Origin of the sequence: Rhodococcus (subgen. Prescottella) equi (genome assembly GCF_003013675.1) — a bacterium.
GTDB classification, from domain to species: Bacteria; Actinomycetota; Actinomycetes; order Mycobacteriales; family Mycobacteriaceae; genus Prescottella; species Prescottella equi.
Genome location: NZ_CP027793.1, coordinates 805,343 through 862,262 on the forward strand (window position 1 = coordinate 805,343; position 56,920 = coordinate 862,262).

Genomic DNA, 56,920 nt, shown 5'->3' on the forward strand with positions numbered 1-56,920 from the left:
CCATTGCCTCGACGAACGGGTGCGGCCGCTCCCTGCGAAACGAATCGAACGAATAGCTGAACCCCGCCCGGCCGATGGTCTCGAGCGTCAGCTTCGTCATGTCCGACGACACATCCACCGGCGCCCCGTCGACGTGGGTGTCCCAGTGCTCGGTGAGTTCGCCGGCCACCGCCACCATGATGTCGTGGTACGAGCGCATCGCCGCCTGCGTGAACGCCGGACGCAGCAGGTTGTGTGCGCGAGCCCAGTTGGGCTCCTCGTTGTATGCGGTGAACAGGCCGTCGCCGCCGATTCCCCGCAACTCGGCGATCCCGGGGGCGACGTTCTTGGCGAAGCGGGACTCGTCGGACAGTTCCGCGACCATGTCGGCGCCCGACACGAACACGAACCGGTGCCCCAGCGCCTTGCGTTCGAAGATCGGGCCCAGCTGCCGTTCGAGTCGCATCGAGTCCTGCACCGGGGTGTGCAGAGAGACCCCCAGGACGTCGCCCACGAGGGGCAGACGCCCGGGCGGATGCGGGACGGACACGGTTGTGGTGCTCGACTTCTCTACGACGCGCATCGTTCCCCCGCGGTGCCGGTCCGGTGTGTGGTACCGAAAGTACGCCCTATGTTCGCTACCCGACACCCTTTCGGGGGTGCCGGCGCGGGATTACCGTTCGAGGCATGTGCCGAAACATCACCGAGTTGCGCGGGCTCGAACCGGCTGCCACCGCCGAGGAGATCGAGGCTGCCGCGCGCCAGTACGTCCGCAAGATCAGTGGCGTCCACAAGCTGTCCGACGCCAACCGCGACGCGTTCGAGAAGGCCGTCGAAGAGGTCACCGCGACGACGATGGAACTGCTCGCCGCGCTGCCGCCACGTCGGCAGCCTCCCAAGACGGTCCCGCCGCTGCGCCGGCCCGAGGTGCGTGCGCGCATGGCCGCGGCGGAGGAAGCCACCGTCGGATCCTGACTCCAGGGTCGTGCGGTGCCGGTCGGCCCCTGCTGTTACTCTGCGGGCTGACCAAGCACCGACCGGGGGGAACCGGATCGGCGGGGGACGTTCGTGATGGGGGCGGCAGGTTGCCGAGGGGGATGAGCGCGCATCGGTGTGCGCGCTTTCGAGTCGTGGCGGGCAGTGCTGCCCTCACATCGCTTGCATTCCGGGCATTCCAGACCGAGGCATCGGCGTTCACCGCGTCCGTGGACCAGCGGCCGCTGCGGCACTGAAAGAACGCGACGTCTCAGTCTCGAATCACCAAGGGGGATCCTTCGATGGGCAAGCACCGCAAGAGCCGGGTCGGCACGATCGCACGGATGGCGCTGGTCCCGTCCGCCGCGGCCGCAGTGGTCGTGGCAGCGTCGGGCGCGGCGTCCGCGGCGCCGAACCAACTGCCCCCGCAGGGTGGGGTGACGACGGCACCGCCGGCGCAGGGTGGCGGCACCGATGCGCCCCGGACCCAGGGCGGCGTCACCTCCACACCCACCACACAGGGTGGCGTGACGACGGCACCGGCGCAGCCCGAACCCGTGTACTGGGTCGCGCCGCCCGCGCAGTACGAGAACGTCGAGTACCAGCCGCTCGACAACTACGACTACGACACCAACACCTACAACGCGCCCGACGACTACTACGTCGCTCCGCTCCGGGTCGAGGAACTGCACCTGCCCACGTACGTCGAGCCCACCGCGCCCATCATCGCGCCGCGCGAGACCCTGCGCCTGGGCACTTACCATGTGGCGCAGCCCAACTGGATCACCGACGGCGACCTCGCGCGTACCAACAACACCTCCGCCGTCATCGAGGCCGAGGTGTCGACGTTCTGGCGTTCGCTGGGCGTCGAGACCACCCGCGCAAATCGGCTCGCGGCGGCGCAGCTGGGTATGGGTGCGGCGGGTGCGATCACGGGTGCCGCGGCTGTCGGCGGCTTGGGCGCGCTCGCCGGAGGCGCCATCGGAACCCAGGTCGGTCTGGCTACGGGGCTCGGTACAGAAGGGCTGTTCCTTCCCGGGGTCGGTTTCGTGACCACCGTGGGTACCGCGGTCGGTGCGGCCGCCGGCGGTATCCCGGGTGCGGTCATCGGTGGCGCGGGCGGTGCTGTGCTCGGCGCGGGTGCGGGAACCATGTTCGGCGCGGGCGACCTCGGTGAACCGCAGGAGCTTCCCGATGATGTCCGCAGGTTCTTCAACGACGTCGACCAGCCCGCGGTCACCACACAGACGCAGGACACCCTCGCTCAGTGGGACACCAACCCGGTCGGCGGAGCTGCCGCGTCGGCGGTGCGGAATGGCGTGGCCGCTGCACCGGAGATCGACCGTCAAGCACGTGATTTCGTGGCAGCACAGCCCGGCGGTGCGCAGCTGCTGGGGCAGGTCGACGCCGGACTCACCGCGTTCGTGCAGGAATCGTCTCTCGGTGTCGCCGCGAACATGATCGGTGAGGCCGTCGGGGCCGGCGTCCAGGCATGACCACCGGTGGGGCGGGAACGATCCCGCCCCACCCGCGCACCATCGCGGAGGAGAAATGGCGACCGACAACCGGAACGGACCCGCACTGTTCCCGGACGTGACCGAGCACTACGAATCGGAGCCTGCCGAAAGCGCTGTGGCGCCGTCGGTTCCGATCCCGGCGGCAGATGCGGTCTCGGTAGCTCCGACCCCGGAGGAGTCGGCGCCACAGGAGTTGACGCCCGACTTCGAGCACCGACCCGCCTGGCTGGCCGACCCGCATGTCGAACCCGAGCCCGAACAGCCGGCGCGTGCGGCGCGCCGGCCCCTCGTCGTCGCCTCCGCTGCGGTCTCGGTGCTGGCGGTCGCGGCGGCCGTGACCGCGGTCGTTCTGACGGGCGGCGACCGCGAGACCGCCGGGTCGGCCGTGCCGGCGGCGGGAGCATCGGCGACGGCACAGGGCACCGCTGCCGGCGCATCGGTGACCGGGGCGGGTTGGTGCGCCGAAGAGGTGAGCGACGGCCGGAGCGTCGGCCGCGGCCCGGGCACCGTCGACAACGGGCCCGGCGTGATCCGCGCATTCGACCACGCGTACTACGCCCAACGGGACGGCGGCCGGGTCGCGTCGCTGATGCTCACCCCGAACCCGGTGCCGGAGATCCAGAAGTGGATCGATGACGTCCAGGTCGGTACCGAGCACTGCGTGACGATCGCGTCCACCGCGGATCCGAACGCCTACATGGTGGACCTCGTGTTGCGGATGCCGGACGGCACGGACGGCACGATCCGCCAGCGCATCACCGTTGCCGCGTCACCCGACGGCTTCAAGATCGCGACGGTGGAGGATCTGCGATGAACAACGTGGTGTCGCTGCGCCGGGTCCCGAAAGTGGCCGAACCCGAACAGGTGTCGGCCGTTGTCGTCGCCGGTTCCGGTGGTGCCGCGGCCACCACCACGGCGTTCGGGCTCGCCACGGCCCTGCGGCTGGGCACCGGCAAGGAGGTCTCCGCGGTCGACGCCACCAGCGACGGTGGCAACCTGCTCTCCCGCACCGGTATCGGGGCCGTCGACGCGGCGCGCTCGATCCGCCAGTTCCGGGCGCACATGGCACTGACGTCGGCCGGCGTGGTCGTGGTCGGCAACGGCGGCGGCCAGCCGAGCGATGCGGCCATCGTCGACGAGCTCCTCGCGGCCCGGCACAGCGCCCGCATCCACGACGTCGGGACCGCGCTGCGTTCACCGCGACTGGCGCCGCTGCTGCGGTCCGGTGCCGCGCTGGTGGTGGTCGCATCCGCCCGCGCCGAACCGCTCAGCCGGATGCGCGACGCGCTCACCTGGGTGATGTCCACCTACGGCGCCGAGGTGCTGGGACGCACCATCGTCGTCGTCTCGCACCAGATGCCGGACGCTCCCGTGGATCTGGCGCCGATTCGCTCGGCGCTCGCGCCTCGGGTCGCCGGGCTCGTCGAGGTGCCGTTCGACGCGGCCCTGGCGCAGCCCGGTGTGCTCGACCACCGCCGGCTGGCGTCGGCCACCCTCGACGCCTGGACCGACGCCCTCGACGTCCTCGGTGCGCTGTCGAGCCGGCTCGGCCGGTCCGATTCGGGGGAGTCGAGCAGCGAACTGGCCTGAAGCGGAAGAAGGGACCCGGCATGCGCTGGTGGCGCATGCCGGGTCCCTTCAGCGGAGAACCGGGAAGCCGGTCAGGCCTTGAGGTCTCCAAGTGCATCGATCCGCTTCACGGCGTCGGCCATGATGCGGTCGATCAGTTCCTGGCAGCTGGGCAGGTCGTCGATCATGCCGACCACCTGACCGGACGCGAGCACGCCGGCCTCCGTGTTGCCCTCGACCAGACCGGCCTTGAGCAGCATCGGGGTGTTGGCGGCCATGATGATCTGCTGCCACGTGCGGTCGCCGGACTTCTTCATGGCGAGCCCGTCCTTGGCGAGGGTGGACCACTTCATGCCCGTCATTGCCTTGAACTTCATCGCGTTCTTGGTGGCGGCGACGAGTCCCTTTGCGTAGCTCGACTTCTCGAGCGCATTCACCAGCTCGGTGTTGAGGACTCGGTGCGGCATGCCGTCGACCTTCACGGACACCGTGGTGTCGGTCAGGCTGCGCTTGAGGTACTCCTGCTTGACCGAGTCCGGCACCGCCGAGTCGCGGGTGAGCAGGAAGCGGGTGCCCATCGCGACGCCCGCGGCACCGTACGACAGCGCCGCGGCCAGGCCACGACCGTCGAAGAACCCGCCGCCGGCGACGACCGGGATGTCGACCGCGTCGAGCACGGACGGCAGCAGCAGCGTCGTGGCGACACCACCGGTGTGGCCGCCGCCCTCACCGCCCTGCACGACCACCGCGTCGGCGCCCCACGAAGCCACCTTGACGGCGTGCTTGGCGGCACCGATCGACGGGATGACGACGATCCCGTTGTCCTTGAGCTTGGCGATCAGGTCCTTCTTGGGGGCCAGCGCGAACGAGGCGACCTTGACGCCCTCACGGATCAGCAGGTCGCAGCGCTTGGAGGCGTCCGACGCGTCGGCGCGCATGTTGACGCCGAACGGCTTGCTCGTGAGCTGCTTGGTCTTCTTGATCGCAGCCTCGAGCTCTTCGTACGTCATCGTCGCCGAGGCGAGGATGCCGAGGCCGCCCGCGTTGGCGGTGGCCGCGGTCAGGCGCGGGCCGGAGACCCAGCCCATGCCCGTCTGCACGATCGGATGCTCGACACCGACGAGTTCGGTGAACGGCGTCTTCAGGACGGCGGTCACGCCGAAACCTCACGGTCACGCAGGCTCTTCGGGTCGATGACCTCGCGGATCAGGCGCAGCTCTTCGGCGGTGGGCTCACGGGTGACGCCCGCCGAGTCCAGGTCGGCGATCTCGAAGGAGGTGTTCGCCTTGACGTCCTCGGCCGTGACGCCGGGGTGCAGGGTGACCGCGCGCATCGTCTGACCGGGGCCCTGGAAGTCGAAGACGCCCAGGTTGGTGACCACGCGGTGGTTCTTCAGGAAGCGGAAAGCCGGGTTCTCCGGATCGACCTTGTCGTAGCCGACGCCGCACACCACATCGACCTTCTCGGCGAACACCCGCGAGGAATGCTTGCCGACCCAGTAGCTGGTGGCGTGGTTGATGGTGTTGCCCGGAGCGCCGCGCAGGCCGAACATCTGGCGGGTCGGCTTGTCCAGCGGACCGAACGCCGAGAGGTTCTGGTTGCCGTACTTGTCGATCTGGTTCGCGCCCATCACCACGTGGCGACGGCCGGAGGCGACCACGTCGAACACCTTGGAGAAGGGGATGTAGCCCTCGATCGGCGCGCTGGCGCCGATGGCCGGAGCCTCGGCCAGGATCAGGGCCTCACCGTCGGTGATGATCAGGTCGGGCTCGGTGGTGAGCTTGGCCAGGCGCGCGCCGATCAGCGGCAGCGTCGCCATGGGGGAGGCGAAGATCTCGCCGGCGTCGGCGAACAGCTCGGCGCAAGCGACGGCGCAGTACTCCGCGCGGGTTACCTCGGTCATGACTTCTGCTCCTCTGCGAACTTGCGCACGGCGGCCTGGTAGTCGTCCTCGCTGCCGGACAGGTAGGTGTCGGCGAAGGCCTGCCAGGCCTCGGGGGTCTTGGCGGACTCGGCGTAGTGGCGCTGGAACTTCTCGTCGCGCTTGTAGCTGCCGGCGAAGGTGAAGTGGGCGCCGTTCGGAGCCTCGGTGACGGTGTCGACCATCGACCGGTTCAGGATGAGAGCCTGATTCGGGACGGACTTGACGAGTTCCTCGGTCGAGACGATCTTGTCGGCGCTGAGGATGCGCTGCTCGGCCGCGAGGCAGAACAGGTCGTCGAAGTACGGGTCGACACCGGTGTAGGCGGCGTTACCGCGCTCGTCGGCGAGGTCCAGGTGGACCAGGGCGGCGTCGAGCTTCAGCGCGGGCATCGCGATGAGGGTCTCGGTGCGGCCGTCGGCGTCCGGGTACGGCGACGCGACGGTCTTGAGCTCGTCGCCCCAGACGGTCTGCGCGTCCGAACCGAGGCCGGCACGGATCGGCATGAACGGCAGGCGCGCCGCGGCAGCCTGCAGGCCGGCCTTCACCATGCCCTCGTCCATCTCGCGGGACTCGATGGTCCCGGCGACACGGGCCTGCGCGAACCACGGGTCGTAGAACGGCGCCGAGTCCAGGGACACGAAGCCGTAGTAGGCGCGCTTGACCTTGCCGGCGGAGATCAGCAGGCCGAGGTCCGGGCCGAGGTACCCGACGACGGTCAGGTCCTTGACGTCGCTGCGCAGCAGTGCGCGGACGAGGGCCATCGGCTTGCGCCGCGAGCCCCAGCCGCCGATGCCGATGGTCATCCCGCTCTGGATACCGGCGACTGCCTCATCCAGTGAGCGGCGCTTGTCGCGCTTCTCAGCCATTACTTGCTGTCTCCCTTGGGTGCGGTGGTGTTCGACTTCGGCTTGCCGGTGGCGACGAACTCGTCGCGGTGCTCGTCGGCGACGCCGGCGAGGTTGAGCTCGAACGTGAAGCCCTGCTCGATCCGGTAGCTGGTGTGGACGTCCATCACGTCGATGCGGTTGATGGCTTCCTTGGCGCGGCGGATGACGCGGGTGTCCTTGGCGGCGATCTCGCCGGCGATCTTCAGCGCGCAGGCGTCGAGCTCGGCGCGCGGAACCACGTCGTAGACGGAACCGAAGTGCTTGAGCGTCTGGGCGTCGACGTTCTTGGCCGTGTAGTACAGCGTGCGCATCATGTGCTGCGGCACCAGGCGCGCCAGGTGCGTGGCCGCACCGAGGGCGCCGCGGTCCACCTCGGGCAGGCCGAAGATGGCGTCGTCGGACGCGACGATGACGTCCGCGTTGCCGACCAGGCCGATGCCGCCGCCGACGCAGAAGCCGTTGACGGCGACCACGACGGGGACCTCGCAGTCGTAGACCGCGGAGAACGCCGCCGCGCAGCCGCGGTTGGCGTCGATGAGGGCGCCGTGGCCCTCGGTGGCCTGCATTTCCTTGATGTCGACGCCGGCATTGAAGCCGCGTCCCTCGGCACGCAGGATCACCACATGGGTCTCCGGATCCTTGCCCGCCGCCAGGATGGCGTCCGCCAACTCGAACCAGCCCTTCGAGGGGATGGCGTTCACCGGCGGGTAGTCGACGGTGACCGTGGTGATCCCGGCACCGTCCGAGGTCGAAGTGATGCCCATGGCATGTTCCTTACGTCTATTGACCGAACCAAGCGATTGCTTGGTAAGTTATCACAGACGGGTACGAAAGACCCGTGCCGCTTCAGGGAGGAACAAGGTGGATCTCGGTCTCGAAGGCAAGGTCGTACTGGTGACCGGCGGGGTGCGCGGAATCGGTGCCGGAATCAGCCGGTCCTTCCTGCGTGCGGGCGCCACGGTCGTGACGTGTGCCCGTCGTCCGGCCGACGAGGCCATCGAAGTCGACGGCCGCGGTGTCGACTTCATCGCGTGCGACGTCCGCGACGCCGAGCAGGTGCAATCGATGATCGACCGAATCGTCGCGAAGTACGGCCGCCTCGATACCGTCGTCAACAACGCCGGCGGTGCGCCCTTCGCGATGGCGGCCGACGCCGGCCCCAAGTTCCATTCCAAGATCGTCGAGCTGAACCTGCTCGCGCCCCTGCTGATCTCGCAGATCGCGAACGCGGTCATGCAGAAGCAGGAGGACGGCGGATCGATCGTCATGATCTCCTCCGTCAGCGGCAGTCGGCCGTCGCCCGGCACCGCGGCGTACGGCGCGGCCAAAGCCGGCATCGACTCCCTCGCGGCGAGCCTGTCCGTGGAGTGGGCGCCCAAGGTGCGGGTCAACTCGATCGTCGTCGGACTGGTCCAGACCGAGCTGAGTCACCTGCACTACGGCGACGAGGCCGGTATCGACGCCGTCGGCGCCACCGTCCCGCTGGGTCGGATGGCCCGTCCCGAGGACATCGGCAACTGTGCGACATTCCTGGCATCACCGTTGGCGGCCTACGTCAGCGGTTCGACCCTTACCGTCCACGGCGGCGGCGAGCGCCCGGCCTTCCTGGCCGCGGCTACTACTTAAGGAGAACAAGTGAGCGGTTTGCTTGACGGCCGAGTCGTCATCATCACCGGCGCCGGCCGTGGAATCGGTCGCGCCCACGCGCTGGCCTTCGCGGCCGAGGGCGCCAAGGTCGTCGTCAACGACATCGGTGTCGGCGGCGACGGCTCCAACACCGGCGAGACCCCCGCGGAGCAGGTCGTCGCGGAGATCAAGGCAGCCGGCGGCGAGGCCGTCACCAACGGTGACGACGTCGCGTCGTGGGAGGGTGCCCAGAACCTGATCCAGACCGCGTTGGACAATTTCGGCCGCCTCGACGTCCTGGTCAACAACGCGGGCTTCCTGCGTGACCGCATGCTGGTCGGCATGAGCGAGGAAGAGTGGGACGCGGTCATCCGCGTGCACCTCAAGGGGCACTTCGCCCCGCTGCGCCACGCCGCCGCGTACTGGCGTGCCGAGTCCAAGGCCGGACGTCCGGTGGACGCCCGCATCATCAACACCAGCTCGGGCGCGGGCCTGCAGGGTTCCATCGGCCAGGGCAACTACGCCGCGGCCAAGGCGGGCATCGCCGAGATGACCATCCAGGCCGCCGCCGAGCTGAAGAACTACGGCGTCTCCGTCAACGCCATCGCCCCCGCGGCCCGCACCCGGATGACCGTCGGTGCCGGTGGCGCGATGGCCGAGGCGATGGCCGCTCCGGAGGAGGGCTTCGACGCGATGGCGCCGGAGAACATCTCGCCGCTGGTCGTGTGGCTGGGCTCTGCGGAGTCGAAGGACGTCACCGGACGCGTCTTCGAGGTCGAGGGCGGCAAGATCACGGTCGCCGAGGGTTGGCGCCACGGCCCCACCCAGGACAAGGGTGACCGTTGGGATCCCAAGGAGCTGGGCCCGGTCGTCGCCGACCTGCTGGCCAAGGCCGAGGTTCCCACCCCGGTCTACGGCGCGTAGGCGGCTCCGCCACCCGTGCGCCTTTTTGGTAGCTCCGGCTACCGAAAAGGCGCACGGGTGCGAAGCGCCTAGGCCGGCGTGCGGACGATCAGCACGGTGCCCGGGAAGTACGCGGCCAGTTCGCTGCGTGCCTGCTTGAGCGCGGCGGTGCCGTAGCCCTGCTTGCGCGACTCGGGGGCCACCCAGATCGCGACGTCCACCTCGTTGCCGGTGAGTTCGCCGAAGATCAGGCCGACGCCGTTCGGGGCGTCGCCGGTCGTGCACTCGGCGACGAACCACGCCGCGGACTCGTCGTCGATGCGCTTCAGGCCGTGCTGGCGCTCCCGCTCGACGCGCTCGTCGTCCCACGGCTTTCCGGACTCGTCGAACTGCTCGGCGGAACGCTTGCGGAACAGTGCCGCGTCGTCGTCGGAATCACTGAACGGGCGCAGTCGAACTCCCGCCCCCGTGCTGTACGGACGCTGCTCGGGCAGCCATTGCAGCGTCGCGTCGAGATCCTCGAGTTCGGTGCGGATGCGGTCGCGCTCCTTGACCGTGAGGCGGTCGAATCGCAGACCCAGCACGGCCTCGGCGCAGAAGTCGGACGTGTCGAGCAGGTCGCGGACCGCCGCGACTGCGGCCGCACGATCGTTGCTCTCGACGATGGCGTCCAAGACCTCGTGACGACGGTCGAGCGCCTTCAGCAGGGCTGAGGCGATCTCGCGTCGGTCGATCACCTGGTCGTGGTTCTTCACTGTCATATCGCGACATTCCTCCTCGAGAACCGGTGTGCCCGGCGCCGATGTGCCGGGCGTCGGCCCCCATTATTCCCGTTCGACCTCGCGCAGGGGAGGGGCGAAAGTTATTCGCAGATCACCACGGGAATCTGCCGATCGGTCCACGACTGGTAGTTGTCGAAGTCGGCGTACATGTCCACCAAGCGGGGCCACAGTTCGGCACGCTCCTCGTCGGTGGCCACCCGTGCCCGCATCGTCCGGATCCGCGACTTGATCTGAATCGTCACCTCGGGGTTGGCGCGAATGTTGAGGTACCACATCGGATTCTTGGGCAGCCCGCCCTGCGAGGCCACCAGGATCACCCGGTCGCCGTCCTCGAGGAACAGCAGCGGGCTGACCCGGGGCTGACCGCTCTTGCGGCCGGTGGTGGTGAGCAGGCAGACCGGGATCCCCCACGGGAAGGCGCTGCCCACACGCCACTTGCCACCCAGACGCCCGCCGGTGGCCCGATACAGCTTGACGTTGGTCTTCGACATCCACTTGATGATGTCGACCGTGTACTTGGAATCGAGCCCCGACGGGCGCTGCGTGGTCATCGGTCAGAGGCTCCGATCAGATCCGCTCGATGATGGTGCCGGTGGCCAGCGCGCCACCCGCGCACATCGTGATGAGCGCGGTGGAGGCGTCGCGGCGCTCGAGCTCGTGCAGGGCGGTGGTGATCAGGCGGGAACCGGTGCTGCCCACGGGATGTCCGAGCGCGAGAGCGCCGCCGTTGACGTTGACCTTGTCCATGTCGGGACCGTGAACCTGCGCCCACGACAGCGCCACCGATGCGAATGCCTCGTTGACCTCGAACAGGTCGAGGTCGCCGATCTTCATGCCGGCCTTCTCGAGGACGCGGGACGTTGCCTGGACCGGGCCGTCGAGGTGGTACTCGGGCTCGGCGCCGACCAGCGCCTGGCTGACGATGCGGGCGCGCGGCTTCAGGCCGAGCGCGCGGGCGCGGTCCTCGTCCATGAGCATGACGGCGGCGGCGCCGTCGGAGATCTGCGACGACGTTCCGGCCGTATGGGTGCCGCCCTCGAGGACGGGCTTGAGCTTGGCGAGGGACTCGGCGGTGGTGTCGCGCAGGCCCTGGTCGCGGCTGACGACGTTCATCTCCGACGTGGGCTGCTTGTCCTCACCGATCACCGGGGCGGTGACGGGGACGATCTCGCGATCGAAGCGACCCTCCTCCCACGCCTGCTTGGCGCGGGCCTGCGACTGCACGCCGAGCACCTCGAGGTCCTCGCGGGTGAGGCCGCGGCGCTTGGCGATTCGCTCGGCGGCGTTGAACTGGTCGGGCATGTCGATGTCCCACGACGCCGGACGACGCGGACCCGCCGCGGTACCGACGTTGGAGCCCAGCGGCACCTGGCTCATGGCCTCGACACCGCACGCGATGCCGACGTCGATCGCACCGGTCGCGATGAGACCGGCGATGAGGTGGTTGGCCTGCTGTGCGGAACCGCACTGGCAATCGATGGTGGTCGCGCCGACCTGCCACGGGAGGCCGGCCGCGAGCCAGGCCGTGCGGGTGACGTTGTTGGACTGCGCGCCGGCCTGGGTGACACACCCGCCGATGACCTGCTCGACCAGCGTCGGATCGATGCCCGCGCGGTCTACGATGCCCTTCTGTGCGGCTCCGAGGATCTCGGCCGCGTGCAGACCGGACAGCCAGCCACCGCGCTTTCCGATCGGGGTGCGAACTGCCTCGACGATTACTGGTGTGCCCACGGCGGGCTCCTTTCACTCTCTACTTCGAAAAGTAGAACAAGTTCTCCCCGTCGGGCAAGGACCCGGTGGGTTGATATTTGCCTAGTCTTTCCCTGATCGACGCTCTGTGATTCAATGCATGTAGAACGTGTTCCACATCACTTCGCGGACCTGACCGCGAGGGCAGGAGACAGCAGTGGCGCAGCCCAACATTCCCGCAGGGTTCGACTTTACGGACCCTGACATCTACGCACACCGGATCCCGGTCGCAGAGCTCGCCGAGGTTCGGAAGACTCAGCCGGTGTACTGGGTCGAGCAGCCCGACGGCGTCGGTGGTTTCAACGACGGCGGCTACTGGCTCGTCACCCGACACGAGGACATCCGTGATGTCTCGCAGCGCAGCGACGTGTTCTCCACCTGGGAGAACACCGCTATCCCGCGCTTCAACGACGACATGGAGCGTGCGCAGATCGAGCTGCAGCGCTTCGTGCTCCTCAACAAGGACGCGCCGGAGCACACCAAGCTGCGCAAGCTCGTCGCCCGCGGCTTCACGCCCCGTGCGATCAACGGGCTCAAGGCAGAGCTGAAGTCGCGCGCCGAGGCCATCGTGAAGGCTGCCGCCGAGGAAGGCAGCGGCGACTTCGTCACCCAGGTCGCCGCGGAGCTGCCGCTGCAGGCCATCGCCGAACTGATCGGTGTGCCGCAGGAGGATCGCGGCAAGGTCTTCGAGTGGTCCAACCAGATGACCTCGTACGACGACCCGGAGTTCGCGGACATCGATCCGGCTGCCGCGTCGATGGAGATCCTCGGCTACGCGTACCAGATGGCCGAGGAGCGCAAGAAGAACCCGGCCAACGACCTCGTGACCACGCTCATCGAGGCGGACGTCGACGGCGACGAGCTCAGCGCCGAGGAGTTCGGCTTCTTCGTCATCGTGCTCGCGGTCGCCGGCAACGAGACCACTCGCAACGCCACGACGCACGGCATGAAGGCATTCATGGACAACCCCGAGCAGTGGGAGCTGTTCAAGAAGGAGCGTCCGAAGACGATGGCCGACGAGGTCATCCGCTGGGCCACCCCGGTCGCGTCGTTCCAGCGCACGGCGCTGCAGGACACCGAGATCGGCGGCGTCGCGATCAAGAAGGGCCAGCGCGTGGTGATGAGCTACGTCTCGGCCAACTTCGACGAGGAAGTGTTCGACGATCCGCACAAGTTCGACATCACGCGCGATCCGAACCCGCATCTGTCGTTCGGCGGCACCGGTGCGCACTACTGCCTGGGTGCCAACCTCGCCCGCATGGAGATCGAGCTGATCTTCAACGCGATCGCGGACTTCCTGCCGGACATCACCGAGGCCGGGGATACCCGCCGCCTGCGCTCCGGCTGGCTCAACGGCATCAAGGAGTACCAGGTGGACTACAAGACCGGCGGTTGCCCGGTCAAGCACTAGCTTCGACGCACACCACAGGCGCGGTGGCGCCGGCGAGTTCCCTCATCCCTCGTCGGCGCCACCGCTCTGTGTGGGGACGAATTCGGGGCGAGACGGTGCCGTGAACAGGGGAGTGGGACAACGAGAGTGGGGCGGTCACCGAATCGGTGACCGCCCCACTCTCGTCGTGCGGTATAGCTCAGAGTTTTTTGAGCGTCTTCATCGCCCGCTCGACCTCCCAGAAGGCCCGCAACGACTGCAGTTTGCCCTCCGCGTCGACGCGGTAGACGAAAACGCCTTCGGCATCGATCTGGTTGCCGGCGACGACTGTTCGGATCGTGCCGATGTTGACGTTCTCGTCGCCGCACACCAGCGAGTCGTTCACGATGAACTCGAGCGAGTCGGTGTTCGCGATCGTCATGTCGTAGAACTTCGAGATGGCCTCCCGGCCGTGGTGGCCCTTGCCCTCGGGATCGAAGCCCGAGGGGCCGACCGGGTCCTCGACCCAGCCGTCTTCGGCGAACAGATCGAGCCACTCCTCCTTGCGCTTTCCACTCGCGGCGGACTGTGACGCCTTCGCGGCGATGCGCGCAGGATGCTCGGTTCCGGTTGTCGTCATACCGTGCTCCTAGTGGATGTACTGATCGGCGAACTTGCGCAGCGAATCCTGCTTGGCCTCGAGCGGGGCGTCGAATCCGAGGCCGTCGAAGATCCACGGGACGACGATGCTGTCCGTGATTCCGGCCTCGGCCATCTCGGCGTAGCCGTCCTTGCCGAACCGGTCGATGCACACCGCCTGGATCTCGAAAGGCAGTTCTGCGCGGCCGTATTCGGCACGGAGTTCGTCGAGGCGGGCCATCGTGGCGACCAGGTCGTCGAACTTCATCATCGCCGACGTCCAACCGTCGCCGATCCGGGCCGCGCGCTTGAGCGCGACCTCGGTGTGGCCACCGACGTAGAACGGCACCGGCTTGCTCGGTGCCGGGCTCATCTGCAGGCGGTCGAAGTCGAAGAACTCGCCGTGGTACTCGACCATGCCGCCGTCGAGGACGAGCTTGATGATCTCGATCATCTCGTCGACACGAGCGCCGCGTTTCTTGTAGGGAGCGCCGCACCACTCGAACTCCTCCGGTGCCCAGCCGATTCCGACGCCGAACCCGAAGCGGTTGCCGGTGAGGTTCGCCACCGAACCCACCTGCCGCGCCAGCAGCAGGGGGTTGCGGGAGCCGAGCTTGAGGACGTTGGTGTAGAAGCCGATGGTGCTCGTGACAGCGCCCATCGCGGCCGCCGCGATCAACGGGTCCACCCACGGTGTCTCGGCATTCCACATGCGCGAGCCGTCGGGGGTGTACGGGTAGTCCGCGGCGGCCGTCTCCATGAAGAACAGGGAGTCGGGCAGCGCGATGTTCGCGAAACCAACTTCCTCTGCGGTCTGTGCCAGGGCGGTCAACTGGTCCAGCGGGCTCATCGCGATACCGACTGTGAACTTCATGGGGAAACCTCTCTAGTTGGTCGGACGGTCGGCGCCGACCACCCACATCGCGAAGTACTGCGAGCCGCCACCGTAGGCGTGGCCGAAAGCCTTACGGACACTGTCGACCTGGTGGTCGCCCGCGCGTTCCATGACCTGCATCGCGGACTCGGCGTAGCGGATCATGCCGGACGCGCCGATCGGGTTGGACGAGAGCACACCGCCCGAGGCGTTGACCGGAAGGCGTCCGCCGAGGGCGGTCTCGCCGGCCTCGGTGAACTTCCAGCCCTCGCCCTCGGGCACGAACCCGAGGTTCTCGAGCCACATCGGCTCGAACCACGAGAACGGCACGTAGATCTCCGCCTCGTCGATCTCGGTGAGTGGGTCGGTGATGCCCGCGGCCTTCCACAGCGCGGCCGACGCGTCCCGGCCGGCCTGCGGATTGGCGACGTTGCGGCCGGCGTACGACAGCGGCTCGGTGCGCATCGACGTGGCGTGGATCCACGCCACCTTGCGGCCACCCGCGACGACCTCCTCCGCGGCGGCTTCGTTGCCGATGACGATCGCGCAGGCGCCGTCCGACGACGGGCACGTCTCGTCGTAACGGATGGGGTCCCAGAGCATCTGGGACGCCTGCACCGACTCGACCGTGATGTCGGGCTGCTTGAGGTGTGCGTACGGGTTGAGGGCGCCGTTGCGGCGGTCCTTGACGGCAACCATCGCGCCGATGTGGTCGGGGGCGCCCGACCGGCGGATGTACGAGCGCACGTGCGGGGCGAAGAAGCCGCCCGCGCCCGCGCCGACCGGCATCGTGAACGGCACCGGGGTGGACAGCGCCCACATCGCGTTCGACTCGGACTGCTTCTCCCACGACACGGCGAGAACGCGCTTGTGGACACCGGCCTGCACCAGGCTGGTCGCGACGTTGCCGGTCGACGCGCCGACCGAGCCGGCGGTGTGCACACGCAACAGGGGCTTGCCCTGCGCGCCCAACGCATCCGACATCGCGAGCTCCGGCATCATCGAGCCCTCGAACAGGTCGGGGGCCTTGCCGATGACGATGGCGTCAATGTCGTCCCAGCCCACCTGGGCGTCGGCCATCGCGCGGTCGATCGCCTCGCGGACCAGGCCGGCCATCGTGACGTCGTGACGCTTGGCGACGTAGTACGTCTGGCCGGTGCCGAGGACGGCGGCGAGTTGCTTGGCCATATCAGTTGCGTCCTTCCATGACGGCGACCAGGTTCTGCTGCAGCACAGGGCCACTGGTGGCGTGGGCGAGGACGCGCTGCGCGTCGCCGCTCATGATCGAGCGGGCCGCGTAGCCGATCCGCTCGAGTCCGCCGGAGAACAGCGGGTTACCGGTGAGGGGTCCACCCGACGGATTGATCGTGGTGGTGTCGGTCAGGCCGATCGCCTCGCGCAGGATGATCTCCTGATGCGTGAACGGTGCGTGCAACTCGGCGACGTCGATGTTCGACACGTCGCCGCCCGTCGCGGCACGAGCAGCCGACGCCGTCGACGGCGACGTCGTCAGATCGCGCGAGCCGATGTTGGGCGAGTCGATCCGGTGCTCGATGCCGGTGATCCACGCCGGTCGCTCGCACAGCTCGCGGGCACGGTCGCCGCGGGCCAGAATGATCGCGGCCGCGCCGTCGGTGATCGGCGCGCAGTCGTGGGCCCGCAGGGGATCCGCGACGTACTCGGAGGCCAGCAGCGTCTCGATGTCGACGTCACCGGAGATCTGAGCGTCGGGGTTGGACTTCGCGGCAGCGCGGCTGCGCTGGGCGATCGCCGCCATCTCCTCCGCGGTCCACTTTCCGGACTCGAGGCCGAGTCGGGCCTGCAGGCCCGCAACCGACACCGAATCCGGCCACAGCGGTGAGACGAGGTACGGATCCATCTGCATCGCCAGGATCTGACGAAGGTTGCCGGCCGAGGACTTGCCGAAGCCGTACACCAGCGCGGTGTCCACCTCGCCGGTCATGAGCTTGACCCAGGCCTCGTACAGCGCCCAGGCGGCGTCCATCTCGACGTGCGACTCGTTGATCGGCGGCACGGCGCCGATCGAGTCGATCGCGGAGATGAACGAGAAGGAGCGTCCGGCCAGGTAGTCGGACGATCCGGAGCACCAGAAACCGATGTCGGACTTGGTGATTCCGAGGTCGGAGTACAGCTCCTGGAAACAGGGGACCAGCATCTCGACACCGTTGGTGGTGCCGGTGGTCTCGCGCACATGGGGGGCCTGTGCGAAGCCGACGACTGCAATGTCTGTCATGTTCTCGAGGCTCCTAGAGATGGTGCTTGTAGCTGTCGTAGTCCGCGTCGGGCTCACCGCTCGGACGGAAATGGGAGACGTTGCGGAGCGAGTACTCCCACTCCTCCTCGGGCCGCCACACGGCTTCCACGCGCATGCCCATCCGGACCTCGGCCGCGTCGACGTCGAGGATCAGGTGCAGGAACGGGATGTCCGCGCCGTCGAGCAGCACGTAGGCCGCGACGTAGGGAGGCTTGATCTGCTGGCCGAGGAACGGGACGTTGACGATGCAGAAGGTCGTGATGGTGCCCTTGTCGGACACCTCGACCTGCTCCTTGGTGGGCATGCCGTCGGTGGGGTTGGCTCCGCGCGGCGGCACGTAGACCTTGCCGTTCGCGTCGGTGCGGCCGCCGATGATCTTGCCCTCCATCAGGCCGCGCAGGTAGTAGGTCTCCTCGAACGACGCGGTGTGCGTGTAGTGCAGGTCGATCGGGGTGACGATGTCGGTCACCGGATCTCCGGTGGAAACGGTTGCGGTGGAATCGGTATCGCTCTCACCGGGCTCGAAGCACGCGATGTCCTGGATCCGGCCGGTGCGCTCGTCGGCCCACCGCACCCGCACCCGCATCCCGGTGCTCATCGCCTCGGGGGAGCCGGCGTCCACGGCGTGCAGGATCGAGGTGTCCGCGCCGTCGAGCTTCACCAGCGCCCAGGCGAACGGGTGGCTCAGCGGCTGGCCCTCGATGGGCTCGGGCATCCACGACCAGCTGACGACCGTTCCGGTGTCGGAGACGTCGACGAAGTCGGTCATCGGCTCGTGCGTGGCCGGGTCGAATTCCGGTGGCGGCACGTGGACGCGGCCGTCGGAACCGCGGGCGCCGATGACCTTTCGGTCACGAAGAGCCGTCACGAACGCTCCGATGGTCGGCCCCACCGATCGGGTGTAGTCGAATTTCAGATTAAGTGGTGCTCTCAGTGGCTGCTCGGCCACTCCGCTCTTTCCAGGGGTCACGGAATCGAGTAGAACAGGTTCTTATTAATGTGGCAAGGGACACATTCGTTCTGGGAAAACACGGAGGCGCTCGATGAAGTTGGGGTTACAACTCGGGTACTGGGGTGCGCAGCCGCCGGCCAACGCGCAGGAACTGGTGAACGAGGCCGACGCCTCCGGATTCGACGCGGTCTTCTCCGCCGAGTCGTGGGGTAACGACGCCTTCACCCCGCTCGCGTGGTGGGGGTCGAGTACCGACCGGATCCGCTTGGGCACCTCGGTGGCTCAGATGTCGGCCCGTACCCCGACGAACTGTGCAATGCACGCCCTCACCCTCGACCACCTCTCCGGCGGCCGGGCGATCCTCGGTCTGGGTGTGTCGGGCCCGCAGGTCGTCGAGGGCTGGTACGGACAGCCGTTCCAGAAGCCGCTCGCCCGCACCCGTGAGTACGTTTCGATCGTGCGCCAGGTCCTCGCACGCGAGGCTGCGGTGCGGGGCGACGGACCGCACTACCCGTTGCCCTACACCGGTTCCGGCTCGATGGGTCTGGGTAAGCCGCTCAAGCCGATCACGCACCCGCTGCGCGCGGACCTGCCCATCTGGCTCGGCGCAGAGGGGCCGAAGAACGTTGCGCTGACGGCGGAGATCGCGGACGGTTGGCTCGCGATCTACTACACCCCGCGGCTGGCGCCGATGTACAACGAATGGCTCGACGAGGGCTTCGCCCGCGCGGGCGCGCGACGTAGCCGCGAGGACTTCGAGATCGCCGCGACGTGCCAGGTGATCGTCACCGACGACCGACAGGCCGAGATCGACAAGCTTCGGCCGATCACCGCGCTGTATGTCGGCGGTATGGGTGCGGCCGAGATGAACTTCCATGCCCAGGTGTACACCCGAATGGGTTACGGCGACGAGGTCAAGGAGATCCAGAAGCTCTTCCTGTCCGGCCGCAAGGCCGAGGCGGCGGCGATCGTGCCGGACCAGATGGTCACCGACACGATGATCATCGGCAACCGGGACGAGGTGCGCACCCAGGTCAAGGAGTGGGAGGACGCCGGAGTCACGATGCTGCTGGTGACGTGCCGCAACGTCGAACACATGCGCGAGCTCGCAGAGGCCGTCGGAACCGTCTGATCCGGCCATGTGAAAAGGCGCGGCCCGTGACGTATCACCGTCACGGGCCGCGCCGTTCGCTGTTGTGCTCCGAGATCAGCGCGGCGCCATACGGATCGCGCCGTCGAGGCGGATCACCTCGCCGTTGAGCATCGGGTTGGAGACGATGTGCGCGGCGAGCGAGCCGTACTCGGCGGGATCACCCAGGCGCGACGGGTGCGGAACCTGCTTGCCGAGGGACTCCTGCGCGGGTTCCGGGAGTCCGGCGAGCAGCGGGGTCTTGAACAGGCCCGGCGCGATGGTGACGACGCGGATCAGCATCGACGCGAGGTCGCGGGCGATCGGCAGCGTCATGCCCACGACGCCGCCCTTGGACGCGGAGTACGCCGCCTGGCCGATCTGCCCGTCGAACGCCGCGACGGACGCGGTGTTGATGATGACGCCGCGCTCGCCCTCGATCGGGTCGGTCTTCGCGATGCGCTCGGCCGCCAGGCGGAGGACGTTGAACGTGCCTACCAGGTTGATGTTGACGACGCGCTGGAACTCCGCGAGCGGGAAGGCGCCCTGCTTGCCGACCGTCTTGATGGCGTTGCCGATGCCGGCGCAGTTGACCGTGACGCGCAGCGGGCCGAGGGATTCGGCGAGATCCAGCGCCGCGACCACCGAGGCCTCGTCGGTGACGTCGCCCGCCGCGAAGCGAACGCGGTCGCCGAGTTCCTTCGCGACGACCTCGCCGTTCGACGACGGCAGGTCGAGGATGACGACGCTGGCCCCCTGGTCGTGCAGGGCCTTGACGGTGGCCAGGCCGAGGCCGGAGGCGCCGCCCGTCACGAGTGCAACGCTGTCCTTGACGATCATGCGTGTTCCTTTCGGATCTGCTTCTGTTTCAAAGTCGTTCGATGATGGTGGCGTTGGCCATGCCCGCGCCCTCGCACATGGTCTGCAGACCGTAGCGTCCGCCGGTCGCTTCGAGGTGATTGACGAGCGTGGTGAGCAGCCGTGTCCCGGACGAGCCGAGCGCGTGGCCGAGTGCGATGGCCCCGCCCAGTGGGTTGAGCTTGGCGGGATCGGCGCCCAGTTCGTGCGCCCATGCCAGCGGGACGGGCGCGAAGGCCTCGTTCACCTCGTAGGCGTCGAGATCGTCGATGCCGAGCCCTGCCCGGTCTAGGACCTTGCGTGTCGCGGGGATCGGCGCCGTGAGCATCATCAGTGGATCGTCGCCGAGTACCGCGAACGAGTGGAATCGGGCGCGCGGCGTGAGATCGAGTTCGGCGGCGGCCTTCTCGCTCATGATGAGCACCGCGGACGCGCCGTCGGTGAGCGGTGAGGAGTTCCCGGGCGTGATCTGCCAGGGCGCGTCGGGGAAGCGGGCGGCGAACTCGTCGGTGCGGAACGACGGGCGTAGCCCGGCAAGTCCGTCGGCGGTGGTGGAGCCGCGGACCGTCTCGTCGACGCGATGTTCGGTTCGGCGTCCGTCGGCGTCGGTGACCGCGATCGGCACGATTTCACGGTCGAAGGCACCGCTCGCGGCGGCCGCCGCGGCGCGCTGGTGGGACTGTGCGGCGTACGCGTCGAGGCTCTCGCGGTCCAACTTCCACTTCGCGGAGATCAGTTCTGCCGAGATGCCTTGGTGTACCAGGCCTTCGGGGTAGCGGGCGGCGATGCCCGGCCCCGATGCGTCCTGGCCGATGGGTGAGGTCCCCATCGGGATGCGGCTCATGGACTCGACGCCGCACGCGATGACGATGTCGTAGGCGCCGGCGATCACGCCCTGCGCGGCGAAGTGCGCGGCCTGCTGGCTCGATCCGCACTGCCGGTCGATCGTGGTGGCCGGCACCGACTCGGGGAAACCCGCCGACAGCAGGGCGGTCCGTGAGATGTTGAGGGCCTGTTCACCGACCTGCTGTACGCAGCCGCCGATGACGTCGTCGACCCGGCCGGGGTCGAGACCGTTGCGGTCGACGATTGCGCGCAGCACGTGCGCGAGCAGTTCCACCGGGTGGGTTCCGGACAGGGCGCCACCGGGCTTGCCCTTTCCGGACGCGAGTCGAACCGCGTCGACGATGACTGCCTCGGCCATGGGCCCATCCCTTCCTCGAATCCCGCTTACTTATCGCTCGCTAAGTGGGTACCACGTGAGAACGTGCCAGGTCAACGGTTGGCGCGGTCAGCGCGCGGGCGCGACCATCTTCGCTGCGATCGCGGCGTACTTGGCGGCGACGGCCTCCGGGCCGAGCTCGCCTTCCGCGTGGTACCAACGGGGAATCGCCTGGCACATGCCCAGGACGGCGCGCGTGGTCTCGGCGGGGTCGTCGACGTCGAACGCGCCGGACTCGACGCCGTCGCGCACGACGTCGAGGACGATCGTCTCGATGCCCTTGCGGACGGTGCGGTACCGCTCGTAGTTGTCGCCGGTCAGATACCGGGCCTCGCCCTCGATCGCGGCCAGGCGGGCCCGGTCGGTCATCCGCAGGACGATCGCGGTCACCACGTTCGCCAGGCGACGGGCGGGGTCGCCGTCACCCGCCTCGTCGGCGGCCCGGGCGCGGGCGAGGACGTCGCCGGTACCCAGTTCGACGAGCGCGACCAGCAGGCCTTCCTTGCTGTCGTAGTGGTAGTACAGCGCGGGCACCGTGACACCGACGCGGCGCGCGATGTCGCGGACGGAGGCGCCGTGGAAACCCTTCTCGTAGAACGCATCGAGGGCAGCCGACAGGATCGGCGACAGTTCGAGGGGTTCGAGCCGCCGCCATTCCGGCCGGGACTTCTCACCTGCGGCAGTGCCCATCGGCCGTCCCACCTGTCGATCGTCGGTCAGTGCCCGTCGACAATACGCGGGTTCGTCCGCCCGTCCCCGCAACGGCTGAAGGGTCCCTTCGTGCGCTCACAGCGCATGAAGGGACCCTTCAGCTGAAAGTGGTGGTGCTACTTACCGGTGAACTTGGGGGCCCGCTTCTCGGCGAACGAGCGCGGACCCTCCTTGGCGTCGTCGCTCTTGAAGACGGCCATGCCGATCTGCGCCTCGAGTGCGAAGGCCTCTTCCTCGTGCATGCCCTCGGTGACGCGGATCGTCTTCAGGATCGCCTGGACCGCGATGGGGCCGTTGGCGGCGATCTGCTCGGCGATCTCGAGCGCCTTCTCGAGAGCCTGGCCGTCGGGGACGACGTGCCCGACGAGGCCCAGCTCCTTGGCTTCGGGGGCCGGCACCGTGCGGCCGGTGAGCAGGATCTCCGCGGCGAGGGTGTACGGGATCTGACGGACCAGGCGGACTGCGGATCCGCCGAGCGGGAACAGTCCGAGGCGGGCCTCGGAGACGCCGAACCGGGCGCTCTCGCCGGCGACGCGGATGTCGGTGCCCTGCAGGATTTCGGTACCGCCCGCGATGGCGGGGCCTTCTACGGCTGCGATGAGCGGCTTGGTGAGCCGGCGGCCCTTCAGCAGTGCCGGAAGTCGGGTCACGTCCATCCCGCCGGTGAACTTGTCGCCCGGAGCGTTCCGGTTCATCTCCTTGAGATCCATTCCCGCGCAGAACGTGCCGCCGGCGCCGGTGAGGATCGCGACCCGGATGTCGGGATCGGAGTCGATCCGGTCCCAGGCCTCGACCATGATCTCCATCATCTCGCCCGAGAGGGCGTTGCGCGCCTCGGGGCGGTTCATCGTCACGATCAGGACGTGGCCGCGCTTCTCGACCAGGCAGTGGGGCGATTTCGCCGAAACGTCTGTATTTACCGCGGTTTCGGTGGACACTGGTGGCTCCTGATATGTGTGTGAGCTGAGTCTCTAATTGGGTCTTGTCAGCGACAGTAACACGTTCTACTTTGTTGACGTGGCCATTAATATCGCAGACCTTGTCGAACACTCGATCGATCTCAATCCCGATCGCCTCGCCCTCGTGGACGCCGATCGCGAGCTCACCTTCGCGCAGCTGGAGGAGAAGGCCAACCGTCTGGCCAACTACCTGCGGGATCACGGTGTCGGGCCCGGCGACAAGGTGGGTATCTACAGCCGGAACACGATCGAGGCGATCGTGTCGATGGTCGCCATCTTCAAGGCGCGCGCGATCATGGTCAACGTCAACTACCGGTACGTCGAGAACGAGTTACAGTACATCTTCGAAAACTCGGACATGGTCGCGCTCATCCATGAGCGCCGCTACAGCGACAAGGTCGCGGGCGTCCTGCCGAACACCCCGCTCGTGAAGACGGCCATCGTCGTGGAGGACGGCACTGATCTGGACTACTCGTCGTACGGCGGGGTCGAGTTCGAGCAGGCACTGTCGCAGGGCTCGCCCGAGCGCAACTTCGGCGAGCGCAGCCCCGACGACATCTTCATCCTCTACACCGGTGGCACCACGGGAATGCCCAAGGGCGTCATGTGGCGGCACGAGGACTGGTGGCGTGTGCTCGGCGGCGGCGTCAACTTCGTCACCGGTGAATACGTCGAGGACGAATGGGAACTGGCGAAGCTCGGCGCCGCGCATCCGGCGATGGTTCGCTTCCCGATTCCGCCGATGATCCACGGGGGCTCCCAGTCCGCGGTGTTCCACAGTCTCTTCGGCGGTGGCACGCTCGTCATGCACCCCGAATTCGACGGTCACGCCGTGTGGCAGGTCATCGACCGCCACAAGGTCAATCTCATCTTCATCACCGGTGACGCCATGGCGCGTCCGATGATCGACGCGCTGATCGCCGGCAACCCGGAGACCGGTGAGCCGTATGACCTTTCGTCGCTCTATGTCATCGCGAGCAGCGCGGCCCTCTTCTCGCCGGCGCTCAAGGAACAGTTCCTCGACCTGCTGCCCAACCGTCTGCTCACCGACTCGATCGGCTCCTCCGAGACCGGCTTCGGTGGTCTGGCCACGATCACCAAGGGCTTCGAGCACACGGGCGGTCCGCGCGTGAAGATCGACGCCGCCACCGTCGTCATCGACGACGAGGGCAATCCCGTCACCCCGGGCTCCGGCCAGGTGGGCCTTCTCGCCCGCAGCGGACACATCCCGCTCGGCTACTACAAGGACGAGGAGAAGACCAAGGCGACCTTCAAGACGCTCAACGGAGTTCGCTACTCGATCCCCGGCGACTACGCGACGGTCGAGGAGGACGGCACCGTCACGATGCTCGGCCGCGGCTCGGTCTCGATCAACAGCGGCGGCGAGAAGATCTACCCCGAAGAGGTCGAGGGTGCGGTCAAGTCGCATCCCGACGTCTTCGACGTCCTCGTCGTCGGCGTGCCCGACGAGCGCTGGGGCAACCGTGTCGCCGCGGTCGTGGCGCCGCGTCCGGGCACCCGGCCCAGCCTGGCAGACATCGTCGACGCGGCCCGCAAGGAGATCGCCGGCTACAAGGTTCCGCGCAGCCTGTGGCTCGTCGACGAGATCAAGCGCTCGCCCGCCGGCAAGCCGGACTACAAGTGGGCCACCGCGCAGACCCAGTCGCGCGAGGCCGACGACCACTACACCAACGGCAAGGACGCCTGATGCACACCGATCTCGCCGAGAAGTTCGGCATCCAGTACCCGATCTTCGGCTTCACGCCGTCCGAGCACGTCGCGGCGGCAATCAGCCGCGCCGGCGGGCTCGGTGTCCTCGGGTGCGTGCGGTTCAACGATCCGGAGGAACTCGAGGCCACCCTCACCTGGATGGACGAGAACACCGACGGCAAGCCGTACGGCGTCGACATCGTGATGCCTGCCAAGGTGCCCACCGAGGGCGCCGCCGTCGATCTCGACAAGCTCATTCCCGCCGAGCATCGCGCGTTCGTCGACCGCACGCTGGACGAACTGGGTGTCCCGCCGCTGTCCGACGACGTCGAGCACGCTACCGGCGTCCTCGGTTGGCTGCACTCGGTGGCACGTTCGCACGTCGACGTCGCGCTGAACCATCGCATCGCGTTGATCGCCAATGCCCTCGGCTCGCCGCCGAAGGACGTCATCGATCTCGCGCACGAGAAGGGTGTGCCGGTGGCCGCGCTCGCCGGCGCGGTGGATCACGCGCGCAGCCACGTCGAGAACGGTGTCGACATCGTGATCGCGCAGGGCTACGAGGCCGGCGGGCACACCGGTGAGATCGCTTCCATGGTGCTGGTTCCCGAGATCGTTGACGCGATCGGTGATTCCGCGGGCGTGCTCGCAGCCGGCGGCATCGGCAGCGGACGCCAGGTCGCGGCGGCCCTCGCCCTCGGCGCGTCCGGGGTGTGGATGGGGTCGTACTGGCTCACGACGAGCGAGTACAAACTCGGCAGTGCGGCCGACGGACCGTCGTCGATCCAGCGCGCCCTGCTCGGCGCGACGTCGGCCGACACCGTTCGCTCCCGGATCTACTCGGGCAAACCGGCCCGACTGCTCAAGACCAAGTGGACCGACGCCTGGGCCAAGCCCGACGCACCCGACCCGCTGCCGATGCCGCTGCAGAACATCCTCGTCAGCGAAGCGCATCAGCGCATCTCGGCGGGAGACGATCCCGAGGTGGTGGCGATGCCGGTCGGCCAGATCGTGGGCCGGATGAACGAGATCCGCCCGGTCGCCGAGATCATGGCCGAACTCGTCGCCGGGTTCGATGCGACGGTCTCACGCCTCGACGGACTGAAGAGCTGACCAGAGCCCGACGCGACAGCGCCCCCGGAACCATGTTCCGGGGGCGCTGTCGTCGTGCCGGGAGATCGTGCGATCAGGCGTCGGCGGTCTGACGTTCGAGCGTGAGGGCGAGTTCCGGAGTGAGCCGCACGAACTCGTCCTGACCTCGATCGCGCAACCACACCGGCTCGGCGCAGTGCCAGCGTTCGGCGCTGAGCGTGCGCGTCACGACCTTGAACGTCGCGGTCCGCGGGAACTCCGAGCACACCCGCACCAGCGTGGGCCGCTGTTTCGGGCCGAGATCGGGCTGCTCGTCCAGGAAACGAGCGAACGCGGTCGGGTCGAAGTCCTCCGCGTCGCCGGCCGGGATGACCGCTGCCATCACCCGGTCGCCGACCTCGCGGTCCGGCACGCCGTATACCGACACCTGCGCGAAGCCGCGGTAGCGGAGCAGGATCCGCTCGATCGGTGCGGCGCCGAGATTCTCGCCGTCGACGCGCAGCCAGCCCGAGCTGCGGCCCGCGAAGTAGACGAATCCGTCGGCATCGCGGTACGCCTGGTCGCCGCTCCAGTACATGCCGTCGCGCAGGCGTTCGGCATCCGCTTCCGGATTCTTGTAATAGCCCGCGAACGCGCCCGGACCCGTCACGTTCACCATCTCGCCCGTGGCCTCCTCGGCGTTGAGGAGACGGCCGTCTGCGTCGAACTCGGCAGGGGGACACACAGTTCCGGTGTCGGGATTGCGGATCTCGACGGTCGGCGGCAGCATGCCCAGCGCGCCGACCGGAGCGTCGGGGTGCGCCGAGATGGACACGCCGCCCTCGGTGGAGCCGAAGCCGTCGACGACGCGGGTACCGAAGCGCCGGGCGAACTCACGGGCGACCGGGGCCGAACCCTCGTTCCCGTACATGACCCGAAGGGTGTTGTCGGCGTCGTCGGACCGCTCGGGGGTTGCGAGGATGAACGACAGCGGCTTACCGACGTAATTGGCGTAGGTGACACCGTAGCGACGGACGTCGGGCAGAAATCCGGATGCGGAGAACTTGCGACGCAGGGCGATTGCGCTCCTGCCGCTCAGCGCCACCGACCATGCCGCGATCATCGCGTTGGAATGGAACATCGGCATCGCCATGTAGACGGCGTCGTCCGTGGAGAGCCCGAATCGCTCCGCCAGCATGATGCCCGGCTCGGTGAACTTTCGGTGAGTGCAACGCACGGCCTTCGGATCACCACTGGTGCCCGATGTGAAGATCAGCATCAGCAGGTCGTCGAGGTCCGCAGTCGGCGCGATCGCGGGAGACCCGGCGAACGGCCGCAGGAGGTCGGGCCACTCGGGCGAGTCGACGTTGATCACGCGCACCCCGCCGAGATCGATCCCGTCGAGCAAATGCGCCTGGGTGTTCTCGGTGAACACGACCTGGCAGTCGGACAGTGCGATGTCCCGGGCGAGGGCGTCACCGCGGCGGGTGGTGTTGAGGCCGGCGAGGACAGTACCGGAGTATGCCGCCGCGCCCAGGAGGGAGGAGAACTCGGGGATGTTGTCGAACAGCACGCCGAAGTGGCGCGGACGATCGGCGTCGAGCAGCTCGTCGAGAAGCGCCGCACGGTCGTACATTCCGTGGACGTGATCGGTCCACGGAATGTACGACTCCTCGAATCGGATTCCGTGCGAGTCGACGTCGCGAAGCTGCTCGAGCAGATCCGCGACGGTGGGTGTCACTGTCATGCCCACATCATGACCTGTGTGACGCCCGTCATGCTCGACCATTTCACTGTGTGGGACTGCTTGCGCGCGTGTCGGTTACGCAGGCATGGCGGCAAGCTCGGCGCCCAGTCTGCGCAGCTGGTCGGATGCCGAGCCGAGCAGGAATTCCTGACGCTTGGCGGCGAGGAAGTACCGGTGCACGGGGTGGTCCTCGTCGAGTCCGACGCCGCCGTGAACGTGCACGACCGTGTGCGCGACGCGATGGCCTGCATCGGAGGCCCAGAACTTGGCCGTCTCGATCTCGCCCTCGATGGGCAGGCCCTCGGCGAGGCGGAAAGCGGCCTGCCACAGCGTGAGTCGTACACCCTTGACGTCGATGTACCCGTCGGCGAGGCGCTGGGCGACGGCCTGGAAGCTTCCGATCGGCCGGTCGAACTGGATGCGCTCGCGGGCGTACTCGGCGGTCATCTTCAAGGCCTGGTCGAGTACGCCGAACTGGAAGGCGCTCGAGCCCACGGAGCCACGGCCGACGATCCACTCGACGATCTCCGTCCCGCGCTCGACCGATCCGAGAACACGGTCGCCGTCCACGCGGACATCGGCCAGCTCGACCATGCCGGTGCAACCGAAGTCTGTCGTCTGCTGGCGGGTCACCGTGACTCCGGCGTCGTCGGCTCGGACGAGGAACACCACGGTGCCGCGGTCGGTCGCGGCCGGGACCAGGAACAGGTCCGCGACCGGTGCACCGTCGACGACGATCTTGGTGCCGCGCAGGGTCCAGCCGTCGGCCGTCCGCTCCGCCCCGGTGACCGGTGCCGCGGGGTTGTCGTTGAGTTCCTCGGCCAGGGCGGCGGCAAGGATCTTCGCGCCCGCGCCGGCCGGTGCTGTCCACTCCGAACGCTGTGCGTCCGAGCCGAACTCCGCGATTGCTCCCGCTGCCATGACGATCGACGACAGATACGGGACCGGGGCGACGCCGCGCCCCAGCTCGATCAGGATGCTGCACTGCTCGAGGATGCCGAAGCCGTCGCCGCCGACGGATTCGGGCAGGGCGGCGCTGAGTACGCCGGAGGTCGCGAGCGTGTCCCAGAGTTTGCGGTCGAAACGATTCTCCGCGGAATCGAGTTCGCGCAGACGCTCGTTGGTGACGATGTCGGCGACGATGCCGTTCGTGAGGCCGGCCAGGTCCTGCTGGGCCTCGGTGAGGGTGAAGTCCATGTCGGTCGTCCTTCCTTATCGCTTCGAGGCCGGCTGGCCGAGGGCGGTCATCGCGATGATGTCGCGCTGGACCTCGTTGGTGCCGCCGCCGAAGGTGAGGATCAGCGCCGAGCGGTGCATCCGCTCGAGGCGGCCGCGGAGCTGGACGCCGGGGGAGTTCTGCCGGATCGTGGCCGACGGGCCCATGATCTCCATGAGAAGGCGGTACGCCTCCGTCGCGAACTCGGTGCCGAACACCTTGTTGGCGGACGCGGCCTCGGGGCCGGGGGCGTGGTCCTCGGCGGAGGCGATCTCCCAGTTCATCAGCTTCAGATACTCGGTCTTGGCGTGCACGCGGGCGAGATTCATCTGCACCCACTCCTGGTCGATCACGCGACGGCCGTCGGCCAGCTTGGTGTTCTGTGCCCATTCGCGCACTTCCTGGAGTGCGGTCATGACCGGTCCGGCGGAGGTGAGCGCGACGCGCTCGTGGTTGAGCTGGTTCGTCACGAGGCGCCAGCCGCCGTTCTCCTCGCCCACCAAGGAGGTCTGCGGCACGCGCACGTCCTGGTAGTAGGTGGCGCTGGTGTCGGGGCCGGCCATCGTGTGCACCGGGGTGTACGAGAAGCCCTCGGCGCTGGTCGGCACGATCAGCATCGAGATACCGCGATGCTTCTTGGCGTTCGGATCGGTACGGCATGCCAGCCACACGTAGTCGGCGTACTGGATGAGGCTCGTCCACATCTTCTGGCCGTTGATGACGTAGTCGTCACCGTCCTTTACGGCGGACGTGCGCAGCGACGCGAGGTCGGTGCCCGCTCCCGGCTCGGAGTAGCCGATGGAGAAGTGCAGCTCGCCGGCCGAGATCTTGGGCAGGAAGAACGCCTTCTGCTCGGGTGTGCCGAAATGCATGATGGTCGGCGCGACCGAGTTGATCGTCAGGAACGGCACCGGAGCGCCCGCGATCGCGGCCTCGTCGGTGAAGATGAGCTGCTCCATCGGGGAACGCTCCTGGCCGCCGTACTCCTTGGGCCAGCCCAGAGTGAGCCAGCCGTCCTGGCCCATCTGCTGGACGACCTCGCGGTAGACGTTGCCCTCGCCGTACTCGCCGGTGGTCGCGGCCAACGCCTCGCGGCGCTCGGGGGTCATCAATTTCGCGAAGTAGCTTCGCAATTCCTCCCGCAGCTGCTGCTGCTGCGGGGTGTAGGTGATATCCACGTGCATTTCTCCAATCCAGGACTATCGTCGGCGTCGATTTCGACCGATACGACCCGGATTTCTGGAATGATCGCGGACACTGCTGATCGTGTACGAGGCTGTGACAGCGGCCTTTCCGTGACCGGTGCGGACCGTGCGGTCGGCGCCTACAGGAGGGTTGTCCGAATCATTGCACAGCAGTGAAACGGGTTCTAGTCTTATGGCGAAGTCTCGTGGCGCCACAGCCCGGCGCGTCAGGCTTCGGTCCGGTCTTTCGAACGAACGTGAAATGAGGAACCGTCATGGAGGTAAGGGTCGACAGGGACCGCTGCGAGGCCAACGGTGTCTGCGTCGGAATCGCTCCCGACATCTTCGATCTGGATGACGACGAGGAGCTGATCATCTCGGCCGCCGTCCCTCCGGCCGACCGGGAAGCGGACGTGCGTTCGGCGATCGCGCAGTGCCCGCGCGCCGCGCTCACCGAGCACTAGAGCCACCCTTGCGGCCAATGTAGAACACGTTCTACATTGGCCGCTGTCGTCGACAGCCGCGGCGATGAGGCACCGACCGGCGCGAGGCCGGTCGACGTCACGGTTACGGGAGTGCGTAGATGAGTGCAGGCAGCAATCGCGAGGTCAGCTTGGAGGGCAAGGTCGCGATCGTGACCGGGTCGGGATCCGGTCTCGGACGGGCCGAGGCGATCGGTCTGGCCCAGTCGGGCGCTGCCGTGGTCGTCAACGACCTCGCGATCAACGACGCGGTCGAGTCCACGCTCGACGAGATTCGTACCCTCGGTGGCAAGGTCGAATTCGTCGCGGGTGACGTGGGCGAACGGTCCACGGCGGATGCCCTGATGTCGGCGGCCCAGGGCCTGGGCGGCGTCGACATCGTCGTCAACAACGCGGGAATCGTCCGCGACCGCATGCTTTTCGGCATGTCCGACGAGGAGTGGGATCTCGTCCTCAAGGTGCACCTGCGTGGTCACTTTCTTCTTTCCCGGAATGCGGCCACCCTCTGGCGCGACAAGTCGAAAGCCGACGGTGCCCCCGTCTACGGCCGACTGATCAACACGTCGTCGGAGGCGGGGCTGCTCGGGCCGGCCGGGCAACCGAACTACGGCGCCGCGAAGGCCGGCATCACCGCGCTGACGCTGTCGGCGGCGCGTGGCCTGTCGCGCTACGGCGTGCGGGCCAACGCCATCTGTCCTCGCGCGCGGACCTCGATGACGGAGTCCGTCTTCGGTGACGCCCCCGAGGGGCAGATCGATCCGCTCTCGCCCGAGCATGTCGCGGCGCTGGTCTCGTACCTGGCGTCCCCCGCCGCGGACAATGTCAACGGGCAGGTCTTCGTCGTCTACGGCCCCATGGTCGCGCTGATGGCCGCACCGGTCGTCGAGCAGCGCTTCGACGCGGACGCGCAGTGGACGCCTGCCGGTCTCGCCGACGAGATGGGCGCGTACTTCGACGACCGCGATCCCGAGCGCATGTTCTCGGCCTCCGAGGCGCTCAAGTCGCTGGGCTGATCGCGCCCTGCCCGGATTCGGACGATCCCGCAATTCCCCGCGTAACGGGGGATTGCGGGATTATCGATACAGCCGGTAGGAAAGGCGACAAGATGGGCTGGACGCCGGTGTGTCCCTCGGCGTCGCTCGGTCGGCAGCCGCTCCGGCGACGGTTCGCTGTGGAACGCTGTACTGGTGTCTAGAACCTGTTCCAGTTGGATGATCGCGACGAGATCTCGGAACGATAACCGAGGCTGCCGAGGCGCTGCGGTCGGTCATTCATCGTCGGTGCCGGCGCGGGCGCCTTCGACCTTCGCGCCCAACTCGTGTCCGTCGACGAAACTTCGCGCGTCTGCGCAGCTGAATGCGGGTGATCGTCCACCCTCGGTGAGCGTGCGAGAGCGCGCGGTCCGTCCCGCTCTCGGTGTCGCCCGGCCGCTTCTGCGTGGACTCCCGGCCGACTCCGGCCCTTGCTTGCGGTCGGTTTCAGGACGTGCCGTCGAAATCTTTGACAGGTGAACACGTTCTAGTTAATATGACCTGGGTCACAGAGCGTTTGTCCTGTTCGGACGCCCTGGGGGGTGCGTCGTGTCGCGAGTGCTCGCGGCCACGCATCGAACGTCCATGACAAGGATTTGTGAGGAGGGAAACGTGGTCGACCTCCTCGAGGTACCCCTGCGGGCGGCAGGCGGATTCTTCGCGATGTCGGCGGACACGCTGCGCGCGGTCTTCTCGCGCCCGTTCCAGCGGCGCGAGTTCGTCGATCAGGCGTGGTTCGTCGCGCGGGTCTCGATGGTTCCGACGGTGCTCGTCGCGATCCCGTTCACCGTTCTGGTGAGCTTCACGATCAACATCCTGTTGCGGGAGATCGGCGCGGCCGACCTCAGTGGGGCCGGTGCCGCTCTCGGCGCCGTCACACAGGTCGGCCCCATCGTCACGGTGCTCATCGTCGCGGGTGCCGGCGCCACCGCGATCTGCGCGGATCTCGCGGCCCGAACCATTCGCGAAGAGATCGACGCCATGCGCGTGCTGGGCATCAATCCGATCCACCGCCTCGTGGTGCCCCGTGTGCTCGCGTCGACCGTCGTCGCCCTGCTGCTCAACGGTCTCGTCTGCACGATCGGCATCCTCGGCGGCTTCCTCTTCTCGGTGTACGTCCAGGACGTCAACCCGGGTGCGTTCGTCAACGGCATCACGCTCCTCACCGGTTTCGGCGAACTGATGATCTCGATGCTCAAGGCTGGATTGTTCGGCATGATCGCGGGACTCATGGCCGCGTATCTCGGCATGAACGTTCGCGGTGGAGCGAAGAGTGTCGGTGACGCCGTCAACCAGACCGTCGTGTTCTCGTTCATGGCGCTGTTCGTGGTCAACGTTCTCGTCACCGCTGTCGGCATCAAGTTGACGTCCGGGTGAGCGACAGGGTGGTGAAGTAGATGGCTCTGGTGGCATCGGGACGTTTCGTCCGCACTCGACGGCGCATCGCGCGCACATCGCGCTCGGTGGACCGCGTTGGAGAGCAGGCGTTGTTCTTCTGGCGCGCGCTCGTGTGGGCGCCGCGCGCGCTCGTGCACTACAAGAAGGAAGTGCTGCGACTGATCGCCGAGATCAGCATGGGCACCGGCGCACTCGCGGTCATCGGCGGCACCGTGGTCATCGTCGGGTTCCTGACGCTGTTCACCGGTGGCACTATCGCCGTCCAGGGCTTCAGCTCGCTCGGAAACATCGGTGTCGAGGCACTCACGGGCTTCTTCGCCGCGTTCATCAACGTGCGTATCGCCGCACCGGTCATCGCTGGTATCGGACTGGCGGCCACCATCGGCGCGGGCTCGACCGCGCAGCTCGGTGCGATGCGTGTTTCCGAGGAGATCGACGCGCTCGAGTCGATGGCGATCCCGTCGGTTCCGTATCTGGTGTCGACCCGCGTGATGGCCGGCATGATCGCCATCGTCCCGCTGTACTCGCTCGCCGTGATCGCGTCGTTCGTGGCCAGCCGGTTCGCGACGGTGTTCCTCTACGACCAGTCACCCGGTGTCTACGACCACTACTTCTCGACCTTCCTGAACCCTACGGACATCCTGTGGTCGTTCGCCCAGGCCATCGCCATGGCGTTGGCCGTCATGCTCATCCACACCTACTACGGCTTCAACGCGAGTGGCGGACCGGTGGGTGTGGGCGTGGCGGTCGGCAACGCTGTCCGGGCCTCGCTCATTGCAGTCGTGACAGTGACCCTGTTGATCTCGCTGGCCATCTACGGCCAGTCCGGCAACTTCAACCTTTCGGGATAAGGCGGAGGAACGATGCCCGAAGCAAGGTGGAAGACGAAACTCGCGGCGGCCGTGATGGTGCTGAGCCTCGTCGCGATCGTCGTGGTGGCACTGACGATGTTCGTCGGTGGATTCACGAAGAGTGAGTCCGTTCTGGTGACGGCTCCACGTTCGGGTCTCGTGATGGATCCTGACGCCAAGGTGAAGATGCGTGGGGTGCAGGTAGGCAAGGTCGGTTCCGTGTCCTACACGGGTGACGGCGCAGAGCTGCAGCTCGACATGGACCCGTCGATGATGTCGAAGATCCCTGCCAACGCCACCGTCGAAATCGATTCGACAACGGTCTTCGGTGCCAAGTTCGTCAACTTCGTCGTACCTGAGGACCCGTCGCCGCAGTCGCTGCAGCCCGGCACCGTGATCAGTGCCGACAGCGTGACCGTCGAGTTCAACACGCTGTTCCAGCACCTCACTGAAGTCCTCGATCAGGTGCAGCCCGAGAAGCTCAATGCGACGCTGGGTGCACTGTCCTCCGCTCTGCGAGGCCGCGGCGAAGATCTCGGCATCCTGCTCGAACAGGGCGACCAGTACTTGAAGACGATGAATCCGACTCTGCCTCAGTTGGAGTACGACGTCCGAGCAACCGCAGAAGTCTCGAACATCTACGCGGACACCGCACAGGATCTGCTGAAGGTTGTCGAGAACGCGACCGGTACAAGTGGATCGATCGTCGAGGAGCAAGCGAACCTCGATCTCTTGCTGATGAATGTCACCGGGCTCGCGAACACGGGCAACGCTGTGCTTCGGGAGAACGAGGCCAACGCGGAGGCCGCGCTCGATTCGCTCACCCATACGACGACGCTACTGGGCGAGTATTCGCCCGAGCTGACGTGTTTCATCACCGGCCTGAACCAGGCTCGAATCAAGTTCGAGCCGATGACGGGTACCGGCAAGTACGCGTCGCTCATGCTCAGCACCAACTTCCTGCTGGGAGCGAAGGCGTACGAGGCGCCGGAGGAACTGCCGCGCGTCGCGGCGTCCGGCGGGCCGAACTGCTACGGGCTGCCGGGCTTCGACCCGAAGCGTGACGGAAATGCTCCGTTCGTCGTTGCGAACACCGCGCCCAGCCCTTACGTCCCGAGCGAACAGGCAAGCCTTTCGGTACCGACTCTCTTCCGGTTCCTGTTCGACGGCTACACCGAGGCGGATCAGTGACATGAGAGCCACAACAGTCAAGCTCCTGATCTTCGCCACCGTGATGGCGTTGATCTTCGCGGGTCTCGCAATCGTGTTCAGCCAGTTCAGATTCAGCAGCTCGGACGGCTACCACGCAACGTTCGCCGATGCCTCCGGGCTCAAGTCCGGAGACAAGGTTCGAATTGCCGGCGTACCTGTGGGATCGGTGAAGTCCGTCGATGTCGACGACGACAACCACGCCGAGATCAAGTTCTCGGTCGACTCGCAGTACACCCTGCTCTCGAGCACCAAGGCGACGGTGCGCTACGAGAACCTCGTCGGCGACCGGTACCTCGAGTTGCTCGAGGGGCAGGGCTCGGTGGAGCCGCTGCGTGCCGGTGGGGCTATCCCTCTCGAGCAGACTGCGCCGGCCCTGGATCTCGATCTTCTTCTCGGAGGGTTCAAGCCGTTGCTGCGCGGCCTCGATCCGAAGCAGGTCAACGACCTCTCGGCCGCGCTGCTTCAGGTGTTCCAAGGTCAGGGTGGAACACTCGTCTCGCTGCTCGGCAGTACCAGTTCCTTCACGAACACGCTCGCCGATCGGGATCAGCTGATCGGTGAGGTGATCACGAACCTGAACACGGTTCTGGGCACGATCAACGACAAGGGCGATCAGTTCTCGACCACAGTCGACCAGCTGCAGCAGCTCGTGAGCGGGCTCGCGCAGGATCGTGGCCCGATCGGTGAGGCGATTCCTCAGATCGCTGACGCGACAGGCTCGCTCGCAAGTCTGTTGCAGGGCACCCGCCCGGATATCCAGGCCATGATCGAGCAGACGAACCGGACGGCGAATCAGCTGGTCCTCGGCCAGGACGACATCGACAAGTCCCTGTCCCGCCTGCCGACGGACTACAAGAAGCTGATCCGGGTCGGTTCCTACGGTGACTTCTTCCAGTTCTTCCTGTGCCAGAACACCTTCAAGTTCACCGCGTCCGACGGATCGACGGTTGTTCTGCCTACGGCGGAACAGACCACGGGGAGGTGTGCAAAAGTCGAATGAGCCCACATCGTGAACGAAATCTGGTGCGGATCGGCGTCATCGGCGTGGCGGTTTCCGCTGCGGTCGTGCTGGCGACACTGCAGTACGACCAACTCCAGTTCCTCTCCGGTGGAGTGCGGTACTCGGCAGCCTTCTCGGAAGCGGGCGGTCTGACCGTCGGGGACAATGTCACCGTCGCCGGCGTCGACGTCGGCAAGGTCGACAAGGTCGAACTGGACGGACAGCAGGTACTCGTGACCTTCACGGTCTCGGAGGGCATCGTGCTGGGCGACGCCACCGGCGCCGACATCAAGACCAATACGGTGCTCGGCAAGAAGTCGCTCGCGGTGGCGCCCGAGGGTTCGGGAACCCTGCGCGTGGGTGAGACGATTCCGATCGAGCGCACCAACTCGCCGTACTCGCTCACCGATGCGCTCGGCGACCTCGGGAGCTCGATCTCGGAGCTGGACACCGATCAGCTCGACAAGTCTCTCGACGCGGTCTCCGGTGCGCTGCAGGACACCCCGCCCGAACTCCGGGCGGCGCTCGACGGCGTCTCGCGCCTTTCGAAGAGCATCAACGAGCGGGACGAGAGTCTGCTCGAGCTGTTGAAGCGCGCCGAGGGCGTCACCAAGGTGCTATCCGACCGCAGCGATCAGATCAACTCGTTGATCGTCGACGGCAACGAGCTGTTCGGTGAGCTGGAACGCCGCCGGGACGCGATCAACGAATTGATCGTCAACACGTCCGCGGTCTCACGTCAGTTGTCCGGTCTGGTCCAGGAGAATCAGGCGCAGATGGGGCCCACGCTCGACAACCTGAACCAGGCTGTGGCAGTTCTCCAGCGCAACAAGCAGAACATCGCGGACGCCCTCGACGGCCTGGGCCCCTACATCGGCGCACTGGGTGAAACCGTTGCCAGTGGACCGTACTTCAAGGCGTACGTATCCAACATCCTGCCGAGCATGTGGTGGAAGACCGCGCTCGACGCCGGGCTCGCACCCGACCAGTTGCCCCAGGACCTGCAGGATCTGATCCCTGAATCCAAGCCGTACACGAGGGAGCCGGGGCAATGATCTACGACTCGACAGGACCTTCGGAATCGACAATGGCCGAGGACGACGACGTGAATGCCTCGACGGAGTCCACGCCGCCGACGGAATCGATCGAGGACACGAAGGCCGAGCGGCCAGCGTGGCGCAAGTGGTTGGTGCCAGGTCTCGTGATCGCGCTCGTGGCCGCAGTCGGGCTCGGTGCTGCTGTCTTCTTGCTCCCGGGGCTCGGGAAGAACACCGTGTATGCACACTTCGTCTCCACGACGGGTCTTTACGAGGGCGACGATGTCCGGGTACTCGGGGTCAATGTCGGCACGGTCGAGAAGATCGAGCCCGGCGAGAACGACGCCAAGGTGACCATGTACGTCGACGACGACGTGCGTATACCCGCTGATGCGAAAGCTGTGATCGTCGCCCAGAACCTGGTGTCGTCGCGGTTCGTCCAGTTGACGCCCGTGTACGACGGAGGTGACGAAATGGCAGACGGTGCAACCATTTCGATCGATCGCACCGCCGTTCCGGTGGAGTGGGACGAGATCAAGACTGAGTTGACGAAACTCTCCACGGCACTCGGGCCGGAGGGGCTCGACGACCAGGGATCGCTGGCTCGGTTCATCGACACGGCCGGCGCGAACCTGGACGGGAACGGAGACGCGCTGCGGCGGACGCTGCGTCAACTGTCAGACACTATGCACACGCTGTCCGAGGGCCGCACCGATCTGTTCTCGACCATCCGAAACCTGCAGGCGTTCGTGTCTGCGCTGTCCTCGAGCAACCAGCAGATCGTCCAGTTCGGTGGCCGGCTCGCGTCGGTGTCGGACCTCCTCGCGACAAGCTCCGACGAGCTGGGAACCGCACTCAGCGATCTCAACCTGGCGGTGGGCGACGTGCAACGCTTCGTCGCGGACAACCGTGACGGGCTGTCCGAGTCCGTGCAGCGCCTCGCCGATGCGACGCAGGTTCTGGCGGACAAGCGTCCCGAGATCGAGCGGGTGCTTCATTCCGGCCCGACTTCGCTCGCGAACTTCTACCAAATCTACAAGCCGCAGCAGGGAAGCCTGACCGGCGCGATTGCCTTCAGCAACTTCCGTAACCCGATCGCGTGGGTCTGTGGTGCGGTGGAGGCCGCTGCTACTTCCACCTCGGAGCGGACCGCGGATTTGTGCAAGCAGCAGTTGGGTCCGGTGTTGGAGTCGATGACGATGAACTACCCGCCGATCCTGACGAACCCAGCCACCGGTGAGTTCGCTGCTCCCGGGGACATTCAGTCGACGGAACCCGGCCTCCCTACCGGTGCAGGCGTTGCTGCGGATGTGAAGAGTCCGTTGGACATGGCGCCCACCGCGACGGTGCCGAAGGATCTGACCGGGCTGATGCAGCCGGGAGGTGGACGATGAACACGTTCTCTACCACACGCCGGGCCGGTCTCACGGCGAGCTTGCTCGCCGCGACGCTCGTTCTGTCCGGATGTGAGTGGTCGGGCCTCAACTCGGTGCCGTTGCCCGGAACACAAGGCCGCGGCGACGGCGCTTACGAGGTCGAGATCCAGATGCCGAACGTGACTACGCTGACCCAGAATTCGCCGGTCCGTGTGGGGGACGTGACGGTTGGCAGTGTCTCGAAGATCGAGGTTCAGGGCTGGCACGCGCTGGTCACCGCGTCTCTCAACGGGGACGTCGATCTTCCGGCGAACTCGACCGCGAAGATCGGCCAGACCAGCCTGCTCGGCTCGGCTCATCTGGAGTTGGCTCCCCCTGCCGGGGAGGCGCCGAAGGGCAAGCTTGCCGACGGCGACGTGATCCCGCTCGAGCGCGCGGGTGTGTACCCGACCACAGAGCAGACCTTGTCGTCTCTGTCCGTGGTGCTCAATGGTGGTGGGCTGGCGCAGCTGCAGGACATCACGTCGGAACTGAACAAGGCACTGGACGGTCGTGAGGATTCAGTGCGAGACCTATTGCCGCAGTTGGATACCTTGGTCGGCAGTCTCGACCGCCAGCGCAACGAGATAGTGTCGGCGATGGAGGGGATCAACCGTCTGGCGGGTACCGCAGCAAAGCAGACCGACACCATCTCGAAAGCGCTGGACGAGATCCCGCCGGCGCTCGAGGTACTGGTCGATCAGCGGCAGGACATCACGAACGCATTGGTGTCGCTCGGCCAGCTCAGCGACGTCGCGAACCGTCTGATCGAGAAGAGCGGCGACGACTTCGCGACGAATGTCCGCGCACTCGTCCCGACACTGGCTGCGCTCGCCAACTCCGGGGAGAATTTGACCGGGGTTCTCGGAGTTCTGCTGACCTTCCCGTTCCCGCAGGCCGGACTCAACAACGTCATCCGTGGTGACTACACGAATCTCGCGATGACCATCGATCTAACGGCCCCGCGTCTCGAGCGGAACTTTTTGTTCCGAACCCCGATGGCGGGCCGTCTCGGCGGTCCCGAGGGCATTCTCGCCACCGCCGCGGGTGTCGCCGGACAGGCGCAGGACCCGCTCCGCGGGCCGCTGCAACCGCCTGCCGAACCCGCCGAATCCGAGGCGCCGGATGCGCCTGGGGCGGGCGGAATTCAGATTCCGGGCTTGCCTCCGATCAACATTCCAGGTCTACCGTTGGGGGAGCCGGCACCATGATGCTCTCGAAGTTCGTCAAGATTCAATTGGTGATCTTCTCGATCCTGACCGTGATCGGTCTGGTCGTGATGGCCACCCAGTACGTGCGGCTGCAGGACATGGCCGGTATCGGGCGGTACAAGGTGACCGTGGAGCTTCCCTCGACCGGCGGTCTGTACCGCAATGCGAACGTCACCTTCCGCGGAACAACCGTCGGTAAGGTCGAGGAAGTCAGGCTATCGGACAGTGGAGTCGAGGCGGTGCTCAACGTCGACTCCGCCTATGACATTCCGGCGAACGTCAACGCCGACGTCAGGAGCGTCTCTGCGGTCGGTGAGCAGTTCGTCGATCTGGTCCCGCCGGAGGACTCCAGCAGTAGCAATCAACTTGCGGGCGGGGACGTCATCCCCGTCAGCCGCACCAGCGTGCCGCAGGATGTCGGCGTGATGCTGGACCAAGCCGACGTATTGTTGGCGAGCATCTCGGACACCAGGCTCCGGACGGTGATCGACGAGTCGTTCAAGGCGTTCAACGGTTCCGGACCCGACCTGCAGCGTCTGATCGACTCCGCCCGGTTGTTCGTCGAGGAGGCGAACAAGAACAGCGACGCCACCAAGACGCTCATCGAACAGGCCGGTCCGTTGCTGGACACGCAGGTGGTGAGTAGCGATGCGATTCGTTCGTGGACAAAGGATCTGGTGACGTTCACGAACCAGCTCCGCACGAGCGATCGGGATCTGCGGGCCGTGATCGAGAAGGGGCCGGGAGCGGCGCAGGAGGCCAACCAGCTTCTGCAGGAGCTCCAGCCGACGTTGCCGCTCCTGCTCGCTAATCTCGTCAGTGTCGGAGAGGTCGGTGTCATCTACAACGCGGGCATCGAACAGATTCTCGTCCTGTACCCCCCGTTGACGGCGGCCCTGGCAACGTCTGCGGGAGGTGGCAATCCGAATGACGGCGCCCTTGTCGACTTTCATCTCCAACTGAACGACCCGCCGCCGTGCACGACGGGCTTCCTTCCGGCAGATCAGTGGCGCAGCCCAGCCGACGAGAGCCCAGCAGACACTCCCGGCGACCTGTTCTGCAAGATCGATCAATCCGACCCGAACGCAATTCGTGGTGCCCGGAACCTGCCTTGTATGGAGTACCCAGGTCGCCGGGCGCCCACCCCGGAGGCCTGCCGTAATGGATACGTGCCATTGGGCACCAACCCCTGGCAGGGGCCGCCGCAGCCCGTGGCATCCACTACCGACAAGCCGGCTGCCGGCCCTGTTTCGACAGGTGCCACGACGGCCGCCCGCCGGTACGATCCGGTGACGGGCACGTACATCGGCCCCGACGGAAGGACCTACTCGCAGCCGAATCTCGGTGGCAATGCGAGTCAGTCGTTGGAGGATCTGATGAAGGGCCAGCAAGGGCGATGACGATCGACAAGGCTGCTGAACGCGAGGTCGGCGGGCGGCAGAGCCGCCGGCGCGCTTCGCGTCCGGCGGGTCCCTCCGGGGCCGAGCCGACGAGTTCTCAAGTGACCACACCGGCGACCACGACACCATCGGTGCCGGAACCGGGCCGGACGGCGGAGAATCCGGCAACCACCGTGCCACCGCAGGGGACGGTGGCCCAGACACCTGAGCCGACTACCGTCGGGTCAGGCGTCACCGCCGCGGGCGAGGCGTCGTCGGCGGCGGCCGAGACCGATCCTGTCCCGAGCGAATCGCTCGGGAAGCGTTCGAAGGGACAGTTGGTCCTGGGCGTGTCGGCGGGCATCGTGATCATTGCGCTCGTCGCCGTGATCACGGTTCTCCTCGTGGATCGCAAGCAGGCATCCGACCTGGCCGCGGAACGGGAAAGGTACGTGGACATCGCCCGCGCCACTGCGATCAACATCAGTACGTTGCGCTCGGACTCGGCCAAGGAGGACCTCGACAAGCTGTTCGAGGGGACCACCGGCCCGCTGCGGGCGGACCTCGACGCGCGTCTCGAGGACTTCGCGAACGTGGTTTCCCAGCTCAACGTGAGCACGACCGGTGAGGTTGTCGAGGCGGGCCTCGAGAGCGAGGACGGCAACTGCAAGACGTCGCTCGTCGCCGTGAAGGCCAATCAGAAGAATGCCGACGAGGCCCCGGTGGACAAGTCGTTCCGGTTGCGCGTCGTGATCTGTGACGAGGGCGGCAAGCTGCTCGCATCGAATGTGGAGTTCGTGCCGTGAAAAGCAATGTGACGCAACTACAGAAAATCTTGACCGTCGTCGTCGCGATCACCGTCGCGGTGCTGGCGGGCGTGGCTGGTTGGCTGTACTGGGGCCCCGGCGGGATGCGCGAGACCGACGCGACCGAGCGGGCGCGCAGCGAGGTGCTCGACATCGTCGACGGCAAGGTCGTCGCAATGCTCGGGTACAACCACAACACTGCCCAGGACCAGTTGCACGCGGCCGCAGAGGGACTCACCGACGGATACAAGGCCGAGTACCTCGAGCTGGTCGACAAGACCATCGCTCCAGGTGCGAAGGAGAAGGCCATCGACGTCCAGGTGACATCGTCGGCCAAGTCCGTGGTCGAGGCGAGCCCGGACCGCGTCGTCACCTTGCTCTACCTCAACCAGATCACCACGAGTTCAGAGTCTCCGGAGGCTGTCAGCAGTGGCAGTCGTGTGCGAGTCGAGATGGTCAAGGACGGCGACGACTGGTTGATCAACTGGCTGACCCCGATCTGATCCCGATCTGACCTCGAACCGAAATGGGCTCCCGCGCAACGCGGGAGCCCATTGTCGTCGGTGCCGGGGTCCTACTCGGTGTACTCGCCGTCCGCGGGCAGCAGTGCCGGTCCGGCCACACCCTGCTGGGAGAGTGCGTCGAGGAACGAGCGGGCCCAGCGGTCCACGTCGTGCGCGAGGACCTGGCGGCGCAGGGCACGCATGTGGCGTCGACCGGCCTCCTTGTCCTGGTTCAGTGCTTCCTCCATCTTGTCCTTGACGTCGTCGAGGTCGTGGGGGTTGCACAGGAAGGCTTGACGGAGTTCGGCTGCGGCGCCGGTGAACTCGCTCAGCAGCAGCGCTCCGCCGAGGTCGCTGCGGCACGCGACGTACTCCTTGGCGACCAGGTTCATGCCGTCGCGCAGTGGTGTCACGAGCATGACGTCGGAGGCTACGAAGAACGCGATCAGTTCGTCCCGGCCGATGGGGCGGTGGATGTAGTGCACCACCGGTCGCCCCACCTCGGCGTACTCGCCGTTGATGCGGCTGACGGTCTGCTCGATCGCGCCGCGCATCTGCACGTAGCTCTCGACACGCTCGCGGCTGGGCGTTGCCAGCTGCACCATGACGGTGTCGGCGGGATCGATGCGTCCCTCCTGGAGGAGCTCGTACAGCGCGTCGAGGCGCACGTCGATGCCCTTGGTGTAGTCGAGCCGGTCGACGCCGAGCATGATGTGCTTCGGGTTGCCGAGTTCCTTGCGAATCTGCTTGGCGCGGTCGCGGATCGACTTGCGGCGCGACAGCTCGTCGAGCTTGCCGGAATCGATGGAGATCGGGAAGGCGCCGACGCGGACGGTGCGGAATCCGACCTGCACGACGCCGAGCTTGGAGCGGACACCGACAGTGCCCCGGGAGGTTTGCTGGCCGGCGAGGCGGCGGGCCAGGAACATGAAGTTCTGGGCGCCGCCGGGGAGATGGAATCCGATGAGGTCGGCGCCGAGCAGGCCCTCGACGATCTCGCGCCGCCACGGCATCTGCATGAACAGCTCGACCGGCGGGAACGGGATGTGCAGGAAGAACCCGATGGTGAGATCGGGGCGGAGCATCCGCAGCATCTTCGGCACCAGCTGCAGCTGGTAGTCCTGGATCCAGACGGTGGCGCCCTCCGCGGCGGCCTTCGAGGTGGCCTCGGCGAAACGCCGGTTCACCTCGACGTAGGCGTTCCACCATTCACGTCGGTACTCCGGCTTGACGATCACGTCGTGGTACAGCGGCCACAGAGTGGCGTTGGAGAAGCCCTCGTAGTAGTCGGCGACCTCTTGACCGCTGAGCGGCACGGGATAGAGGTCGAGACCGTCCTCGACGATGGGCTCGAGGTCGACGTCGGGGACGCCGGGCCAGCCCACCCACGCACCCTTGTTGCTGCGCAGGATCGGTTCGAGGGCGGTGACGAGCCCGCCGGGGCTGCGCTTCCAGCGGGTCGTACCGTCGGGAAGTCGTTCGAGGTCGACCGGCAGGCGATTGGCGACCACGACGAAGTCGGAGCCTCCGTGTACGGGGCCGGACTGGTCGGCGCCCGTCGCGCCCTCGGAACTTGTCGATAATTCCGAAGGCTCAGCCACGGATACCCCTACTCTTTCCTCGGTTGTGATGCGTCAGTCGAGCTTGGCGGTCGGTCCGATGCCGAGCATCGAGAGCAGCATGCGGCACTCGTCGGCATCCGTGGCGTAAGCGGCGACGACGCGCTGAGCCTGTCGAGCGGTCTCGTCGGCTACGGGTTCGAGGTCCTCGTCCGCGATGTCGTTCTCGGCGGTCGTCTTCGCGGCCATCTTGTTCCTTCCGGCTTGCTGCTTCACTAGCAGGTAGTTCCTGAGTGCGACTCTATGAGAACCGCACCGGTCGGCGCCACTCACCGCCGGGTTAGGGTCTACTTACCTACGCTGTTGTCGAGGGCTGGAGGGTTGATGGCAGGTGGTACCGCGGTTCTGCGCCGCACGCTGGCACGGAACCGGGGGCGTCTGCTCGCGGGGACGGCCCTGGTCAGCCTGCACCAGGTCGCCGAGACGGCGGTGCCGATCGCTATCGGTGTGATCGTCGACCGCGCGGTCGAGACCGGGGACGTCACAGCTCTGATCGTGTGGCTGTCCGCGCTCGCCCTCCTCTTCGTCGTGCTCACGTCGGCGTGGCGGTTCGGAGCGCGCTTCATCGTGCTGGCCGTGCAGCAGGAGGCACACCGACTCCGGGTGGAGGTCGCGGGCCGCATCCTCGACCCCCGCGGCGTGCGGACCGACCTGCGGGCGGGCGAGCTGTTGACGGTCTCGACGTCCGACGCCGACAAGGAAGCCTGGATCCTCGACGTCGTCCCCCGCGTCGCCGCGGCGCTCACCGCGATGGTGGCGTCGGCGATCGCGCTGCTGTGGATCGACGTGACACTGGGTCTGGCGGTACTCGTCGGCACACCCGTCATGCTCGGTCTGCTGCAGTTGGCGGCGCCGCTGATCACGCGCCGGGCGTCGGCGCAGCAGGCGACCACCGCACGGGCGGCCGGGATGGCCACCGATCTGGTGAGCGGCCTGCGCCCGCTGCGCGGGATCGGGGCGGAGGCGACGGCGGCGCGGCGCTACCGCGACGTCAGCCGCGACGCGTTGGCCGCGACGATGCGCGCCGCGAAGGCGACCGGCGTGTTCGTCGGGGTGTCGATGACGGTCAGCGCTCTGCTCGCAGTGTCCGTCGCCGGGTTCGCGGGCTGGTTCGCGCTCGACGGCCGCATCTCGGTCGGTGAGCTGATCACCGTCGTCGGACTGTCGCAGTTCATCGTGGAACCACTCGGGATGCTGTCCCGCGTCCCCGGCTTCTACGCGAACGCGCGGGCGTCGGCGGACCGGCTGGCGCTGGTGCTCGACGCCGAACCGCTGCTGCCGGCCGGCGGTACCGAGCCGTCGGGCGCGAGCGACGTGGAGCTGCGGGCGCTGTCCTACCGGTCGCTGGCCCGTGTCGACCTCACCGTCGCGCCGGGGGAACTGCTGGGCGTCGTGGCCTATCGGCCGGAGGATGCGGAAGCGTTCGCCGAAGTCCTGTCCGGACAGATTCCCCCCGATCGGTACGAAGGCGAGATCCGGGTGGGCGGCGTCGGTCTGGTGGATCTGGGGCTGCCGCACGCACGCCGTACCGTGCTGGTCGAACCGCACCACACCGACCTGTTCGCCGGGACAGTCCACTCCAACATCACCGCCGGGTCCCCGGACGCCGACCACGACGCGGTGCGGCACGTGCTGCGGGCGTCGGCAGCGGTCGACGTCGTCGACGCGCATCCTGCGGGCCTCGAGCACGAAGTGACCGACCGGGGCGCGAGCCTGTCCGGTGGGCAGCGCCAGCGTGTCGCGCTCGCCCGGGCGCTCGCGGCGCAAGCTCCCGTCATGGTGCTGCACGATCCGACCACCGCGGTCGACGCCGTCACCGAACACACGATCGCCGACGGCATCGCCGGCAGCCGGCACGGCGGTACCCGCACGCACTCGACGATCCTCGTCACCAGCAGCCCCGCCCTGCTGTCGGTGACCGACCGCGTGGTGGTCCTGGACGGCGGCCGCATCGTCGCCGAGGGCACCCACGCCGGGCTGTCCGCGTCCGACGAGAACTACCGGAAGGCGGTGCTGCGATGAGCGCGCCGGAGCAGCAGTTGCTGCCGATCGCGTCGGCGTCGGACAGTTGGCGCTGGCTGCGCGACGCGCTCGCCCGTCGGAAAGCTCTGGCGGCGCTGACGCTGCTCGCCGGACTGATCGCGGCGGGCGCCGCGGTGGTGCCGGTCTACGTGTTCGGCGTCCTGGTCGACCGGGTGCGTGAAGGGGCTCCGGCGTCGACGATCGTCGGCGTGGTCGCGGTCATCACGATCGCCGCGATCGTCGCGGGCGCGCTCACCGGACTCGGGTCGTATCTCATCGCCAGGCTGGGGGAGGGCGCGCTCGCCGGTCTGCGCGAGCAGGTGGTGGGGCGCGCGCTGCGCCTGCCCATCCCCACGATCGAACGGGTCGGCAAGGGCGATCTGCTCTCGCGCGTCGGCGACGACGTCGCGGTGATCGGCAAGGCCGTCGCGGACGTCGTCCCGAGCCTGGTGTCGTCGCTGCTGTTGGTGACGCTGAGCATGGCGACGATGGTGGGCATCGACTGGCGGCTGGGCTTGGCGGGCATGGTGGCGCTGCCGATGTACGTGCTCGCGCTGCGCTGGTACCTGCCCCGCTCGGGTCCGCTGTACGCGCAGGAGCGCGTGGCGATGGGCCGGCGGTCGCAGGCCCTCGTCAGCAGCATGCAGGGCGTGCGCACGGTCCGCGCGTACGGCCTCGAGGAACGACATCTGGCGGACATCGATCGGGCCTCGGGCGATGCGCGCGACCTCTCGGTGGGCGTGTTCGGATTGTTCACGCGCTTCGCCGGACGTGGCAACCGCGCCGAATTCGTGGGGCTCGCAGTAATTCTCGCGGTCGGTTTCGCGCTGGTGAAGCAGGACGTCGTGACCGTCGGCCAGACGACGGCGGCGGCGCTGCTGTTCCATCGTCTGTTCAACCCGATCGGTGCGCTGCTGTACACGTTCGACGAAGTGCAGTCCGCGGGTGCGAGCCTCGCCCGGCTCGTCGGCGTGCTGGAGATCCCGGAGTCGGAGGACGTCGGCACGGGCGCGGAGCCCGCCGACGCGTCCCTCGAACTGGCCGATGTTCGGCACAGCTACGACAGCGGCCACGAGGTGCTGCACGGCATCGACCTGCGCATCGCGCCGGGGGAGCGGGTGGCGCTGGTCGGATCGACGGGCGCCGGCAAGTCGACCCTCGCGGTTCTCGCAGCCGGATCGCTGCCACCGACGTCGGGGACAGTGCGGATCGGCGGGGTGCCGCTGGGCGAGCTGGGCGCCGGGTCGCTGCGCCGACATGTCGCGATCGTCAGCCAGGAGGTGCACGTGTTCGCGGGGCCGTTGGTCGAGGACCTGCGCCTTGCGCGCCCGGACGCCTCCGACGCGGAGGTGACCGATGCGCTCGACACGGTCGGCGCGTCGTCGTGGGTGAACGCGCTCGACGACGGACTCGACACCGTGGTCGGCGAGGGTGGTCACACGCTCACCGCGGCGCAGGCGCAGCAACTGGCACTCGCCCGGCTGGTGCTGGCCGACCCTGCCGTCGCGATCCTGGACGAGGCGACCGCAGAGGCGGGCAGCGCCGGTGCCCGCGAACTCGAGCGCGCCGCGGACGCTGCCACCCGGGGCCGGACGACGCTGGTCGTCGCGCACCGGCTCACCCAGGCGGCGTCCGCCGACCGCGTGGTGGTGCTCGAACGGGGCCGGATCGTCGAACAGGGCACGCCCGCCGAACTGGTTTCGGCGGGTGGGCGTTACGCGCAGCTGTGGGCGGCGTGGCAGGGCGCGGACGAGCGGGCCGTCTCGGCCACCTAGCGGTCCTCGGAAACGTGGTCCAGAAGGTCGTCGAGGGAATCGAACTCGACGACCTCGGCGTCGTCGTCCTTGTCGTCGATGCAGACCCCGTCGACCGCGAGTTGCTCGTCCAGCTGTACCCGGATCCAGCTGTCGGGGAACTGCTTCGGCGCGGCGAAGGACAGCAGGAGCGCGTCGTGGAAGACGACGGTGGACGTCAGCGACAGGTCGTCGCGCAGGTCGGTCGGTTCGTGGACCGGCGCATCGCCGACCGCCTCCTCGATCTCCTCGGCGACCGAGTCGACGATCCGGAGCCACTGCTCGGGCGTGACGGTCAGGAGTCGGTCGACGGCGGCCAGGAGCACACCGGTGTCCGGGACGGGCCGGTCGTCGAGTTCGGGGTCGACGTTGACGGTGACCTCGGTGCCGGCGGCGGCCACCCGGGCGGTGCCGAAGACGAATCCGTCGCCCACCTGCGGCGCTGTGAGCAGTCCGCTTCCGGCGATCTCGTCCCGCAGTCGGGCAATCGAATCCATCGGGCCGGGCCTTTCGAAGATGCCGGGGTCAGACGAGCAGTCGCGCCCGCAGGGTGTCGATGGTCTGCTGATCGACGCCCAGCCCCGTTCGCACGTAGTTGTCGACCCCACCGTACAACCGGTCGACCTGAGCGAATGCGGCGTCCAGCCACGACTTCTCGACGGCGTCGGCGCGGCCCAGGTACGTGTTGCTGGCCAGGAAGTCGTGGTACACCGTGGCCTTCGGGACACCGAGCAGGCTGAGCAACACGGCGGTGCCCCAGCCGGTGCGGTCCTTGCCCGCGCTGCAGTGGAACACCGTGGCGCCGTCGGCGTTGCCGGCGATCGCGGTCAGCAGGTCGCGGAAAGCGACGTCGGCGCCGCGGTAGGTGACCATGAACGGGTAGCCGATGGACTGGCCGATGTCCGAGGAGCCGGTCACCGCCGCGTCGATCAGCGCACGTCCCAGCGTGAGTGGCACGAACTCGTGGAACGCGATGCCGTGTTCGAACGAGACGACGTCCGCCACCTGGTAGCGGACGCCCTCGGGGAGCCGGTCCGGGTCGTCCCTGCGCTCCCACATGTTCCGCAGGTCGACGTCGAGGGTGACGTTCGCGGCGGTGAGCTTCGCGAGGTCGGCGTCGGTGAGGGAGCTCAGCTTGTTGGCGCGGTAAACCAGCCCGGAGCGGACGGTCCTGCCGTCGGACGTCTCGTACCCGCCGATGTCGCGGAAGTTCTTCGCGCCTTCGAGGCGGAACGGGGTGGGGGTGACGGGATCGGCGGACGCGAGCGGGGCGGTGACGGCTGGTGCGACGAGCGCCAGCAGGCCGATGAGAAGCAGCAGGAAGCGGTTGAAGGCGGTGCGTGTGGATCTCATGGGCCCTCGTCGGTGCTGGTCGTGCGAACGGCCCGGTGCCGCCGCGGATTCGCTGGGAGGCTAGCTGCTCTCGGCCCGTTCTGTCCGCGGAACGGGCGAGTCCCGCCGTCAGCCGGAGTGGCGGGCGAGGATCGTCTCCACCGCAGCGCGATTCGGCAGCACTCCGGACGCCGACTCACGATCCCCGGCTCGGGTGTGCCTGATTTGCGATGTTCATTCCTTCTTCACCGGAAGGACCGCTCGCGCGCACCGTCTCGTGCCCGCGCCGACCTAACTTGATTGGTCCAGACCAATTGGAGATCTGGTTCCGGTGACCCGGCCGACGACAAGGACATCCCGTGAGACGCACAACTCTTGTGATTGCTGCAGCGACCGCCGCGCTCGCCGCAACCGGCACAGCGCAGGCCGACCCCGTGTGGGGTAGCGCCGGAAGCCTCGGAAGCGAGTGGGGCAGCTCCGTCGGAGACAACGACACGGTGCCCGCCGCGCCGGGCGTCAGCGTTCCCGGTGGACGCTACGAACACCCCGTCGAGTTGAAGTTCGACACCGAGCGAGGAGTAACGGTCCGCTACACGCTGGACGGCACGACGCCGACCGCGGAGAGCCCGGCCTACGTCCCGGGGCGCGCGCTCCGGATCGAGTCGGACACCAACGTGAGCGCGGTGGCGTTCCGTGGTGAGAAGGCCAGTGCGCCGGTCTCGTTCGGGTACCTGATCCGCACGCCGGAGAAGCCGATCGCGCAGGTGGTCGTCATGTCGGACGTCCACGTCGGCGGCTACGAGAACAACACCGAGAAGTACCGGAGCTTCTTCGACACCATCGGATCGATCTTTCCGAAGCCCGATGCGATCCTGTCCAACGGCGACATGATCAACGACAACTGGGACGGCAAGGGCGCGGACCACAAGATCGTCTCGCGGATCTTCCAGGAGAACCTCGAGCGCAAGGGCATGACCGACACCCAGGTCCTGATGTCGTACGGCAACCACGACGCGTACCTGGACGACGTCCGGGCCGGATATCCACGGGAATGGTTCGCGGACACGGGCGGCGGTTACTACGAATCGAATGTCAACGGTGTGCCCGTCTTCACCGTGAACACCGAGACCTACAACGGTGACACCGCTCAGCGCGACTGGCTGAAGGGCCGGCTGGCGGAACTCACCGCCGATCCGGCGAACGTCGCCAAACCCATTCTCGTGCAGGGGCATCGTCCCACGAGCGGCACCACGATGGACGGTCAGCAGGCATCCAATCCCCGGCTGGCCGAGGACCTGAAGGCCTATCCGCAGGCCATCCTGTTCTCCGGGCACTCGCATCTCAACAACAACGACGACCGGTCGATCCATCAGCGCGACTTCACGTCGGTGAACGACGGATCGATGTCGTACATCGAGATCGACCACGGATACCAGATGATCACCGAGTCGGGCCTGGCGAACCGCTTCGAATCACCTACCGCACAGGCATTGTTCGTCGACGTCTACAAGGACCGTACCGAGATCGGCCGCATCAACATGGCCGCCGACAAGCACGACATCTACACCGGTGGGCAGTGGTCGGCGAATTGGCAGCCCCCGTACGCGAGTGCGGGCACCCTGAGCGGCTCGAGCTGGACGGTCGAGCTGAAGGGGTCGACCAGCGAGCAGATCAAGGACAACTTCCGGTACACCTCGGCGGCCCGGAACACGGTGGCGCCGGAGTTCGCGACGTCGACGCCGCTGTCGCTGGTGAGGAGCGAGGACGGCGCGACGGCGGTCCGGATCGCTCAGGCGCGGGACGACCAGATGGTCCACCACTATCGGGTCGACATCACCGACGCGACGACCGGTGTCAAGGTCGTGGCGTCGAAGGTGTTGTCGGACTTCTACTTCATGCCGCGGCCGAACAGTCTCGACATCCCCGTTCCGGACGCGGCGGCGGGTACCACGTACGAAGCGAAGGTCGTTGCGGTGGACGCCTACGGCAACGCCTCACCCGAGGTGACGGCCACGTTCACGCGCTGATCGGGCGGGCGGGGGTGGCGGGCGATGTGTCCGCCATCCCCCGTCCGGTGAAGACCACCTTCGAAGGTGCACCGCTCGTGTCTGCGGGTGACGTTTGCCCCCCCGCTCAGCGATCGGTGGACAGGACGTCGCGAGTGATCTCGAGTTGCCCGAGGTGCTGTGACAACTCGCGCACGATATGCAACAGCATCCATGTGGCGCTGGCGGTTCGGGCGGTGTCGCCGCGGGTGGTGCCGGTGGGCGTCCGGTCGCGGACTCCTTCGGTCAAGGCGATCGCCACGTGCTGGGGCAGCTCGTTGCGGATGCGCGTGAGTTCGGCGCACAGTTGCTGCGGATCGCCGTGCGCGCGGAACTCGCTGTCGCGGTCACGGGGGATGCGCAGTCCGGCAATCAGCGAGCCGCCCCAGTAGTCGGTCATGCCGACGCAGTGGGCGCCGATCGCGTACGGGCTGTTGGCGCCGGGCAGGTCCGGGACGCGGTTGGCCTGCTCGGCGGTCATGTCCGAGAGGATCGCCTGTATAGCTGCCAGGGACTCGTCCGCGACGGACACCACGGCTTGATACGTATCGGAGTCGTGATGGCGTGTCATGGAGGCAGGGTAGGGGAGCCGACGACGGATTTCGCGCGGAGGCGTTCCGCCGGGCTCAGCGCCCCAGGTACCCGCCGCCGTGGGGGAAGAATTCCTGGCCCGACATCTCGGTGCCGTCGTCGAGGCGGACGCGCTCGATCACCAGGCCCTTGTTCGTCCCGGTGCGGGCGTCGGGTCCGGCGACGATCACCATGCCGTCGCCCTCGTGGATGAAGACTCGGCCGGGGGTGCCCCCGTAATTGCCTTGGGACACCGACGACTTCAGTACCCGGATCCGCTGACCCTTGAACGTGGTGAACGCGTTGGGGTACGGGTCGGACTGTGCGCGCACGAGGCGTTCGATGGCGTCGGCCGGCCACGTCCAGTCGATGCGGCTGTCCTCGTCGGAGCGCTTGTGGAAGAACGTGGCCTGCGTGCGGTCCTGGGGCGTCCAGTCGGTGCGGCCGGACTCGATGAGGGCAAGGGCGTCGAGGGTGATCGGGCCGATCATGTCGACGGTGCGGTGGAACAGGTCGGTGACGGTGTCGTTCGGTCCGACCGGCGTCGAACGCTGCAGGACGATGTCGCCGGCGTCGAGTTCCTCGTCCATGAGATGCGCGGTGAGGCCCACCTCCTCCTCGCCGTTGATGAGCGCCCAGATCAGCGGCGAGAAGCCGGTGTACTTGGGCAGCAGCGAGTCGTGGATGTTGAGGGTGCCGTAGCGCGGGGCGTCGAACACGTCGCGTGGCAGCCACGTGCGCCAGTTGTTGGCGACGATGATGTCGGGCCGGGCGGCCTTCAGAGCGGCCTTGAAGTCCTCGTCGGGCTTGTTCGCGATGTGCACCGGCACGCCGTGCTCGGTGGCGAGGTCCGCGACGGAGTCGGCCCACATCTTCTCGTAGGCGTGATCGCTCTTGGGGTGGGTGATCGCGAGGACCACCTCGTGATCCGAGTCGAGAACGGCCTGCAGGGTACGGTGGCCCCAGGTTTGGTAGCCCAGCGTGGCGACTCTCAACGCGATCCTCCGGGACGAGTTGGTCAGGTTCAGCCGCCGGTCGCGACGACCCAGGAGTTTTAGGTTACCCAACCCTATTTGCTGCAGTTCCACCGCCGTGAGGAAGGCCGACATGCCCACCGCCACCATCAACGGGATCCCCCTGAACTACCAGGTCAAGGGTGACGGCGATCTGGTCGTCCTGATCATGGGTACGGGAAGTCCCGGTCGGGTGTGGGACCTGCATCAGGTGCCCGCGCTGGTGGCGGCCGGCTACCGGGTGTGTACGTTCGACAACCGCGGCATCGCGCCGTCGGGGGAGAGCGTCGACGGGATCACCATCGAAGCGATGGTGGCCGACACCGCGGGGCTGATCGAACTGCTCGGCGGCCCGGCGCACGTCGTCGGTACGTCGCTCGGGGCGCGCGTCGCACAGGAACTCGCGCTCGCGCGACCCGACCTGGTCCGCAAGGCCGTATTCCTCGCCGGACATGCCCGGATGGACCAGTTCCAGCGCACCCTCAACGAGGGGGAGCGCGAACTCGAGGCCGCGGGCATCGAGTTGCCGGCCAAGTACCGCGCCGCGGTCACCGCGGTCATGAACCTCTCCCCGGCGACGCTGGCCGACCAGCACGCCGCCCGCGACTGGCTCGACGTGTTCGAGTTCTCCGGCGGCAAGACGTCGGCGGGCGTTCGGGCGCAGCTCGCGATGGATCGCGAGTTCGATCGGGCGCAGGCCTACCGCGCGATCGCCCGTCCGTGCCTGTCCGTCGGGTTCGCCGACGACCGGATGATCCCGGCCTACCTGTCGAAGGAGGTCGCCGACGCGATCCCCGGCGCCGTCTACCAGGAGATTCCGGACACCGGGCACTACGGCTACCTCGAGCGCCCGGAGGCCGTGAACAAGGTGGTCCTCGACTTCCTCGCCGACTGAGGTGACCGGCTGACGGCGGACGGGCGAGTTAGCCTATCCTAAGGGGCGCACGATGCGTCCGACTCGCGCGGTCGCGCCACGACGGACGATCGGATTTGTATGTCTGCGGATCACCTGCCGGCTGCCCCCATGCTCGACGACGCCGTCGCCGGGCTGCCCGTCACCGCCGCGCAGTCCGAGATCCTCGTCGCGCAGCAGCTCGATCCGCAGAGCACGGTCTACAACCTCTCGCTCGTCGTGGAGGCCACCGGGCCGATCGACATCGAGCGGGCCGCGGAGGCGATCCGCCGGACCGTCGAGCACGCCGAGGCACTGCACGTGCGGTTCCGGCTCGGCGAGGACCGGACGATCCGCCAGGTGCCGGCGTCGAACGACGCCTGGCCGTTCGAGGTGGTCGACGTCCGCGACGCCGTCGATCCGGAGGCCGCGGCGCAGGACTGGATGGACCGGGATATCGCGACGGTCGTCGACATCACCGGCGACGACGCCCTGTTCGGGCACGCGCTGATCCGTCTCGCCGACGACCACACGCTCTGGTACCAGCGCTACCACCACAGCATCATCGACGGCTTCGGCATCTCGCTGATCGTCGCCGACATGGTCACCCGCTACGACGACCCGGACCTCGCGTCGACGGCCGGGGCGTGGGCGCTGCAGGACCTGATCGACGCCGACATCGACTACCGGGCCTCGGCGCGCTTCGAATCGGACCGGGACTACTGGCTCGCCGAGATCCTCGACGCCCCCGAGCCGCCGCAGATCTGCGCGGCCGGCGCCGACTCGTCCGCCGCCCCCGAATCCACGACGGTCACGATCGACGGCGAGATCGCCGACGCGATGTACGGGTTCGCGGCCGCGGCGGGTATCCGCCGCACCCGGTTGCCGATGGCGCTGATCCTCGCGTACCTGCACCGCATCTCGGGGCTGCGGGCGCTCACCGTCTCGGTCCCCATGGCGGCCCGCGTCGGCCGCGCGATGCGCCGCACACCGGGCATGGCGTCGACGATCCTGCCGGTGACGTTCCACGTGGATCCGGCGGCCACCGTGGGCGACCTGGCCCGCGCGATCGACGCACGACTGGTCGCAACGCTGCGGCACGGCCGCTTCCGCGGCGAGGACCTCGCCCGCGAGGTGCGCGCGATCGACCCCGACCGTCGCGTGTTCGGGCCGGGCATCAACTCGATGATGTTCGAGCACGTCCTCGAGTTCGACGGCAACCCCGCCCGCATCCGCGGCTCAGTCACCGGGCCGGTGCACGATCTCGACTTCTCGATCCAGGGCGGCGAGGACGGCGAACCGATCCGGATCGACCTGCGTGCCCCGGCCGGGCAGCGCGAGGAGCTGCTGCGCCACGAGGAGCGGTTGGCGCACTTCGTGTCCCAGTTCCTGCGTAACCCCATGTCCACCGTCGGCGAACTCGAGCCGATGACCGACGAGGAGCGCCGCCGCGTGCTGCTCGACTGGAACGACACCGCCGAGCCGCAGCCGTCGCACACCGTTCCGGAGCTGTTCGCCGACGCCGTCCGGCTCGACCCGGACGCCGAGGCGCTCGTGGCCGGAGACCTGCGGTTGACCTACCGGGAGCTGGCGGAGCGGGTCGCGCAGCTGGCGCACCACCTCCGCGACCGTGGACTCGCACCGGAAGAGGTTGTCGCGGTAGGCCTTCCCCGCTCGGCGGAGATGGTGGTCGGACTCCTCGCGGTGTTGTGCGCCGGCGGCGCATTCGTTCCGCTGGATCCGTCGTGGCCGCGGGAGCGCCGCGACTCCGTCCTCGCCGACGCCGGGGCCCGGCTGGTGCTCACCGGACCGGGCGGCGTGGACGCCGGAACCGACGCGGTGCACGTCGATCTCGCCGACTGGGCGCACGGCGACCAGCCGTCCGACCTGCCGGAGGACACCTTCGACGGTCGCAGGCTCGCCTACGTGATCTTCACGTCCGGCTCCACCGGCCGGCCGAAGGGTGCGATGATCCGCCACGAGGCGATCTGCGCCCGGCTGCTGTGGCAGCGCGAGCGGGTGCTCGGTTTCGGAACCGACGACGCATCGCTGTTCAAGGCGCCGCTGTCGTTCGACATCTCCGTCAACGAGGTCCTGCTGCCGCTGGTCTCGGGCGGCCGGCTGATCGTCACCGAGCCCGGTGGCGAGCGCGACCCGCAGTATCTGCTCGATCTCATCGCCCGCGAACGGGTCACGTTCGTGTACCTGGTGTCGTCGATGCTCGACGTCCTGCTCGACCTCGCCCGGGGCACCGATCGACTGTCCGGGCTGCGGCACGTGTGGTGCGGCGGCGAGGTGCTCACCCCGGACCTGTTCGAGCGGTTCCGACGTCAGCTGTCGACGACGCTGTACCACGGTTACGGCCCCGCCGAGGCGACGATCGGGGTCTCGCACGTGATCTACCGCGACGACGCCGCCCGCATCGCGACATCGATCGGTACGCCCAACCCCAACACCCAGCTGTACGTGCTGGACTCGCAGCTGCGTCCGGTGCCGGAAGGCATCGGTGGTGAGCTGTACGCGGGTGGCTACCTGCTGGGTCGTGGCTACGTGGGCGCGCCCGGACTCACCGCGTCACGCTTCGTCGCGAACCCGTTCGGCGACGACGGTTCCCGCCTCTACCGCACCGGCGACCTGGCGCGCTGGAGCGCGGACGGCAGCCTCGACTTCCTCGGCCGCGCCGACAACCAGGTCAAGATCCGAGGCATGCGCCTCGAGCTCGAGGACGTCGAGGCGGCGCTCGCGGCCAACCCCTCCGTGCGGCACAGCGCGGTGCTGGTCCGTAAGACCCCGGTGGGCGCCAACTATCTTGCGGCGTACGTGGTTCCGGATGGTGACGATGGCCTCGACGCCGACAGCCTGCGGGCGTGGGCCTCGGACAAGCTCCCCGAGTACATGGTGCCGTCGACGTTCGTCGTCCTGGGAGCGTTCCCCCTCACCCCGAACGGCAAGCTCGACCGCCGTGCCCTGCCGGAGCCCGACCTCACCGCGGCGAGCGAGCACGTCGCGCCGCGCACCGAACTCGAGGAGACCCTCTCGGACCTGATGGCCGGCGTCCTCGGTCTCGAACGGGTGGGTGTCACCGACGACTTCTTCGCGCTCGGCGGCGACAGCATCGTCGCGATCGCCCTCGTCAACCAGGCGCGGCGCGAAGGCTTCTCGATCAGCGCGCGCGACGTCTTCCAACTGCGCACCGCGGCCGCGCTCGCCGCGGCCCTCGACGGTCGGGTCACCGATGCCGTCGACACGAGCGACGTGGCGACGGGTGTCGTCGAACCGACTCCCGTCGTCGCCCGTGTCTGCCCCGCGGGCACCGACGTGCGGACCTTCCACCAGTGGGTGCTGCTGCAGACGCCGACCGGCCTCGACGAGGTCACCGCGACCGCGGCTCTGCAGGCGGTCGTCGATCGTCACGACGCGCTGCGCGCCCGTTGGGACCGCTCCGGAGGAACGCTCACGGTCCCCGAGTCAGGGGCGCAGCC

Annotated in this window: 53 protein-coding genes (2 of these 53 cut by a window edge); 27 read left to right on the forward strand and 26 right to left on the reverse strand. The window is 67.6% G+C overall.

Going from position 1 to position 56,920, the window contains the following annotated elements; translation table 11 throughout:
• A protein-coding gene (locus C7H75_RS03745; RefSeq protein ID WP_106850951.1) for a cytochrome P450 crosses the window boundary here: on the reverse strand, window positions 1–562 show its 5' end (the start). The gene continues 842 nt to the left of window position 1, outside the view; only the first 562 of its 1,404 coding nucleotides appear in the window; it begins with the start codon at window positions 560–562; its stop codon lies off the left edge, out of view.
• 104 nt (window positions 563–666) lie between these two features.
• Between C7H75_RS03745 and C7H75_RS03750 the strand changes: the two genes are divergently transcribed.
• From C7H75_RS03750 to C7H75_RS03765, 4 genes are all read left to right on the forward strand, one after another.
• Window positions 667–954: a DUF2277 domain-containing protein gene (locus C7H75_RS03750; RefSeq protein WP_005515569.1), complete on the forward strand. Its 288-nt coding sequence runs from the start codon at window positions 667–669 to the stop codon at window positions 952–954.
• Between the two features lie 302 nt (window positions 955–1,256).
• Window positions 1,257–2,450, forward strand: coding sequence for a hypothetical protein (locus tag C7H75_RS03755; protein ID WP_084865781.1), 1,194 nt, complete (start codon window positions 1,257–1,259; stop codon window positions 2,448–2,450).
• Window positions 2,451–2,505: 55 nt separating this feature from the next.
• Window positions 2,506–3,285 carry a DUF8176 domain-containing protein gene (locus C7H75_RS03760; protein ID WP_005515566.1) on the forward strand — a complete coding sequence of 260 codons (780 nt, stop codon included), beginning with the start codon at window positions 2,506–2,508 and terminating at the stop codon, window positions 3,283–3,285.
• Window positions 3,282–4,061, forward strand: coding sequence for a hypothetical protein (locus C7H75_RS03765; RefSeq protein ID WP_064077761.1), 780 nt, complete (start codon window positions 3,282–3,284; stop codon window positions 4,059–4,061). The genes C7H75_RS03760 and C7H75_RS03765 overlap by 4 nt, the downstream gene beginning before the upstream one ends.
• A 71-nt stretch (window positions 4,062–4,132) precedes the next feature.
• Here the strand turns inward: C7H75_RS03765 and C7H75_RS03770 are convergent, their stop codons facing one another.
• Genes C7H75_RS03770 through echA20 form a run of 4 tightly spaced genes read right to left on the reverse strand, consistent with a single transcriptional unit; the run spans window position 4,133 to window position 7,615 of the window.
• The gene (locus C7H75_RS03770; protein ID WP_005515564.1) at window positions 4,133–5,197 is read right to left on the reverse strand and encodes an NAD(P)H-dependent flavin oxidoreductase; all 1,065 of its coding nucleotides are present in this window, start codon (window positions 5,195–5,197) and stop codon (window positions 4,133–4,135) included.
• Window positions 5,194–5,943, reverse strand: coding sequence for a CoA-transferase subunit beta (locus tag C7H75_RS03775; protein WP_005515563.1), 750 nt, complete (start codon window positions 5,941–5,943; stop codon window positions 5,194–5,196). The genes C7H75_RS03770 and C7H75_RS03775 overlap by 4 nt, the downstream gene beginning before the upstream one ends.
• Window positions 5,940–6,830 carry a CoA transferase subunit A gene (locus C7H75_RS03780; RefSeq protein ID WP_005515561.1) on the reverse strand — a complete coding sequence of 297 codons (891 nt, stop codon included), beginning with the start codon at window positions 6,828–6,830 and terminating at the stop codon, window positions 5,940–5,942. The genes C7H75_RS03775 and C7H75_RS03780 overlap by 4 nt, the downstream gene beginning before the upstream one ends.
• Window positions 6,830–7,615: a (7aS)-7a-methyl-1,5-dioxo-2,3,5,6,7,7a-hexahydro-1H-indene-carboxyl-CoA hydrolase gene (echA20, locus tag C7H75_RS03785; protein ID WP_084870322.1), complete on the reverse strand. Its 786-nt coding sequence runs from the start codon at window positions 7,613–7,615 to the stop codon at window positions 6,830–6,832. The genes C7H75_RS03780 and echA20 overlap by 1 nt, the downstream gene beginning before the upstream one ends.
• A gap of 97 nt (window positions 7,616–7,712) precedes the next feature.
• On the opposite strand from echA20, the gene C7H75_RS03790 reads away from it, so the two are divergent.
• Entirely contained in the window at window positions 7,713–8,477 is a 765-nt protein-coding gene (locus tag C7H75_RS03790) for an SDR family oxidoreductase (protein WP_005515558.1), read from the forward strand.
• Between the two features lie 9 nt (window positions 8,478–8,486).
• A complete protein-coding gene (locus tag C7H75_RS03795) occupies window positions 8,487–9,401 on the forward strand; it encodes an SDR family oxidoreductase (protein WP_005515556.1) in 915 nt (304 codons plus the stop codon).
• Between the two features lie 68 nt (window positions 9,402–9,469).
• On the opposite strand, the gene C7H75_RS03805 is transcribed toward C7H75_RS03795, so the two are convergent.
• From C7H75_RS03805 to C7H75_RS03815, 3 genes are all read right to left on the reverse strand, one after another.
• The gene (locus C7H75_RS03805; RefSeq protein ID WP_106850953.1) at window positions 9,470–10,141 is read right to left on the reverse strand and encodes a GNAT family N-acetyltransferase; all 672 of its coding nucleotides are present in this window, start codon (window positions 10,139–10,141) and stop codon (window positions 9,470–9,472) included.
• Window positions 10,142–10,242: 101 nt separating this feature from the next.
• Window positions 10,243–10,713: a nitroreductase family deazaflavin-dependent oxidoreductase gene (locus tag C7H75_RS03810; protein ID WP_013414870.1), complete on the reverse strand. Its 471-nt coding sequence runs from the start codon at window positions 10,711–10,713 to the stop codon at window positions 10,243–10,245.
• A 16-nt stretch (window positions 10,714–10,729) separates the two neighbouring features.
• Window positions 10,730–11,893, reverse strand: a complete 1,164-nt coding sequence (locus C7H75_RS03815; protein ID WP_106850954.1) for a steroid 3-ketoacyl-CoA thiolase — start codon at window positions 11,891–11,893, stop codon at window positions 10,730–10,732.
• Window positions 11,894–12,068: 175 nt separating this feature from the next.
• Here C7H75_RS03815 and C7H75_RS03820 point away from each other — a divergent pair, with 175 nt between their 5' ends.
• Complete coding sequence (locus C7H75_RS03820; RefSeq protein ID WP_005515546.1) at window positions 12,069–13,322, forward strand: cytochrome P450; 1,254 nt, start codon at window positions 12,069–12,071, stop codon at window positions 13,320–13,322.
• 178 nt (window positions 13,323–13,500) lie between these two features.
• Here C7H75_RS03820 and C7H75_RS03825 read toward each other — a convergent pair whose 3' ends face one another.
• The 5 genes from C7H75_RS03825 to C7H75_RS03845 are packed head-to-tail and all read right to left on the reverse strand — an operon-like array spanning window position 13,501 to window position 18,038.
• Window positions 13,501–13,920 (reverse strand): nuclear transport factor 2 family protein, encoded by a 420-nt coding sequence (locus C7H75_RS03825; RefSeq protein ID WP_013414871.1) that lies wholly within the window; start codon window positions 13,918–13,920, stop codon window positions 13,501–13,503.
• Window positions 13,921–13,929: 9 nt separating this feature from the next.
• Window positions 13,930–14,793 (reverse strand): TIGR03619 family F420-dependent LLM class oxidoreductase, encoded by an 864-nt coding sequence (locus C7H75_RS03830; protein ID WP_013414872.1) that lies wholly within the window; start codon window positions 14,791–14,793, stop codon window positions 13,930–13,932.
• 12 nt (window positions 14,794–14,805) lie between these two features.
• Entirely contained in the window at window positions 14,806–15,981 is a 1,176-nt protein-coding gene (locus C7H75_RS03835) for a thiolase family protein (protein WP_005515543.1), read from the reverse strand.
• 1 nt (window position 15,982) lies between these two features.
• On the reverse strand, window positions 15,983–17,047 hold the full coding sequence (locus tag C7H75_RS03840; protein WP_106850955.1) for a thiolase family protein: 1,065 nt from the start codon (window positions 17,045–17,047) through the stop codon (window positions 15,983–15,985).
• A gap of 13 nt (window positions 17,048–17,060) precedes the next feature.
• On the reverse strand, window positions 17,061–18,038 hold the full coding sequence (locus C7H75_RS03845) for a Zn-ribbon domain-containing OB-fold protein (protein WP_080561080.1): 978 nt from the start codon (window positions 18,036–18,038) through the stop codon (window positions 17,061–17,063).
• Window positions 18,039–18,111: 73 nt separating this feature from the next.
• On the opposite strand from C7H75_RS03845, the gene C7H75_RS03850 reads away from it, so the two are divergent.
• Window positions 18,112–19,152 carry an LLM class F420-dependent oxidoreductase gene (locus C7H75_RS03850; protein ID WP_013414875.1) on the forward strand — a complete coding sequence of 347 codons (1,041 nt, stop codon included), beginning with the start codon at window positions 18,112–18,114 and terminating at the stop codon, window positions 19,150–19,152.
• A 75-nt stretch (window positions 19,153–19,227) separates the two neighbouring features.
• On the opposite strand, the gene C7H75_RS03855 is transcribed toward C7H75_RS03850, so the two are convergent.
• The 4 genes from C7H75_RS03855 to C7H75_RS03870 all read right to left on the reverse strand — a co-directional run bounded on the left by C7H75_RS03855 (window position 19,228) and on the right by C7H75_RS03870 (window position 22,878).
• The gene (locus C7H75_RS03855; RefSeq protein WP_005515537.1) at window positions 19,228–19,989 is read right to left on the reverse strand and encodes a 3-hydroxyacyl-CoA dehydrogenase; all 762 of its coding nucleotides are present in this window, start codon (window positions 19,987–19,989) and stop codon (window positions 19,228–19,230) included.
• A gap of 28 nt (window positions 19,990–20,017) precedes the next feature.
• Entirely contained in the window at window positions 20,018–21,211 is a 1,194-nt protein-coding gene (locus C7H75_RS03860; protein WP_064059644.1) for a thiolase family protein, read from the reverse strand.
• Window positions 21,212–21,298: 87 nt separating this feature from the next.
• Window positions 21,299–21,919, reverse strand: coding sequence for a TetR/AcrR family transcriptional regulator (locus tag C7H75_RS03865; protein ID WP_005515533.1), 621 nt, complete (start codon window positions 21,917–21,919; stop codon window positions 21,299–21,301).
• Between the two features lie 137 nt (window positions 21,920–22,056).
• Window positions 22,057–22,878, reverse strand: coding sequence for a crotonase/enoyl-CoA hydratase family protein (locus C7H75_RS03870; protein ID WP_005515532.1), 822 nt, complete (start codon window positions 22,876–22,878; stop codon window positions 22,057–22,059).
• A 79-nt stretch (window positions 22,879–22,957) separates the two neighbouring features.
• On the opposite strand from C7H75_RS03870, the gene C7H75_RS03875 reads away from it, so the two are divergent.
• Together C7H75_RS03875 and C7H75_RS03880 are read left to right on the forward strand one after the other, a co-directional pair.
• Window positions 22,958–24,607, forward strand: a complete 1,650-nt coding sequence (locus C7H75_RS03875; RefSeq protein WP_022594109.1) for an acyl-CoA synthetase — start codon at window positions 22,958–22,960, stop codon at window positions 24,605–24,607.
• Window positions 24,607–25,722, forward strand: a complete 1,116-nt coding sequence (locus tag C7H75_RS03880) for an NAD(P)H-dependent flavin oxidoreductase (protein ID WP_081122465.1) — start codon at window positions 24,607–24,609, stop codon at window positions 25,720–25,722. Before C7H75_RS03875 ends, C7H75_RS03880 begins: the two co-directional genes overlap by 1 nt.
• Window positions 25,723–25,795: 73 nt before the next feature.
• On the opposite strand, the gene C7H75_RS03885 is transcribed toward C7H75_RS03880, so the two are convergent.
• The 3 genes from C7H75_RS03885 to C7H75_RS03895 form a co-directional block, all read right to left on the reverse strand.
• The gene (locus tag C7H75_RS03885) at window positions 25,796–27,427 is read right to left on the reverse strand and encodes a long-chain-fatty-acid--CoA ligase (RefSeq protein ID WP_106850956.1); all 1,632 of its coding nucleotides are present in this window, start codon (window positions 27,425–27,427) and stop codon (window positions 25,796–25,798) included.
• 75 nt (window positions 27,428–27,502) lie between these two features.
• Window positions 27,503–28,624 (reverse strand): acyl-CoA dehydrogenase family protein, encoded by a 1,122-nt coding sequence (locus tag C7H75_RS03890; RefSeq protein ID WP_084843927.1) that lies wholly within the window; start codon window positions 28,622–28,624, stop codon window positions 27,503–27,505.
• A gap of 15 nt (window positions 28,625–28,639) precedes the next feature.
• On the reverse strand, window positions 28,640–29,821 hold the full coding sequence (locus C7H75_RS03895; protein WP_372440038.1) for an acyl-CoA dehydrogenase family protein: 1,182 nt from the start codon (window positions 29,819–29,821) through the stop codon (window positions 28,640–28,642).
• Between the two features lie 281 nt (window positions 29,822–30,102).
• On the opposite strand from C7H75_RS03895, the gene C7H75_RS03900 reads away from it, so the two are divergent.
• The 12 genes from C7H75_RS03900 to C7H75_RS03955 all read left to right on the forward strand — a co-directional run bounded on the left by C7H75_RS03900 (window position 30,103) and on the right by C7H75_RS03955 (window position 42,152).
• Window positions 30,103–30,291, forward strand: a complete 189-nt coding sequence (locus C7H75_RS03900) for a ferredoxin (protein WP_005515523.1) — start codon at window positions 30,103–30,105, stop codon at window positions 30,289–30,291.
• 119 nt (window positions 30,292–30,410) lie between these two features.
• The gene (locus tag C7H75_RS03905; protein WP_084843928.1) at window positions 30,411–31,322 is read left to right on the forward strand and encodes a 3-oxoacyl-ACP reductase; all 912 of its coding nucleotides are present in this window, start codon (window positions 30,411–30,413) and stop codon (window positions 31,320–31,322) included.
• A gap of 630 nt (window positions 31,323–31,952) precedes the next feature.
• Entirely contained in the window at window positions 31,953–32,717 is a 765-nt protein-coding gene (locus tag C7H75_RS03910) for an MlaE family ABC transporter permease (RefSeq protein WP_037084611.1), read from the forward strand.
• A gap of 20 nt (window positions 32,718–32,737) precedes the next feature.
• Window positions 32,738–33,589, forward strand: a complete 852-nt coding sequence (locus C7H75_RS03915; RefSeq protein ID WP_013414883.1) for an MlaE family ABC transporter permease — start codon at window positions 32,738–32,740, stop codon at window positions 33,587–33,589.
• A 12-nt stretch (window positions 33,590–33,601) separates the two neighbouring features.
• Window positions 33,602–34,780, forward strand: a complete 1,179-nt coding sequence (locus tag C7H75_RS03920) for an MCE family protein (protein WP_005515518.1) — start codon at window positions 33,602–33,604, stop codon at window positions 34,778–34,780.
• Between the two features lies 1 nt (window position 34,781).
• Window positions 34,782–35,801, forward strand: coding sequence for an MCE family protein (locus C7H75_RS03925; protein WP_005515517.1), 1,020 nt, complete (start codon window positions 34,782–34,784; stop codon window positions 35,799–35,801).
• Window positions 35,798–36,856 carry an MCE family protein gene (locus tag C7H75_RS03930; RefSeq protein WP_013414884.1) on the forward strand — a complete coding sequence of 353 codons (1,059 nt, stop codon included), beginning with the start codon at window positions 35,798–35,800 and terminating at the stop codon, window positions 36,854–36,856. The genes C7H75_RS03925 and C7H75_RS03930 overlap by 4 nt, the downstream gene beginning before the upstream one ends.
• A gap of 32 nt (window positions 36,857–36,888) precedes the next feature.
• On the forward strand, window positions 36,889–38,232 hold the full coding sequence (locus tag C7H75_RS03935) for an MCE family protein (protein WP_005515515.1): 1,344 nt from the start codon (window positions 36,889–36,891) through the stop codon (window positions 38,230–38,232).
• A complete protein-coding gene (locus C7H75_RS03940) occupies window positions 38,229–39,464 on the forward strand; it encodes an MCE family protein (RefSeq protein ID WP_106850957.1) in 1,236 nt (411 codons plus the stop codon). The genes C7H75_RS03935 and C7H75_RS03940 overlap by 4 nt, the downstream gene beginning before the upstream one ends.
• Entirely contained in the window at window positions 39,461–40,864 is a 1,404-nt protein-coding gene (locus C7H75_RS03945) for an MCE family protein (protein ID WP_005515513.1), read from the forward strand. The genes C7H75_RS03940 and C7H75_RS03945 overlap by 4 nt, the downstream gene beginning before the upstream one ends.
• 101 nt (window positions 40,865–40,965) lie before the next feature.
• Window positions 40,966–41,649, forward strand: coding sequence for an Rv1363c family protein (locus C7H75_RS03950; RefSeq protein ID WP_232285930.1), 684 nt, complete (start codon window positions 40,966–40,968; stop codon window positions 41,647–41,649).
• 29 nt (window positions 41,650–41,678) lie between these two features.
• Window positions 41,679–42,152, forward strand: coding sequence for a mammalian cell entry protein (locus C7H75_RS03955; RefSeq protein WP_217627050.1), 474 nt, complete (start codon window positions 41,679–41,681; stop codon window positions 42,150–42,152).
• Window positions 42,153–42,223: 71 nt separating this feature from the next.
• On the opposite strand, the gene C7H75_RS03960 is transcribed toward C7H75_RS03955, so the two are convergent.
• Both C7H75_RS03960 and C7H75_RS25860 read right to left on the reverse strand, forming a co-directional pair.
• Window positions 42,224–43,753 (reverse strand): alpha,alpha-trehalose-phosphate synthase (UDP-forming), encoded by a 1,530-nt coding sequence (locus C7H75_RS03960; RefSeq protein ID WP_013414890.1) that lies wholly within the window; start codon window positions 43,751–43,753, stop codon window positions 42,224–42,226.
• A gap of 33 nt (window positions 43,754–43,786) precedes the next feature.
• Entirely contained in the window at window positions 43,787–43,960 is a 174-nt protein-coding gene (locus C7H75_RS25860) for a hypothetical protein (protein WP_005515507.1), read from the reverse strand.
• A gap of 135 nt (window positions 43,961–44,095) precedes the next feature.
• Between C7H75_RS25860 and C7H75_RS03965 the strand changes: the two genes are divergently transcribed.
• Window positions 44,096–45,793: an ABC transporter ATP-binding protein gene (locus C7H75_RS03965; protein WP_106850959.1), complete on the forward strand. Its 1,698-nt coding sequence runs from the start codon at window positions 44,096–44,098 to the stop codon at window positions 45,791–45,793.
• Complete coding sequence (locus tag C7H75_RS03970; protein ID WP_106850960.1) at window positions 45,790–47,568, forward strand: ABC transporter ATP-binding protein; 1,779 nt, start codon at window positions 45,790–45,792, stop codon at window positions 47,566–47,568. Before C7H75_RS03965 ends, C7H75_RS03970 begins: the two co-directional genes overlap by 4 nt.
• Here C7H75_RS03970 and C7H75_RS03975 read toward each other — a convergent pair.
• Together C7H75_RS03975 and C7H75_RS03980 are read right to left on the reverse strand one after the other, a co-directional pair.
• On the reverse strand, window positions 47,565–48,083 hold the full coding sequence (locus C7H75_RS03975; RefSeq protein ID WP_013414894.1) for a cytochrome C5: 519 nt from the start codon (window positions 48,081–48,083) through the stop codon (window positions 47,565–47,567). The two genes, C7H75_RS03970 and C7H75_RS03975, sit on opposite strands and share 4 nt — an antisense overlap.
• A 28-nt stretch (window positions 48,084–48,111) precedes the next feature.
• On the reverse strand, window positions 48,112–48,939 hold the full coding sequence (locus C7H75_RS03980; RefSeq protein ID WP_084985591.1) for a tyrosine-protein phosphatase: 828 nt from the start codon (window positions 48,937–48,939) through the stop codon (window positions 48,112–48,114).
• 338 nt (window positions 48,940–49,277) lie between these two features.
• On the opposite strand from C7H75_RS03980, the gene C7H75_RS03985 reads away from it, so the two are divergent.
• Window positions 49,278–50,945, forward strand: coding sequence for a metallophosphoesterase (locus C7H75_RS03985; protein WP_175279318.1), 1,668 nt, complete (start codon window positions 49,278–49,280; stop codon window positions 50,943–50,945).
• A gap of 106 nt (window positions 50,946–51,051) precedes the next feature.
• On the opposite strand, the gene C7H75_RS03990 is transcribed toward C7H75_RS03985, so the two are convergent.
• The gene (locus C7H75_RS03990) at window positions 51,052–51,534 is read right to left on the reverse strand and encodes a DinB family protein (RefSeq protein WP_064079468.1); all 483 of its coding nucleotides are present in this window, start codon (window positions 51,532–51,534) and stop codon (window positions 51,052–51,054) included.
• Window positions 51,535–51,589: 55 nt separating this feature from the next.
• The gene (locus C7H75_RS03995; protein ID WP_084845725.1) at window positions 51,590–52,528 is read right to left on the reverse strand and encodes a methionyl-tRNA formyltransferase; all 939 of its coding nucleotides are present in this window, start codon (window positions 52,526–52,528) and stop codon (window positions 51,590–51,592) included.
• 112 nt (window positions 52,529–52,640) lie between these two features.
• On the opposite strand from C7H75_RS03995, the gene C7H75_RS04000 reads away from it, so the two are divergent.
• Window positions 52,641–53,441 (forward strand): alpha/beta fold hydrolase, encoded by an 801-nt coding sequence (locus C7H75_RS04000; protein WP_005515495.1) that lies wholly within the window; start codon window positions 52,641–52,643, stop codon window positions 53,439–53,441.
• A 99-nt stretch (window positions 53,442–53,540) separates the two neighbouring features.
• A protein-coding gene (locus C7H75_RS04005) for a non-ribosomal peptide synthetase (protein WP_106850961.1) crosses the window boundary here: on the forward strand, window positions 53,541–56,920 show its 5' end (the start). Its footprint extends 13,354 nt past the window's final position; the window shows 3,380 of its 16,734 coding nt (coding positions 1–3,380); it begins with the start codon at window positions 53,541–53,543; the stop codon falls past the right edge of the window.

What these genes read in the sequence shown, in the direction of transcription:
- C7H75_RS03760 (WP_005515566.1), top strand. Translation starts at nt 2,506, where the DNA reads ATGGCGACCGACAACCGGAACGGACCCGCACTGTTCCCGGACGTGACC.
- C7H75_RS03830 (WP_013414872.1), bottom strand. Translation starts at nt 14,793, where the DNA reads ATGAAGTTCACAGTCGGTATCGCGATGAGCCCGCTGGACCAGTTGACC.
- C7H75_RS03905 (WP_084843928.1), top strand. Translation starts at nt 30,411, where the DNA reads ATGAGTGCAGGCAGCAATCGCGAGGTCAGCTTGGAGGGCAAGGTCGCG.
- C7H75_RS03780 (WP_005515561.1), bottom strand. Translation starts at nt 6,830, where the DNA reads ATGGCTGAGAAGCGCGACAAGCGCCGCTCACTGGATGAGGCAGTCGCC.
- C7H75_RS25860 (WP_005515507.1), bottom strand. Translation starts at nt 43,960, where the DNA reads ATGGCCGCGAAGACGACCGCCGAGAACGACATCGCGGACGAGGACCTC.
- C7H75_RS03775 (WP_005515563.1), bottom strand. Translation starts at nt 5,943, where the DNA reads ATGACCGAGGTAACCCGCGCGGAGTACTGCGCCGTCGCTTGCGCCGAG.
- C7H75_RS03940 (WP_106850957.1), top strand. Translation starts at nt 38,229, where the DNA reads ATGAACACGTTCTCTACCACACGCCGGGCCGGTCTCACGGCGAGCTTG.
- C7H75_RS03915 (WP_013414883.1), top strand. Translation starts at nt 32,738, where the DNA reads ATGGCTCTGGTGGCATCGGGACGTTTCGTCCGCACTCGACGGCGCATC.
- C7H75_RS03805 (WP_106850953.1), bottom strand. Translation starts at nt 10,141, where the DNA reads ATGACAGTGAAGAACCACGACCAGGTGATCGACCGACGCGAGATCGCC.
- C7H75_RS03965 (WP_106850959.1), top strand. Translation starts at nt 44,096, where the DNA reads ATGGCAGGTGGTACCGCGGTTCTGCGCCGCACGCTGGCACGGAACCGG.
- C7H75_RS03855 (WP_005515537.1), bottom strand. Translation starts at nt 19,989, where the DNA reads ATGATCGTCAAGGACAGCGTTGCACTCGTGACGGGCGGCGCCTCCGGC.
- C7H75_RS03860 (WP_064059644.1), bottom strand. Translation starts at nt 21,211, where the DNA reads ATGGCCGAGGCAGTCATCGTCGACGCGGTTCGACTCGCGTCCGGAAAG.
- C7H75_RS03970 (WP_106850960.1), top strand. Translation starts at nt 45,790, where the DNA reads ATGAGCGCGCCGGAGCAGCAGTTGCTGCCGATCGCGTCGGCGTCGGAC.
- echA20 (WP_084870322.1), bottom strand. Translation starts at nt 7,615, where the DNA reads ATGGGCATCACTTCGACCTCGGACGGTGCCGGGATCACCACGGTCACC.
- C7H75_RS03765 (WP_064077761.1), top strand. Translation starts at nt 3,282, where the DNA reads ATGAACAACGTGGTGTCGCTGCGCCGGGTCCCGAAAGTGGCCGAACCC.
- C7H75_RS03835 (WP_005515543.1), bottom strand. Translation starts at nt 15,981, where the DNA reads ATGGCCAAGCAACTCGCCGCCGTCCTCGGCACCGGCCAGACGTACTAC.
- C7H75_RS03990 (WP_064079468.1), bottom strand. Translation starts at nt 51,534, where the DNA reads ATGACACGCCATCACGACTCCGATACGTATCAAGCCGTGGTGTCCGTC.
- C7H75_RS03890 (WP_084843927.1), bottom strand. Translation starts at nt 28,624, where the DNA reads ATGGACTTCACCCTCACCGAGGCCCAGCAGGACCTGGCCGGCCTCACG.
- C7H75_RS03755 (WP_084865781.1), top strand. Translation starts at nt 1,257, where the DNA reads ATGGGCAAGCACCGCAAGAGCCGGGTCGGCACGATCGCACGGATGGCG.
- C7H75_RS03945 (WP_005515513.1), top strand. Translation starts at nt 39,461, where the DNA reads ATGATGCTCTCGAAGTTCGTCAAGATTCAATTGGTGATCTTCTCGATC.
- C7H75_RS03850 (WP_013414875.1), top strand. Translation starts at nt 18,112, where the DNA reads ATGAAGTTGGGGTTACAACTCGGGTACTGGGGTGCGCAGCCGCCGGCC.
- C7H75_RS03935 (WP_005515515.1), top strand. Translation starts at nt 36,889, where the DNA reads ATGGCCGAGGACGACGACGTGAATGCCTCGACGGAGTCCACGCCGCCG.
- C7H75_RS03920 (WP_005515518.1), top strand. Translation starts at nt 33,602, where the DNA reads ATGCCCGAAGCAAGGTGGAAGACGAAACTCGCGGCGGCCGTGATGGTG.
- C7H75_RS03750 (WP_005515569.1), top strand. Translation starts at nt 667, where the DNA reads ATGTGCCGAAACATCACCGAGTTGCGCGGGCTCGAACCGGCTGCCACC.
- C7H75_RS03880 (WP_081122465.1), top strand. Translation starts at nt 24,607, where the DNA reads ATGCACACCGATCTCGCCGAGAAGTTCGGCATCCAGTACCCGATCTTC.
- C7H75_RS03900 (WP_005515523.1), top strand. Translation starts at nt 30,103, where the DNA reads ATGGAGGTAAGGGTCGACAGGGACCGCTGCGAGGCCAACGGTGTCTGC.
- C7H75_RS03840 (WP_106850955.1), bottom strand. Translation starts at nt 17,047, where the DNA reads ATGACAGACATTGCAGTCGTCGGCTTCGCACAGGCCCCCCATGTGCGC.
- C7H75_RS03885 (WP_106850956.1), bottom strand. Translation starts at nt 27,427, where the DNA reads ATGACAGTGACACCCACCGTCGCGGATCTGCTCGAGCAGCTTCGCGAC.
- C7H75_RS03810 (WP_013414870.1), bottom strand. Translation starts at nt 10,713, where the DNA reads ATGACCACGCAGCGCCCGTCGGGGCTCGATTCCAAGTACACGGTCGAC.
- C7H75_RS03925 (WP_005515517.1), top strand. Translation starts at nt 34,782, where the DNA reads ATGAGAGCCACAACAGTCAAGCTCCTGATCTTCGCCACCGTGATGGCG.
- C7H75_RS03930 (WP_013414884.1), top strand. Translation starts at nt 35,798, where the DNA reads ATGAGCCCACATCGTGAACGAAATCTGGTGCGGATCGGCGTCATCGGC.
- C7H75_RS03865 (WP_005515533.1), bottom strand. Translation starts at nt 21,919, where the DNA reads ATGGGCACTGCCGCAGGTGAGAAGTCCCGGCCGGAATGGCGGCGGCTC.
- C7H75_RS03980 (WP_084985591.1), bottom strand. Translation starts at nt 48,939, where the DNA reads ATGAGATCCACACGCACCGCCTTCAACCGCTTCCTGCTGCTTCTCATC.
- C7H75_RS03975 (WP_013414894.1), bottom strand. Translation starts at nt 48,083, where the DNA reads ATGGATTCGATTGCCCGACTGCGGGACGAGATCGCCGGAAGCGGACTG.
- C7H75_RS04000 (WP_005515495.1), top strand. Translation starts at nt 52,641, where the DNA reads ATGCCCACCGCCACCATCAACGGGATCCCCCTGAACTACCAGGTCAAG.
- C7H75_RS03825 (WP_013414871.1), bottom strand. Translation starts at nt 13,920, where the DNA reads ATGACGACAACCGGAACCGAGCATCCTGCGCGCATCGCCGCGAAGGCG.